Genomic DNA, 57,671 nt, shown 5'->3' on the forward strand with positions numbered 1-57,671 from the left:
CATATAAATTCTTATATTTTCTTGAAAATATGTTACAAGTTAAGATTAATTGTAACATATTTCATCCTTACTTTCCATAAATATGTTGATTTTTTTATAATTTTGTAACATTTTTATTAACAACTTGATATGATTTATCAATTAACTTTTTAGATTTTTAATTATCTACATGTATTAACTTAGTATAAATTTAAATTTTTTCATTGAATTCTATAGATTTTAATAAAAAATTTTATAATTAATATTTTCTGTAAAAAATTACTTGAAGTTTGATTATAGCTCTAGGAGTTTTTTGTGTAATTTTAAATATTTAGTATTAATTAAGTCTAAAAATAATTTTATTCTAAAATAAAAGGACCTCTTATTGCACCTTAATGCACTAAGATAGTCCCTTCTATTAAAATATTAGTATTTTATATTATAATTAACATGATATTCATCTGGTACACTTATAGATCCACCATTAAATCCAATTCTATTTTTTGATGCAACTTTGCTTAACTCTTGCCCTAAATCTTCTTGAGACATTTTAAAGCCTCTTATTCTTAAACTTAAATTTGATTTTTTATTTTTAAGAGCGTCCAATATTGCTTCATCCAATTCTTTTATACTGGTAACCTTTTTAATTAATTGTCCTTTGTTATCATATTCATCTACATCCATATTATTATAAGAATATTTCGTAGCTGTACATGCTGGAAAACTTTGTTCAAATTTACCTCTTTTATGATCTCTGTTAAAAATGCTATCTGGAATATTAAAATAAGTATGGTTAACTGTAGAATTAGAATCCTCTGTTAAACTAGCAGTTCCATTTCTATCTGAAACTGGATCATCCCACGTAGCATCTAAATTGTACCAATTGCCATCATCTAATTTAACTATATTCCAAGCATGTCCACCACCATCTACTCCATTTCTAACGGAAACACCTGTAACATACTTACATTCAATTCCTGCTTCATTTAATAACAAACTCATAGCCTTTGCATAACTTTCACATACACCAATATGTTTTATTAAAACTCCATAAGCATTATGATCTTCTAACTCATTAATATGATTTTTATAGTTTGCTGAATTGTAATCTGCAATCTTAACTAAATAATCATGAAGAGCAAGTTCCTTTTCAAATTTACTCATCTTATCATTAGTCTTTTCTTTAACTATTCTTTTTACTTCCTTTAAAGTTTCTTCTTTTTGTCTTTTAATCTCATTAATATCTCTATTATAAGTAAATGTTATAGTCATAATGCATTTTATTCCATCAAATTTAAAGCTACCTTTAGGGCTTGGCTTACCAAAATCCATTCCCCCTAATTCTGTCATTGAATCATTAAATTTATTAAAATTGTACGCAGCCTGATTTGATGAAAAATTAGGTAGTGATATCTCTATTTTTTCTTTACAATCTTCTACTGCTTTTTTTACAATATTATCAAGTTCTTCTGGAGTATTTGCTATCAACTCTTTTTGTGCTAATACATTTATAGTAAAATCTTTAGTTACAGATTTGCCATCCTTAGTTATAGTAGCTTTTAAAGTTACATTTTCATCTTTCTTCCCTATTTCAGGTCTTATAACTTTTCCCGAATTACTTACAATGAAAGGTTTATTTGATACCCAAGCTATAAGAGCTCCATTTACGGAAGTTGGTAAATCAATATCTTTATCTATATTGTTTGCATTGTTTATTTTTAAAGAACTAGCAACTAAATTTATTTCTGCTTCTACATCTTTTTCTTTTGCTTTAACAGTTATATTAAACTTTTTAGTTTTTAAAATTGAACCTTTTTTTACAGTAGCCTCTATTACTACTCTCTCATCTTTATCTGTTCTTGTAACTTCCCCATTATTTGAAACTACTGATGGTTTATCAGAATTCCAAGTTATATTAACTGTATTTTTTTCATCTGAAGATGGCAGTTTTATATTATCAACTATACAATTAAGATCTTGTTTTAATTGTATAGATTTAAGTGCTTCATCTACAAATTCCTCATCAGTAATCTCTTTAGCTTTAACAGTTACTATAAAATTCTCTGTATCTTTAGCTTCTCCTTTTGTGAAAGTAGCTGTTAATGTTACTATAGCATCTCCATCTTTAGCTTCTGGTCTTGTAACTTTTCCAGCATCACTAATTATACTTTTGTTATTAGATGTCCAAGTAATCTTAACCCCATTATTTTCTGATGGAAGATTTACATCTGAAGTTATATTATTTAAATTGTTTAATTTTAAACTACCCTTAACTCGTTGCACTGATTGAACATCAGCTAATTTTTTTTGTTTTTCTTTTTCAACTTGTTTTTCTTTCTCTGTTTGTTTTTCTTTTTCTTTATCTGTGTCTTTTGTTATTTTTTCGCTATCCCTAGCTAACCATATTAGGTTTTCGCTTAGGTCCACACCCTACGTGCGACTTTCATCGCATAAGGCGTTTTATCGATAATAGAAAGTTGGAAGTTTTCTAATCTCAAGTTTAATTCATAATTAAGTTAAATTTTATAAAATATTTACTTATTTATCGTTTTTAACCTTACTTTACTTAATACTATAAAAACTGTTTTTTAATTATTTTATTCATAATACCCTAAATATTTTTTATTCAATATGAATATTTTTATAGCCAATAATGGATGTTTTTAAAACCATCCATTATTGATTTTCTTATTAATTATTTTAAAGGAATTATTTTGTGATATTTTGAATTTGGAAACCATTGATTACAATCGTTAGGATCAAAGCTCTTTGTAAATATGTGAACTTTTCCATCACTATTGTATGATTTATTATCTTCAAATGCTTGACCATTTACTTTTGTTACATCCTTTAATAAAGTTATAGATGTTATTTTATTATTTCTAAAAGAAAAACGATCTATAGCTATTTTTTCAGTTTCTGGAGAAAATACTGCTGATATCAAGTTATTATCTGCAAAAGTATGATTTCCTATCTTCTTTAAAGTTCCTGGAAATTCTACATGCTCCAATTTATTACCTGCAAAAGCATATGCATCTAATTCCTTTACACCTTCTCCAATATATACCTTATTTATTTTATTTCCTTCAAAGGCATTTGTACCAACTACTAATCCATTTATTCCATCTGGTATCACTACTGTTTCTAATCCCTTATTTTTAAATGCATAATTTTCAATTCTTGTTATAGCCTCATTCTTACTATTTACTTTGGGTAAAATTAAATTCTTATTAGATTTTAATTTTTCTTCTCCTAATTTTGAAAAACCAACTATAATTCTTTCATCTACTATTTTCCTAGTATTATCCCCATCTTTTATCTCTACTTCTTTTCCGAAAATAAAATCACTTATATCCCATTTATTATTTTCAACAGTAAGATTTTGTTTTACTATTATTCTACCATTGACTTTTAATTCTAATGGAGTATCTGGTTGTGACACCCCTTGTGGTAAAGTAAAAGTTCCTATGGCTCTATACTCTCCTTTAGTATTTCCATCAAAATTTTCAAGTTTCCAATTTAACTTAACATCTTCATGCTTTTTATCATTGGAATCAGTTATATAAGTTGTTTTGGATAATTTATTTTTTACAGAATCTTCATTTTCTCCAACATTTACTACTACAGGAGCTACTTCTCCTATAGATTTAATGGTTAATTCATCCACCACATCTTTCTTTTTACATTCAATAATAAGTGTATTTTCCTTATGTTTAAGATCAACTTTTCTTTCATTTTTGTCTATTATTTCATATTCATTATTTTCATAGTAAGGATTTATTGATATTCCCTTATCCCCTATATGAAAATATTTTCTCTCCTGAACTTCTTTTTTATCTTTAATTACCTTTACTAATTTGTAAGCTATATTTTCCTCTTTTAATATTGTATCTTCACATTTGTATTGAACTCTTATAGTTGATGGATTAACTACATGATATTTAGAATCTTGTATATTATTTAAATTTTTATATCCTGGTGTAAATAAATAAACCACTCCATCATGACCTAAATTTTTACTAAAAGCATTATCCTCTATTTTTTTAACAGTACTTGGAATTTGCACATCTTTTAAATGATCTTGAGAAAAAGCATACTTATCTATTTCCTCAACGCCCTCTTCAATAGTAACAAAAGTTAAGAAAGTATCATGCCAAGTGTTTCCAAATGCACTTTTTCCTATCTTTTTAACATTTCCTGGAATGACTACAGAACTAATCTTATTTCTTTCAAAAGCTCTTAAACCTAACTCTTTTACACTTTTAGGAATAGTTATAGATTTAAAATTATTATTGTTAAATCCTGATAAATATTCTAAAGTACTAGGTAATGTTAATTTTTCTATTTTATTATCACTAAATGCTCTATCAGAAATTTTAACTATTCCTTCTGGAATTATTAATTTTTGAAGATTATTAAAAGAAAATGCAACTTCTATAGTTTTTAAATTTTTAGAAAGTATTAAATCATCTATATTATTATAAGTAAAAGCACCATTTTCAAGACTAGTAACACTGTCTGGAACAGCCAACTTTTCCAACTTGTTATTATTAAAAGCTAAAGTCTTTATAGTAGTTAATCCTTTTGGCAAATCAACCTTAGTTAAAAGATTATTACGAAAAGCCTCTTTTCCAATTACCTTAACAGTACTTGGTATTTTTACTGAATGTAGAGCTAATTTAGAATCTTGTTTAGCACTATCCTTATTTTTTAACGTGTCTTTAGCACCGCTTATTCTAAGCTCAGTTGAGAAGGCTTTATCCCCTATCTCTGTTATCTTCGCCCCATCCTTATTTGTATCCGGTAAAATTAAATCTTTATTTAACGTAAACTTTTCTTTTCCACTTTCAGAAAATCCAGTTATAGTAGTACCATTAAAAGTAAAATCTGAAATTTTCCACTTGCTATCTATTAATTTAACTATTATTTTTACTGATACTTTTAAGTCTTTAGCTGGAGTTGGCTGAACAAGTCCCTCTGGAAGTTTTATTTTTGCTGTAGCCTCGTATTCTTTTTCTTCATTTTCCTTATATCCTCTAAGTCTCCAAACTACATCTACATTATGTTCTTTATTCTTTGAGTCAACTATAGTTACTTGTTTAGGTAATTTAGCAATAACATTCTTTCCACTTGTTCCTATGTTCACTACCAAATCCCCTAAAGGTTTTATACTCTTCAAAGAAACTTTCTCAGTATTTCTAATTACTTTAGTTGTATCATCAAAAGTTTTAGCTTCTATTTCGTTTACTGTTGATGGAATAATTATAGTTTTAAAATTATTCTTTTGAAATGATCCCCCACGTATAATTTTTATATTGCTAGGAATAATCATCTCATTTAATTTATTATTATTAAAAGCAAATGATGGTATTTCATTCATATTCTTTGAAAGAGTTATAGATGTTAATTCATTATTCATAAAAGATCTTGAATCTATAGATTTAACACTATCAGGTAAAATTAAAGCTTCTAATTTATTTCCCATAAAAGCTCCCATGCCAATACTTTCTAATCCATAAGGCAATGTTATAGATTTAAAATTATTGCCCATAAAAGCAGCGTCACCTATTTGTTTTAATGATTTTGGTAGCTTTAGAGAGCTTAAGTCTTTTTTAGCAAACACTTTTTTATCTATACTTATAACCTTTTCTCCATTAATACTATCTGGAATAACTATGTCCTTTTCTTTTCCGTTATATTTAGTAATATTACCCTTTGAAACTTCCAAATCCTTTGATATTATGCTTTCGTAAATATTATTAACTTTATTATTTACATCCTTAAAATTAGCATTTTTATTCTGACTTAAATTTTTTGCTTCACTAATAGCATTATTTATTTTATCTAAGTCCTCTTTACTTTTTCCATCTTTATTTATTTTTTCTCCGTACTTAATAGCTTCAGTTAACTTCTCATAAGTTATTTCAACGCCATTTTCAAAGGCACTTTTACCTATATCACTAACATTTTCCGGCACAGTTACGGATTTTAATTTATTCTTTGAAAAAGCCCCTGCCCCAATTGTATCCACCGTTGATGGAATAATTATACTTTCCAACCTATTCCCCATAAAGGCAGCTCTACCTATTGTGCTAACCCCTTTAGGAATATTTATAGAAGTTATTTCATTTTTTGAGAAACATCCTGTAGCTATGTTACTTATACCTTTAGGTATATCTACAGATTTTAATTTATTGTCGCTAAATGCCAAATTACCTAATTCCTTTAAACTTTTAGGTAATTTAATACTGGTTAAATTATTTTTAGCAAAAGCTTGATATTCTATAGTTTCTATAGTTTCTGGCAATTTTACTGATTCTAATTTCTTGTTCATAAAAACCCCTGATCCAATAATTATTACTTTCTCACCATTAATTTTTTCAGGAATTTCTACATTTTTTTCATTTCCATTATATTTAGTAATTTTTCCATTGATAAACTCAAAATTCTTATTATTGCTATCCCAAGTCTAACCTTTTATAAGGTTTTTAACTGGTCCACACCCTACGTGCCACTTTCATGGCATAAGGCGTTCACTCGATTAATAGGAAGTCGGAAGTTGTAATATCACCACCAATTATATCATATATATTTTCTTTTTTTACAATATGTTACATTTAATTTTCAAATACATACCTTCCTATGTATAAATTTTTCTTATAATTTACGTAAGGCTTGAAAATTAGATAATCGACAATAAACCATCTTACACGATTTTAAAAATCATATAACACGGTTCGTTTTTTTAGATATGACTAACTTGAATTTAATACTTAACTTCCCATTTAACTTTCTATTACCGACTAGGTTCCTTTGCTAACTCAGTTTTATCCTTCCTCTAAGTTACCTTAAAGGTATTTCAGAGACTTCCAAACTCTGATTTTCGGCTGAGCTTCATAGCTACTATGAACCTGCTGAGCCCGTATATGTATCATTAGTGCTGTTACACCTTCTCATATACAGCATCAAACGTTCCGCTCTATCTATCCCTTATATTAACTACCTTAGGTATCCACTAACGACTTACTTTGTTTTGGGTTAACAGCTAATTTTTCCAAAACCAATTAAGCATTTCAACTTAATTGTTTCATACCAAGCCCAAAGCATAGCTATCAATTTAACAGTATGAAATATTTTTATAAGACGCATACTTATGGATTAGCACCGTTTACCATAGCAGTTTTTTTAGGAGCCCCGCATCCGACTCTCACAGATTACGACCTTACCTGGCTTCACAAATTAAATATAACAGTATTTAAACTCGTGCAGGGGACTTAGGCTCAAAGCTATTTGCTGTTTACTTTGAATAGGATTTTCACCTATCCAATCAATAGAGCAGTTAGAACTTTTTTGTTCCACTTTTTTCGTAAATTCTATTTACTTATAAAGTAACGTTTCGCACTTTTATTGTTGGGCAATTTCTTCTACTTTATATTGTTTTCCATTAATTAATCCTATTATTTCCTTTCCAGCTAAAACCGCTGAATCTTCCTCCCTGTCAGACAACTCTCCATTGGCTTTTACATATTTAACTTTTCCCTCTACTGTAACTTTATATTTCTTTCCTGTAGGTACTATTATTTTTTCAGAGCCCTCAACTGCTCCAACAACAGACCCATCTGCTAATAAAACTTTAGCTATTGGTTGTGGTTTTACAACTGGATCCACAGCTGGTTTTTCATCTTCACTTTCATGACCCTTTTCATCCTTTTCTTTAGGCTGTCCATTAGAATCTTTAGGTTTTTGTTCTGATTTATGATTTTCCTTATTGGAGTCCTCATGAACCTGTGTCTTTTCTTTATTTTTAACTACAACATCTATTTTAATTTTTTCAGATCCACAAGTTATAGTAATTGTAGATTTTCCTTCTTTAATAGCTGTTAAAGTTACAGTTTCTCCCACAACTTGTTTGTTAACTACAGATGCGTTTCCCAAGTCTATTGAGTTATCATTAACTTCTTTAACTGCTACTGTTTTGTTACCCTTTTCCACAAGCTTAAATTTAACATCTTCTTTATTATTTAATAATACTTGAATTCCTGGTTGATTAGGATCTTCATCAATAGATGTTTTTCCATCCTCTTTTACTACATCTAAATAAGTTTTTTCTAATTTATTTTCTTTATCGTTTTCAACCTCATTAGAATCCTTTAATTTTATAACTTTATCTATTTTTTCTACTAATTCATTAGAAAGAATAGTCTCTGAACCAATGGCACTTACGTTGCTCTTATTATCTACCTTTAGGGTATTATATATATAATTAACTACCTTATTATCTGTTTCTTCAACATTTGAAACTAGAACTATAGGAGATTTGTACTTTCCAGCTAATGCCGATGCAACAAGTGAGTCTACTAAATGATTTGTTTGTCCATTAGCTATATAAACACGGGAATTGTACATTTTGAAAGCATCAAGTACTAACCTATTAGTCTCAAATCTATCCTTTCCCCCTTTTACTCTTCTAGTTGCTCCTAGTTTATTATAAATATGCTCAGATACTGTAACTTTATTTCCTATAACTGTTACCCTAGAATTATGAGTTTCTACAAATTTTTTAGCTATATGAACACTACTTATATCCTCACCAACTAATAAAAGTACTTTACCTTCTTTTGCAGCTACTGGCGCCGCTGTTAAAGCATCAGCTATATATCTGTTACCATTTACTACTAGAACCTCTTTAGGACTTACACCATGATTATTAACCAATTCATTAACCACAGCCAAATTAGTTTCAAATCTATCTTTGCCTCCTAATCTTACTGTTCTTTTTCCTTGCTTTTCTAAGAAAGTCTTTATATTATTACTTACAACTCCCTCAGACCCTAAAATATAAATATTTTTTGCCCCAAGTTTATTAATAGTATCATATGTACTTTTATTTAATTCATCCCTCCTAGTTAATAATATTGGAGCATTTAATTTTTGTGCTAATAAGGATGCACTTAAGGCATCGGCATAACCCTCACCTGAAACTAATATTATGTTTTTAGTTTCGCCTAATTTCCAATTTGAATTTGCAACATTAGCAGCTGTTTCATATCTATCAGCCCCTACAAACCTTTTCACATAATCATTATGCGCTTTTACGTTTCCTGCTGGAATAAATGTAGCTAAAACCAATCCAACTACTGTACTACTTACTAATGTTTTTGTAGTTTGCTTTTTCATGTTTTATACCTCCTATTATTTTTAATAAATGTAAAAAAGTAAGATAAAAATTAAATACATCATATGTTTTAAGTAGAATATATTTTATTTTTACTTACTATAAATATATTCGTTTTATATTTACATAATTTAATATTATTTTTCACTATTATTACTATATTTGATTTTTTATGTAACCATTATATATATTAACTATAAATTGCCTATATTTTATAAAAGGGAGGGACTACTAGATGATATTTATCTAGTAGTCCCTTTTTTGACATGATATATTTAGTTTTCAATCAGTGATATGATCTGATCATATTTATGATTTTAGATATGATTAAAATTCCGTTCATTTTTAAATTTTATTATTTTTTTAATGTTACCTTATAAGTCTTTGTAGCACCACTTTCAGCTGTAACTTCTACTGTTACAACATCATTTTCAGCCAATACTTTAGTAGCCAAATCTGTGCTTTGTACTTCAACATCTTTAACTTTTACAACTACTTTTTTTACTTTCTTTGAGTTTGCTTCTACATTTATTCCCTTTACCGCATCACTTGAGAAATCAGAAAAAGTTTTTTCTGCTCCAGAAGTTGTTACATTTTCAAGATCTACTACAGATTGTCCCCCTATAGTGAAAGTCTTTAATGTAGCATCTGCATCTTGTGCCTTCTTAGTTCCTTTTTGTTTCTTTCCGTTAAATGTTTCAGTTGCTGTATTTAACTCTTTTAAAGCATCTTCAAAATCTTTTTTAGTTGACTTTACATTATCTTTTATAGCCTCAGCTGTAGTTATAGCAGTGTTATACTCATCTTTATCTGCTTTTAGTACAAAATCAGTTCCTTCTTCTACTTGATCAGCTGCAGTGCCTTCTTTAACTGCATCTTTTCCTTGTTTAGCTTTAGTTATAACTCCGTTTAAGGCTTCTTTAGCTTCTTGAGTAGCTTTTGCTAAATTATCTGCTTCAGCTTTTGTTTTAGCTGCTTTAGCCGCTTCCTCATTAACTGAAACTTCTAATTTAACAGTATCTCCATTGTATATTACATTTACATTGGCAGTGCCTTTTGCTTTTGATGTTAAAGTAATTGAGTTAGTTGCATCATCTATTTTAGCATCTACTACAGATCTATCATCTACCATTACTTTAGCATTAGCATTAGTTATTTTTGTCTCTTTAAAATCTTTGCCAAATTGATCTTTAGCAACTACTTTTACTACAACTGCTCCATCTTTTTCTCCATCTGCATCTTTTCCATCAAGAAGAACTTGAATTCCTGATTTATCCTTGTTTCCATCAAGAACTTTCTTGTCTTCACTTGCTACAACATTAGTTGTTCCTTTTTGAGGTGCTGCTTCTTTACTATCACAAGTTAAAGTTATTTCTGCTGATTTCATGTTTGCAGTTAAAACTTCTATTGTAACTGTTCCATTGAAGTTTTGAGCTGGAGTAAATTCTCCTGTATGTTCTCCAATTGTTCCAACTGTAGCAACTGTAGCATCTTTATCATTAACTTTTCCTTTTACAGATTTTATCTTCCATGCTAAATCCTTTGATGCATCTACAGGGACTACTTGTCCTTTAGCATCTTTAGCTATAGCTTTTAAGTTTACTTTATTATCTGCATTTTGTGTTGAGTATGCTGGTTGTATTCCTTCTTTATCTATTTCAATGCTATTTATTAATCCAGCTACTGAATCAACTGTCATGTTAACTTTGTTAGTTGCAAGAACTGGAGTTTTTCCATCTACTATTGCACCGTTAACATTAACAATAACATCATTTGTTCCCTTAGAAGTTCCTTTTACTATTGCTTTATATGCAACTGTAGCTCCCTTTTCTTCTACTGGAGTTACTGCTCCTTCTAATGCAAAATGATCTCCTGCTTTTACTTCTATGTTAACTCCAGCAGTATTAGCTATAAAGTCACCATATTGATCCTTTGGAACTATCTTTAATTCAGTTTGTCCGTTTAATGCAACATTTGTTGAAGTTGCAGTTACTTCTACTGTTTTAGCTACTCTCTTAGCTCCAACTGTTACAGTAAATGTATCAGATATCTTATTATCCTTATCTGCAATCTTAACTGTGTAAACACCTTGAGTTAATGCATCTGATGCTTTTACTCTAAAGCCTTTTACCTTAGCAACTCCTGTTGCTTTAGCAAATTCATCTGCTCCTGTTTCTTTGTTAAATCCATAAGCTGATGCTAATTGAACTAAATCTTCTACATTCTCTAATGGTTGACCATCTGGTTTAGTTACACTTACAGTTAAATCTTTAGCTTCGACTTCTGTTGCTACTCCATCTTGGTCTAAGAATTTAACTTCTTGATCATGTACCTTACCCTTAGCAGCTGGATCTCCTGCAACTACTCCTGTTACATCTGCTCCTGCATTTATAGCAGTGAATTTTGCTCCTACAAATTTTAAATCATAAGCTTTGAATACGTCACCCTTGCTTACTACTACATTGTAAGTTTTAGCATCCTTTAATTTTAAAGTTAATACATTCTTAGAAACACCATCTTTTTCTTCTTTAGTTACTGTAGCAACATCAGCACCATCTTTCGCTGGTGTAACTGTAACGTTAGCTTGACCATTTTCTACAACAACAACTTCACCGTGTTTGTTTTTAAATGTAATATCTTTCTTTATTTCTGATCCTGCTTTTAATTCTGCAGCATCAAACTTAATTTCATCTATGCTAGCTACTGTTTGATCTACTGTAGTTGTTACATCAAAAGCATCTCCATGTGCTGTTGATTTTTCTAAGTTTTCTCCAACATAAGGAGTGATTGTGTATTTTCCTGGCTTATCAGTCTTAACAACAATAACTATATCATTCTTGTTAGCTTCTTCTCCGCCTCTTACTTTAGCTGTAACTATTTTTGATACATCTACACCCTCTATATCTGTTTTAACATCAAATTTAATTTCTTCAGCTTTTAAGTTTGCACCATCGTTTGGAGTTACAACTTTAACTATATTTTCGTCTTTGTTATATGATCCTGCTCCTGCTTCATTTGCTAAAGTTAATGTAGTTAACTTCTTAGCACCTATTTCTACTGTATAAGATTTGCTCTTACCATTTCCTACATTATAAGCTGTGATTTTAACTTTTCCTGCTTTTGCAGCTTTAAAGCTAAAGTTTGGAGCATCTGATACTTCTTCTATTGCATTTCCATCAACTTTAGTTATTAAGTCTTTTCCTTCTTCAACTGCCCATCTTACTGTTGTATGTGCATCTTCAGCCATTGGATTACCAAATTGATCATTAACTTCTAATTTTAAATCTATTTGGTCTCCTGGTAAAACTTCTTCAGCAGCTTTATTTATTTCATGTCCATTTTCTGCAACTTTATATGTAGCTTTTACGTCAGATAAATCTGTAGCTACTTGAGCTTCTCCTTTAACTATATCATATGATACAGAACCTAATTCTATATCCTTATCATTAACTGTATTTGTTAATGTTAATGATACTTTATCTCCCTCTTTAAGGTCTTTATCTATTTCAATTACACCATTTGCAATATTAGCTTTATTTATTTCATTAGCTTTTAATGGTGCTCCATTTATAGTTCCAGTAACTTTAATAGCATCAACTTTTCCTGCTAAATCTAATGCTTCACCATATTGATCTTTAGCTGTAAAACGAACTAAATTTAAATCTGAATCTTTTGTATTAGCTGGTAAAACTTTTGTTGATACTTCTACTTTAGCTACATAAGTTGCACTAACTTTAGCTACGAATGTATCCATAGTTAATTTAGTCCAATCAGCTGATACTGTATATTTAACAGCATCTGTTAATTTCTTTCCATTTTCTAATACAAAATTAGCTTTTCCGTCTTCTGTAAGACTTCCCTTAACATAAGTTGTTGTTAATTCTACATCATTAGCTTTTAAAGTTATTTTCTTTCCTTCTAAAGCTTTTTCATTAACATCTTTAGCTAATCCACTTACTTGAATAGCTGTTTCATTTAAAGATTTTACAGAGTCAGCAGCAATTGCAAACTTAGCTTCTGCTTCTGCTAGTTTCTTATCAGCTTCAGCGATTCTCTTTTCAAAATCAGCTTTTTTAGCTTCATCTTTAACAACTTTAACTGTTTTAACTGCTTCTGCTTTTAATTCTTTAGCAGCTTTAATTTCTTCTGCGTTTGTTAATTTAGCACTTTCATAAGCTTTAACTGCTTTTTCTGCTGCAACTACATCTTCTGATTGTGGTGTAACAACACTATCTATATCCTTAACTAAATCATCAGAAAGAATTGCTTCGCTACCTACTACATTTAAATCAGTTTTATCATTTATTTTTAAGTTTTCTTTCATATATTTAACTGCCTTAGCATCTGTATCTTTATCATTTGATACTAGAACTACTGGTGAATTGAATTTTCCAGCTAATGCTGAAGCAACTAATGAGTCTACTAAGTGATCATTTTGTCCATTAGCTATATATAAATGTGAGCCCTTCATGTTAAATGCATCTAAAACTAATCTATTAGTTTCAAATCTATCAGCTCCACCCTTTACTCTCTTGCTTGCTCCTAATTTATTATAGATTACATCTGATACTGTAACATCTCTACCTATAACTGTTACTTTTGAACTATGTGCATCTATAAATTTCTTTGCTTCATTTGCTGTACTTTCATCTTCACCTACTAATAGAAGTATTTTTCCTTCTTTAGCAGCTACTGGTGCAGCTGTTAGTGCATCTGCTAAGTATTTATTTCCATTAACAACTAAAACTTCTTTAGCTGATACGCCATGATTGCTTACTAATTCATTAGCTATAGCTATGTTAGTTTCATATCTGTCTTTTCCTGCTAATCTTTTTACTGTTTTACCTTCATTTTCTAAAGAAGATTTAATGTTTTCGCTTATAACTCCCTTAGAACCTAAAATATAAACATTTTTTGCTCCTAATTTGTTTATAGCATTCTTTGTATTAGCATCTAAGCTATCTTTTCCAGTTAATAATACTGGTGCATCTAATTTTTGAGCTAATAATGATGCACTTAAAGCATCTGCATAACCTTGTCCTGAAACTAATATTACATTTTTAGTTTCTCCGGCCTTCCAATTTGATGTTGCAACCTTAGCAGCTGTTTCATATCTGTTTGCTCCATCAAGTCTATCTACCTTTCCAGGTGCTGCTTGTACGTTTCCTGTAGAAATAGCTGTTGTTAGAACTAATCCTACTACTGTAGCACTTGCTAGTGCTCTTGTACTTTTTTTGTTCATAGTCTATACCCTCCTAAAATATATTAATATTTTAAAAAATAATTAAAACAATACAATATTTCATTCAAAATATTTTACAATTTATGATTAATTATAGCATATACCGCAAGTTTTTTCTATAAATATATATTATACATTTTTTATAAATATTAGGATATCTATAAATATTTTGGATTAAATATAACCTAATTTTTACATACATGGGTGCTCATTGTAACTTTAAAAACCTATGTAATCGTTGGAATTATAAGGTTTAGTCTAAAGTTTATTTTATGTTTAGATTCTTATAATAATGTTTTTTAATATAAAAACTGTTACTATATCTTATTATTTTCGTTAATAACAAGGTTTTTTTTACCCCTTTTAAAATAGTAAAATAAAAAATATTTTATTGAATATTGTATTTTATTAGATTACTTTGTAGTATTATATATTTTTTTAAATATTTATGTTGTTCAACCTTTATTTTTATAAATATTTTGTTATTACTTGTCTATTTTTAAATTAGTATAAAAGTAGACTATTAAATAATATATTCATTTAATAGTCTTTTCCTATTTTTTATTTTGTCCAAACTAATACAATTAAATGGTCTTTAGCGTCAACTACATTAATTTTAGTTATATGCCCATCCTTTTTAGCCTCTATATTTTCTAGGTTATTATCTTTTATAATTTTCCATCCATCTTTTTCTAAAACTCTTTTATAGCCTTTCAGATAGCTCTTATATTTAGTCCCTTTTACTTTATATACAGCATTTCCAAGATTATCTCTTTTAGCTGATTCACTTTTTTGAACTTGCATGTTTTTATACTTAGGATGATATGTAAATTCTTTAGTGTAGCTTATTCTTTGAGAATTAAATATAAATGCTCCCAATATTATAATTAATATTACTATACTACTTAATATTGTTTTTTTATTTTTCATATAACAACACCTTCTATAATTACTTATATATTAGTAGAGATATTATCTTAGTAAAAATAAAGATCATTGGGTAGATTCACTCCACCCAATGACCTTTATTGACATGTTTATTTATTTTTCAACCAGTGATGTGATCTGGCTATGTTTATGATTTTCTTGATTAGTATTATATTGATAGGTTTTAGTTTTGATATGTTCCGTTCATTTATTTGAAATTTATTTAATACTTAACTTCCTATTACCGACTGGGTTCCCTTGCTAACTCAGTTTTATCCTTCCCCTATGTTACCATAAAGGTACTTTAGATATTTTAAAAATCTAACTTTCAGCTGAGTTTCATCGCTACTATGAACCTGCTGAGCCCGTATATAAGTCATTGGTGCTGCTACACCTATTTATATACGACATCAAACGTTCGGTTCTATCTATCCCTTTTTTTAATTGCCTTAGGTATCCACTAACGACTTACTTTGCCTTAGTTTAACAGCCAATTATTCCAAAGCCAATACAATATTTCAATTATATTGATTCATGCCAAACTGTAAGCATAACCATCATTTAACAGCATGAATTGTATCTATAAGACGCATTATAATGGATTCGTCTTCCTTACCATAGCAATCTTTTAAAGAACTCCGCATACGACTCTCACGTATTACGACCTTACCTAGCTTCATAAATTTAACTTAGCAGTTTAAATCCATATAGAGAACTCAAGCTCAGAGCATTGTGCTGTTTACTCTGAATAGGAATTTCACCTATCTAATCAATAGAACAGTTAGAAAATAGGGAAAAGGCAATGTTTCTTTTCCCTTAAATACTTTCCACCTATTTCGCCATAAGGCTTATAAGGTAACGTTTCGCACTTTTATTATACAGTTTTTTTCACAGTTACTTTGTAAGTTTTTGTAGCACCACTTTCAGCTGTAACTTCTACAGTTATAACATCCTTTTCAGATAATACCTTCTCAGCTAAATCTTTGCCTTTAACTTCATCTTTGCCTACTTTTACAACTACTTTTTTTACTTTCTTTGAGTTTGCTTCTACATTTATTCCCTTTACCGCATCACTTGAGAAATCAGAAAAAGTCTTTTCTGCTCCAGAAGTTGTTACATTTTCAAGATCTACTACAGATTGTCCCCCTATAGTGAAAGTCTTTAATGTAGCATCTGTATCTTGTGCCTTCTTAGTTCCTTTTTGTTTCTTTCCGTTAAATGTTTCAGTTGCTTTATTTAACTCCTTTAAAGCATCTTCAAATTCTTTTTTAGTTGATTTTCCATTATCCTTTATACCTTCAGCTGTAGTTATAGCCTTATTATAATCTTCCTTATCTGCTTTTAGTACAAAATCAGTTCCTTCTTCTACTTGATCAGCTGCAGTGCCTTCTTTAACTGCATCTTTTCCTTGTTTAGCTTTAGTTATAGCTCCGTTTAAGGCTTCTTTAGCTTCTTGAGTAGCTTTTGCTAAATTATCTGCTTCAGCTTTTGTTTTAGCTGCTTTAGCCGCTTCCTCATTAACTGAAACTTCTAATTTAACAGTATCTCCATTGTATATTACATTTACATTGGCAGTGCCTTTTGCTTTTGATGTTAAAGTAATTGAGTTAGTTGCATCATCTATTTTAGCATCTACTACAGATCTATCATCTACCATTACTTTAGCATTAGCATTAGTTATTTTTGTCTCTTTAAAATCTTTGCCAAATTGATCTTTAGCAACTACTTTTACTACAACTGCTCCATCTTTTTCTCCATCTGCATCTTTTCCATCAAGAAGAACTTGAATTCCTGATTTATCCTTGTTTCCATCAAGAACTTTCTTGTCTTCACTTGCTACAACATTAGTTGTTCCTTTTTGAGGTGCTGCTTCTTTACTATCACAAGTTAAAGTTATTTCTGCTGATTTCATGTTTGCAGTTAAAACTTCTATTGTAACTGTTCCATTGAAGTTTTGAGCTGGAGTAAATTCTCCTGTATGTTCTGCAATTGTTCCAACTGTAGCAACTGTAGCATCTTTAACATTTTTAGGATCCTCAGCCGCAACTTTTCCCTTTACAGATTTTATCTTCCATGCTAAATCTTTTGATGCATCTACTGGAACTACTTGTCCTTTGGCATCTTTAGCTATAGCCTTTAATTGCACCTTAGTACCTGCTTCTTTTGTTGAGTATGCTGGTTGTATTCCTTCTTTATCTATTTCTACACTGTTTATTAATCCAGCCACTGAGTCAACTGTCATCTTAACTTTGTTAGTTGCAAGAACTTTGTCGCCATCTTTAACATTAACAACAACTTCACCTGAACCCTTAGCAATTCCTGATACCTCTGCTTTGTATCCAACCTTAACAGCTTTGTCATCTTCTAGTTCAGATACAGCTCCTATTTTAAAGTTATCTCCTGCTTTAATTTCTATCTTACCTGCTCCAACTTCTATCAACTCACCATATTGATCCTTTGGAACTATCTTTAATTCAGTTTTTCCGTTTAATGCGATACTTGCTGAAGTTGCAGTTACTTCTACTGCTTTAGCTACTCTCTTAGCTCCAACTGTTACAGTAACTGTATCAGATATCTTATTATCTTTATCTGCAATCTTAACTGTATAAGTTCCTTGTGTAAGAGTTGCTACTGGGCTTATTTTATATGCTACTATATTATCTTTACTATCATCTGATTCTTCGAAATTAACAACACCCTTTTTGTCAACACTATAAGTCTTTCCTAATGTTATTAATTTATTTAAGTCTTTTTCATCCAATTCTTGACCGTCTGGTTTTGTAACAGATACCTTTATATCCTCTTTTTTAACATCCATTGCTTTTCCATCTTGATCTAAAAATTTAACTTCTTGATATTTAGCTTTATTAACTTCCGCATCTCCTGCAACTACTCCTGTTATATCTGCTCCTGCATTTATAGCTGTGAATTTTGCTCCTACAAATTTTAAATTATAAGCTTTAAATACGTCACCCTTGTTTACTACTACATTGTAGTTTTTAGCATCCTTTAATTTTAAAGTTAATATATTCTTAGCAACGCCATCTTTTTCTTCTTTAGTTACTGTAGCAACATTTGCACCATCTTTTATATCTATATTTGGTGTAACTGTAACATCAGCTTTTTTGTTTTCTACAACAACCACTTCACCATGTTTATTTCTAAATGTAACATCTTTCTTTATTTCTGTTCCTATTTTTAATTCTGCAGCATCAAACTTAATATCATCTATGCTAGTTACAGTTTGATCCACTGTAGTTGTTACATCAAAAGCATCTCCGTGGGCTGTTGATTTTTCTAAACTTTCCCCAACATAAGGAGTTATTGTATACTTTCCTGCTTTTTTAGATTTAACAGCGATAACTATATCATTTTTCTTATCTTTATCTTCGCCGCCTCTTACCTTAGCTGAAACTTCTACGTCAGCTGAAGTTAAACCTTTTTCCTCTGTCTTAACATCAAATTTAATATCTGAAGCTTTTAAATTTGCACCATCGTTTGGAGTTACAACTTTAACTATGTTTTCATCTTTATTAAATCTTGTTCCAGCTTCATCTGCTAACTTTAATTCAGTTAACTTCTTAGCGCCTATTTCTACTGTATAAGATTTGCTCTTACCATTTCCTACATTGTAAGCTGTGATTTTAACTTTTCCTGCATTCTTAGCTGTATATGCAAAGTCAACTGAATCTACTACTCCATCTTTATAATCTGGTGTTGTAACATTTATTAAGTCTTTTCCTTCTTCAACAACCCATCTTACATCTGTATCATTTTTCATTGGGTTACCAAATTGGTCATTAACCTCTAATTTTAAATCTATTTGATCATCTGGTAATACTTCTTCAGCTTTTTTATCTTTTTCATGTCCATTTTCTGCAACTTTGTATGTAGCTTTTATATCAGATAAATCTGTAGCTACTTGAGCTGCTCCCTTAACTACAACATATGATGCATTACCTACTTCAACATCTTTTTCATTAATTTTCTTTGTTAATGCTAGAGATATTTTATCTCCTTCTTTAAGATCTACATTTATTTGAATTATGCCTTTTTCTATGTTATCTTTGTTTATTTCTTCAACTTTTAATGGTGCTCCATTTATAGTTCCCTTAACTTCAAGACCTTTAACATTTTCTTTTGATAATGTTAAATCTTCACCATATTGATTTTTAGCTGTAAAACGAACTAAATTTAAGTCTTTATCCTTCTTTTCTAAATTAGCCGGTAAAATTTTTGTTGATACTTCTACTTTAGCTATATATGGTGTTTTTACTCTAGCTGTAAATGTATCAATAGTTAATTTAGCCCAATCAGCTGATACTGTATATTTAACAGTATCTGTTAACTTCTTTCCATTTTCTAATACGAAATTAGCTTTTCCGTCTTCTGTAAGACTTCCTTTAACATAAGTTGCTGTTAATTCTACATCATTAGCTTTTAAAGTTATTTTCTTTCCTTCTAAAGCTTTTTCATTAACATCTTTAGCTAATCCACTTACTTGAATAGCTGTTTCATTTAAAGATTTTACAGAGTCAGCAGCAATTGCAAACTTAGCTTCTGCTTCTGCTAGTTTCTTATCAGCTTCAGCGATTCTCTTTTCAAAATCAGCTTTTTTAGCTTCATCTTTAACAACTTTAACTGTTTTAACTGCTTCTGCTTTTAATTCTTTAGCAGCTTTAATTTCTTCTGCGTTTGTTAATTTAGCACTTTCATAAGCTTTAACTGCTTTTTCTGCTGCAACTACATCTTCTGATTGTGGTGTAACAACACTATCTATATCCTTAACTAAATCATCAGAAAGAATTGCTTCGCTACCTACTACATTTAAATCAGTTTTATCATTTATTTTTAAGTTTTCTTTCATATATTTAACTGCCTTAGCATCTGTATCTTTATCATTTGATACTAGAACTACTGGTGAATTGAATTTTCCAGCTAATGCTGAAGCAACTAATGAGTCTACTAAGTGATCATTTTGTCCATTAGCTATATATAAATGTGAGCCCTTCATGTTAAATGCATCTAAAACTAATCTATTAGTTTCAAATCTATCAGCTCCACCCTTTACTCTCTTGCTTGCTCCTAATTTATTATAGATTACATCTGATACTGTAACATCTCTACCTATAACTGTTACTTTTGAACTATGTGCATCTATAAATTTCTTTGCTTCATTTGCTGTACTTTCATCTTCACCTACTAATAGAAGTATTTTTCCTTCTTTAGCAGCTACTGGTGCAGCTGTTAGTGCATCTGCTAAGTATTTATTTCCATTAACAACTAAAACTTCTTTAGCTGATACGCCATGATTGCTTACTAATTCATTAGCTATAGCTATGTTAGTTTCATATCTGTCTTTTCCTGCTAATCTTTTTACTGTTTTACCTTCATTTTCTAAAGAAGATTTAATGTTTTCGCTTATAACTCCCTTAGAACCTAAAATATAAACATTTTTTGCTCCTAATTTGTTTATAGCATTCTTTGTATTAGCATCTAAGCTATCTTTTCCAGTTAATAATACTGGTGCATCTAATTTTTGAGCTAATAATGATGCACTTAAAGCATCTGCATAGCCTTGTCCTGAAACTAATATTACATTTTTAGTTTCTCCAGCTTTCCAATTTGATGTTGCAACCTTAGCAGCTGTTTCATATCTGTTTGCCCCATCAAGTCTATCTACCTTTCCAGGTGCTGCTTGTACGTTTCCTGTAGAAATAGCTGTTGTTAAAACTAATCCTACTACTGTAGCACTTGCTAGTGCTCTTGTACTTTTCTTGTTCATAGTCTATACCCTCCTCAAATATGTTATAGATAATAATAAATTTATTAATGTATTAATTTTAAAATATAATTAAGCTATTTAATTAAACCCATTTATTTTAATGAGCTCTAAAAAGCCCATGCTAAGTCATGCTTAATTATAGCATACGCTTGGACATTTTTCCATATATATATATTGCTTGTTTTATATGAATTTAATATATTTTTTGTAACATTTTTCTATTTAATATGACATATTTTTATAATTTATTTTCCATTTGTTATTTATTTCGACATGATTTTGTATTGTTTTTAATATAAAAATGACTAACTTTATTTTATTTTGTATAATTTTGATTTTAAAAAAACATTTATATTTTATTATTATTATTATTACTTATTCTATATTAATTTACATTTTCCTCCTTAAAGATTCGTATTACATAATCTCCTTAATTTTCACGTGTTATAATTCTATGTATCTATTCCCATGTATATTACCTATTAAATTTCTTTTAAATACTTTTATAATAACTTCATTAAAGATATAATTATTAATATGAAACAGAAACTAAACAAGAAAGGTTGGCTTTGTTATGAAAATTAAACGTATTATTTTATTTTCTACATTATTCATTTTTGCAATGATAGCTACTAGTTGTAGTTTTAAAAAAGAAGAACCTGTTGTAAATCGTCAAACTTATTTAATGGGTACCATTATAGATCTTAAAGTTTATGGAAAAAATGCTAAAGAAGCTTCTGAAAAATGTGTAGATAAAGTTTCTGAAATTGAAAATAAAATGTCTACTAATATTGATACTAGTGAGATATCTAAAATTAATAAAAATGCTGGTATAGCACCAGTAAAGGTAAGCAAAAATACTTTAGATGTTATAAAATCTTCTCTATATTACAGCAATAAAACAAAGGGTACTTTTGATATAACTGTAGAACCCTTAGTTCGCCTTTGGGGCATAGGTACAGATAAAGCTAGAGTTCCTTCTCTCCATGAAATAAAGGAAAAATTAAAACTTATAAATTATAAGGATATTATTATTGACGAGAAAAATTCTACAATAATGTTAAAAAATAAAGACCAAGCTATAGATTTAGGAGCTATAGCAAAGGGTTATACTGCAGATGAAGTAAAAAAAGTCTTAATTGAAAATAACATAAAGTCTGCTTTTGTAAGTTTAGGTGGAAATATATATGTCCTTGGAAATAAAACAGATAATTCCCCTTGGAATATAGCCATAAGAAATCCTATAAATCCTTCTGGAGATTATTTAGGTATGATTCCTTTATCTAATAAATCTATTGTAACCTCTGGTAACTACGAAAGATACTTTGAAAAAGACGGAAAAAGGTATCACCATATATTTGATACTTCAACTGGATATCCTGCAGAAAAAGGTCTTATTAGCGTAAGTATAATATCAGATAAATCTATAGATGGGGATGCTCTATCTACTAGTGTTTATACATTAGGTCTTAAAGATGGAATGAGGCTTATAGAAAGTCTAAAAGGTGTGGAAGCTGTTTTTGTAACAAAGGACAAAAAAGTTTATATAACTTCTGGTCTTACAAATAAATTTAAATTAAATAATACTGATTTTACTTTAATAAAAGAATAAACTCTAGGTGGTGTTTAAATGAAAAAGGGAGATAAAATTGCCTCTATCATTATAGCTGTTATTCTTATTGCAAGTTTAGGTTCTATAGTATTTTTTAAATACGGAAAAAATTCTAAAAAGGAAGCTATAGCAGTTATAAAACAAGATGGAAAAGTTATTGAAAGAATAGATTTAAACAAGGTAAAAGAAAAGAAAAAATGGAATATATATTATAAAGATAAAGATTATAATACCATCATTTTAGAGCCTCATAGAATTAGATTCATAGACGCAGATTGTCATGATAAAGTATGTGTAAAAAGTGGTTGGCTCTCTAAACCTGGAGAAACTGCCGCTTGCTTGCCTCATAAGTTAATGATTGTTATAGAAGGTAAAGACTCTAAAATAGATGCAGTTTCTTATTAAAATATAAGTAGGGAGCATATTGTTATGATTAATAGAACTACTAAGTTAAATACTACAAAAATGGTATTTCTAAGTTTAATGGTAGGAATAGCTTTAATTATATACATAATTGAAGCTCAGATTCCTGTACTTTTCCCCGGTATAAAATTAGGCCTTGCCAATATTATCTCTTTGGTTACTTTAATAATGGTAGGTTGGAGAGAAGCATTTTTAGTTATGTTTTTACGTACCTTACTTGGTACTATGTTTTCTGGAAATATGTCTTCTTTTATGTTTAGTATAGCTGGTGGTGTGTTAAGCAATATTGTAATGATTATACTTTATTATAAGTTCAAAGAGGATTTAAGTTTAACTATTATAAGTATAATTGGTGCTATTTTTCACAATATAGGTCAACTTTTAGTAGCCTCTTTTATAGTAAAGGATTTAAGGATATATGTTTATTTACCTGTACTTATGATATCAGCTATAATAACAGGTTATTTTATAGGATTATCTACTAAATACTTAAAGAAAAACTTAAATAATGTAAAAATCTTTGAAAAACTTAATAAATAAAAACTGCTAGCAAAATATTTTGCTAGCAGTTTTAGAAGGTATAGCTAGTTTATTGATATTACTTCAAATTTATTATTATCCGCTATTTCATTTTGTATATCATTTTTTATTATTTCTGATACACAAGTAGGACCTCCGATTAAGTAAATCTTACTATGTGGGTCTACACTATTTACTATAAATTTCTTAGCATTTTCTACTTCTATAGCTCCTGCTCCATTTCCTGAAAGCACTAAAGGTGAACCTGTTTTAGCTGCAGCTGCTGCGGCTACCAATCCATCTGCAAATTGATCTTTTGTTCTTCCTCCTTGAGCTATATATACTTTGCTAAAATCTAAATTATCCCCTTTTTCTTGGAAATATTTTAAAACTGTTAAGTTAGTATCAAATCTATTTTTAGCATCTTTGTCTTTAGTTATTCTTTCCCCATTTACTGATTTTATAACAGAGTCTGGTAGTATTCCACTACTACCTACAGCAAGTGGCTTCAATTTATTTTTATTTATTAAATTTTTAGCTATTTTAGGCACTTCGTATTTATTTACAAATATTACTGGCCATCCTTTCATAGCTGCTATTGGGGCTACTGTTAAAGAATCTGGATATCTATTGTCGTCCCCGGCACTTACCATAAGACAATTTTTACACTTAGGATTTAATTTTAATATTTGCTCTGCTACTTTAATATTAGTTTCATATCTGTCTTTTCCTGCATATCGAGTAACACTAAATCCTCTATTTTTAAGCTCATTTTCTATAGAATTAGATACTACTCCTGCACTACCTAATATGTATACTTTCTTAGCACCTAACTCTTTTATAGTTTTTAATATTTCAGGTTCTAATTTTAATCCATTAGTAAGTAATACTGGACCCTTCACTAATTTTGAAAGTGGTGCTCCTGTAGCTGCATCTGGATATCTATAACCATTTACTAATACAATAGAATCTGGTTTTGAATCCTTAAATATCTTTAAAGCTACATCATTTGCTGTACTCATTCTGTCTTTACCACTTAATCTATATACTTCAGCAGCTTGTACCTTACTAAAACTTGCTGATAATAAAATAAGCATTGCTGATAATGCTACTGTAAAAAACTTTCCTAATCTTTTGTACACTTGACTCCCTCCAACTTATAGCATTATGAAAATTATTCCTTTAGTATATTATACACTAATTTATAGCTAAAATATAGTAATGTTTTTAAAATTTTTTCATATTAAAAAGCTTTCAGCTTATAAACTGGGCTGAAAGCTTTTTAACACACTATTTTATTCTGCTTTTTTAACTTTTATATCTTTTCCGTAAGCTATTAAAGCACCTGTTGGACACTTTTTAACACAGATTAAACATTTTACGCATTTTTCTTTGTCTACAACTGGTAGATTGTTTTCAAAAGAAATTGCTTCTTTTGGACAGTTTCTTTCACATAATTTACATGAAATACATCCTACTGAACATACATCTTTAACTGCTTTTAATGTATCCTTTGAGTTACAAGCAACTCTTACTACTGAAGATAATGGTTTTAATTCTATAATGCTTCTTGGACATGCCTTTACACAGGCTCCACATCCTACGCACTTTTCTGGATCTACTTGTGCTATACCATCTTTTACATGTATAGCATCAAATTGACATGCCTTAACACAACTTCCATATCCTAAGCAGCCATAAGAACAAGCTTTATCTCCTGCTCCTGGTAATACAGATGCCTCTTGGCAATCTATATCTCCATAGTAATTTCCTCTTTTTTTAGCTTTTTCACAATCTCCGTTACATTTTACAAATGCTTTTAATGGTTCTGAATCTTCTACTGAAGCTCCCATTATTTCTGCAACTTTACCTGCTACTTCTGATCCACCTACTGAACAACAATTAGGCTTTGCAGTTCCTTCTGCTACAGCTTGTGCATAAGCATCACAACCTGCAAATCCGCATCCACCACAGTTAGCTCCTGGTAGACAGTCTCTTATAAGTGGTACTTTAGGGTCTACTTTTACTGCGAACTTTTTAGATGCATATCCTAAAAGTACACCAAACACAAGTCCTAGTCCGCCTAAGCTTAATATAGGAAATAGTATTTCGTTCATTCTCTACACCTCCTAATGTAATAATCCTTGGAAACCTAAGAATGCAATTGCCATAAGTCCTGCTGTAATTAAGGATATTGGTAACCCTTGCATTGCTTTAGGCATCTTATCACATGCTTCCATTCTTTCTCTTAAACCTGCTAATAAAACTATTGCAAGCATATATCCTAATCCTGAACAAATTCCAAATACTAAAGATTCTATTAAGTTAAGTTTATCGTTCATGTTGATTATAACTGCACCTAGTATTGCACAGTTTGTAGTTATAAGTGGTAAGAATATTCCTAATGCCTTATAAAGACTTGGACTCTTCTTTTTAATAACCATCTCAACGAATTGAACTAATGCTGCTATAACTAATATAAATGCTATAGTATATAAATAAGTAATATTAAGTGGTACAAGTATCGCATGATAAACTATATATGATATAAGTGATGCAAGACCCATAACGAATGTAACCGCAAGTCCCATTCCTGTAGCAGTTTCAACTTTTTTTGAAACACCAAGGAAAGAACATATTCCTAAGAATCTTGACAATACAAAGTTATTTACGAATAACGCAGATATAACTAAAGTAAATATTTTCATTGTTTAATTCACCCTTCTTTCTTATTAGGTATTCCTTCACTTGGTTTATTTAGATTTTTTTAATTTATGATTGTTTATAATTGCCATAAGTATTCCTAATGTAAAGAATGCTCCTGGTGCAAGTATCATAATTAAAGCTGGTTGGAATGAAGCTGGCATTATTTGATGTTTAAATAATTGACCTGCTCCTAATAATTCTCTTATCATACCTATTACTGTTAATGATAGAGTAAACCCTAATCCTTGACCTAAACCATCAAATATTGAAGGTGTTGGAGGATTTTTTGAAGCATAAGCTTCTGCTCTTCCTAAGATAACACAGTTAACAACTATAAGCGGTATAAATATACCTAGTGATTTATATAATCCTGGTACGAAACCTTGCATTAAAAATTGAAGTAATGTAACAAAAGCCGCTATTACAACTATAAATGCTGGTATACGTATTTTATCTGGAATTACCTTTCTAAGTAATGATATAACAAGGTTTGATCCCATTAAAACTACTGTAGATGCAAGTCCCATTCCTATACCATTGATTGCACTACTTGTTACAGCCAAAGTAGGACACATTGCTAAAACTTGAACAAAAGTAACGTTCTCATCAATTATTCCGTTCTTTAATCTCTCTGTAAAACTACTCATTATTTTTGTCCTCCTTTCAACTCATCTTTATAATAAGAAACTGCATCATTAACGCCTTTAGTTACAGCTCTTGATGTTATAGTAGCACCTGTTATAGCTTGGATTTCATTTGGATTTGATGGTGCCTTCTTAACAACTTCTAAATCTTTATCAGTTTCTTTTCCTTTAAATTGTCCTGAGAATTTTGGTTGTGGTGCATTTGCTCCAAGTCCTGGTGTTTCTGAGTGAGAAAGTATTTTTATTCCTTGAACTTTTCCTTCACTTGAAATACCTACCATCATTTCTATTTGTCCACCATAACCTTTAGTTAAAACTTTTATAGCATATCCTGCAGTTTCACTGCCTGATTTTCCTTCATTTACTTCTAATACTTGTCCTTTAGCTTTTCCTTCCATTACTTCAAATTTATCTGCTTTTGGAAGTGTTTCTCTCATAGCTTCACTGTTTGTTTTAGCTACTTGCTTTGCTATTGGTTCTTTTGTTATTCTGTAAGCTCCTCCTAAAATTAGACCTGCTACTGCTGTTATTAATAATAATTTTAAGCCTAATTGTAAAGTTTCATTTTTATTTTTTCCCATTATTTAGCACCCCCAAACACTTTTGGAGTAACAAACTTATCTATTAAAGGTACAAATAAGTTCATTAATAATATTGAGTATGAAACTCCTTCTGGATATCCTCCAAATATACGGATGATTGTTGTGATAAGACCACATCCTATACCAAAAATCACCTGTCCTTTTTTAGTCATTGGAGAAGTTGTATAATCTGTTGCCATAAATATAGCACCAAGCATTAATCCTCCAACAAATATTTCATATATAGCATTTCCTGACATAAAGCCATTTCTTCCTATAATTGTTGTAAGTACTAATACTGTTCCTACATAAGATACTGGTATATGCCAAGTTATAATTCTTTTATATAAAAGATAAGCAAAACCTATAAGTAATGCAAGAGCTGAAGTTTCACCTATACATCCACCTATATGTCCTAAGAAAGCTGCACTTATGCTTGGTAAGTTTCCTTGTCCACTCTTTAAGATATTAAGTGGTGTAGCTGTAGCAATTCCATCAATTGTCCATGTTGTCATAGCCACTGGCCAAGATGCTAATAAAAACGCTCTTCCTGCCAATGCTGGGTTAACTACATTTTGTCCAATTCCACCAAAGAATTCTTTAACGACTATAATAGAAAAGAAACTTCCTATTACTAGCATCCAAAGTGGAAGTGTTGGCGGTACATTAAAAGAAAGTAATATTCCTGTTACAACTGCACTATAATCTCCTATAGTTATTTCTCTTCCTGTTGATTTTTCCCATATATATTCTGCTGCAACACAAGATATAACTCCTGTTAATATAACTAAAAGTGCTCTTAGCTTAAAGAAATATACTGCTGCAACTATCGCTGGAATTAATGCAATTACTACATCTCTCATTATAGATTGCACAGAATCTTTTGAACGAATATGTGGAGATGAAGATAATGTAAACATTGTTTCAGACATCCAAAGTCACTCCTTACTTCTTATTTTTCTTTTTCTCAGCTATAACTGTACGCTTAGCTGTTCTTATAGATTGTATTAATTGACGTTTTGCAGGACATACGAATGTACAGCAACCACACTCTATACAATCTAATCCGTGTAATTCTTCAAAAGATGCATATTCATGTCTCTTTGATAAAGAATCTAATGTAGATGGTATTAAGTTCATAGGACATGCTTCTACACATCTACCACATCTTATACAGCTTGATGATTTTGGTAATACTGCTTGTGCTTTAGTTAAGCATAATAAACCTGATGAACCTTTTATTGCTGGTACATCTAATGTACTCATAGTCATACCCATCATAGGTCCACCTGCTATAACCTTAACTGGATCTTCTTTAAATCCTCCGCAGAAATCTATTAATTCTTTTAAATTTGTTCCAAGTTTCATTCTAATGTTTTTAGGTTCTTTAACAGCTTCTCCTGTAACTGTTATAACTCTTTCCATTAAAGGTCTTCCAAGTACTACTGATTGATATATTTGATATATTGTTGCAGTATTTTGAACCACACAACCTGCATCTGCTGGTAATTTACCAGATGGTACTTCTCTACCTTTTATAGCATAAATTAATTGTTTTTCAGCTCCTTGAGGATATTTAGTTTTTAATACTTTAACTTCTATATTATTTATCCCTAGAACTGCTTTTTTCATTGTTTCAATTGCATCTGGTTTATTATTTTCTATTCCTATATATCCCTTTGCTTCTGGGAATACTTTTAATACTATTTTTAAACCTTCTACAATTTTTTCTGGTTCTTCAAGTAATAGTCTATGGTCACAAGTTAAATATGGCTCACATTCTGCCGCATTTACTATAATTGAATCGATTTTTTTATCTGGTGGTGGTGATAATTTTACATGAGTTGGGAAACAGGCTCCACCCATACCAACTATTCCCGCCTCTTGGATTATTTTGATTATCTCTTCTTTTGTCATTTCCTTGTAGTCTTTTGGCTTTGGCATCTCTGCTTCCTCATATTGTCCATCATTTTCTACAATAACAGCCATTGCCTTATTGCCTGCCGCAAGTAAAACTGGTGCTATATTTTTTACTGTTCCTGAAACGCTACTATATATTGGCGCTGAAACAAACCCTGTAGCTTCACCTATTTTTTGTCCAACTAATACCCTGTCCCCTTTTTTTACTATTGGATTACAAGGTGCACCTATATGTTGTGACATAGGGAAAACTAAGTCGCCTTTTGGTAGATATTCTTCTATAGGCTTTTTTTCTGTAAGATATTTTCCATGAGGTGGAAATATACCTTTTTTAAAAGTTAATAATTCCATATTAATCCTCCCATCCTTATGAATACATGCTTTTTATATATTATCTACACAAAATATAATAAATACTAGCAACTATTATGCCAATAAATAAAAATGCAAAAATTGCCTATATTGTATTATCTTTTATTTTAAAGTACAAAATACGCAAAAAAGCTGTAATTTATATATGAATTTTATTTAATATGCAATATACTTATTTTATAAGAATTTATGCGTATCTGCAAGTATATTTTTACTAACTGACCTTCCATAATATAACAAATTTATATTTTTTTCTACCTTTATTAACTCCCATTCTTATTATATGTTTTTTGTAATCGATTTACAAGTATTTATAATAAGTTTAGTTTACAGGGTGATTTTTTTAATATTTTTAATTAATATTAAAATATAGTTTATAATGTATAACCCCTCTAAATAAGCCATCTATACAGATAAAAATTAGTAATATTTTTGTTTCATTTTGTAATTTTTTTGTTAATTATTTTTTTAATTATTTATAAATATTGTGTTTAACTATTTAAGTATATGTTTTTAAAATGAAAAATATTATATTGTAGAAAAAAATTTAAATTATTTAATATTATATATTTATAATCGTAAGATTTTAATAATTTTATATTTTTTTACTCTGAGTATTATTGCCTTTAAATAAAATATATAAAATCATTATAATTAATGAAAATATTATACCTGTAGATTGTGCATTTAATATCCATAAACCCTTTCCTTTATTATAAATCTCACAAACTAAAGTAACTCCTATTCCTATTAAAGCTGATATAAATGCTGATTTTGTAGTAGCTTTTTTTGAAAACAATCCAAACATTAATGGTGCTGTTAAAGAAACTGACATTAATGTGTAAAAGATTGATAATGCTGTTATTATATTAGGAAGTAAAAATGCCATAGCTATTCCTAATACTCCTCCTAGTATCGTAACTATTCTACTTACTTTTAATAGTTTTTTATCTTCTATGTTAGGACTTATAAATGTTTTGTATATATCTTCTGTAAAAGTTGTGGTAAGCATATAAAGCACTGCATCTGCTGTACTTACTTCTGCTGCGAAAATAGCTGCTAGTGCTAAAGCAGATACTGAAAATGGAAGCATGTTTTTCATGACCATAGGTAATGCTAATTCTTGTTGTTTAATATTTGGAAATTTAGCAAAAGCACACATACCAAGTATAGTTGGTAAAAAAGCAAATAATATTTGTACTATAGAACACCAAAGAGCTGATTTTTTTATAGTTTTTTCATCTTTAGCTCCATATACTTTTCCTATTAATCCTGGTGATATAAAAAATGAAGGTGTAAGCATTAAAAACCATCCTATTATTTGAGTTATTCCAATACCAGTTAAACTAAAATATTTACTGCTTTCTACTGTAGTTAAATTTGCCATGATCTTTGCATGTAATTCACCAAATCCTCCTATATGATAAACAGCATAAGGTACAGCTATTATAAAACCTAATATAATTACTATAAGTTCTAACATATTTACTATAGATGATGATAAAAGTCCCCCTGCTGAAAAATAAACTACTACTACTATAGCCCCTATTAATATTCCTACATTTTTGCTTATACCTGAAGTTATATTTAAAATCCAAGAGATGCCCATAAGCTGACCTGCAAATAAAGCTACTGTTCCTATAGTCATCATTATAGATATACATCCTTTAAAATATTTTGAATATCTTAAATCTAAATAGTCTCCTAAAGTATATAAATTATATTTTTTAGATATTCTCCAAATTCTAGGCCCAACTACAAAAGCTAATACCAAAGTACCTATAGCAGACATAAATATCCACCAATAAGATGATACACCATACTTATAAGCTATACCTGTTATACCAACTGTAGAACCCGCTCCTATATTTGCAGCTATTAAAGTTGAGAATAGTAGTCTTGAATTTAGTTTTCTCCCTGCTACAAAAAAATCTGAAGAACTTTTAACATATTTAGTAGTAAAAAATCCTGCAGTTATTAGTATAAGGGAATATATTATTATAAATATCAAATAAGAGTTCATGTTTTTTCCTCCTTTGTTTTTTATCAAGGTAAATGCTAATTCATTATAGTATACCTTAAAACTTTTGTGAACTCCTTATCAGTTAATTTTAATATTAAATTTATATATACAAATATATCTAGATTTAATATTAAATAAATCTAGATATATTAAAAAGTTATTCTATTAAATTTGTCCTGTTATAAATTGGACTATTATGCTAACTATAGCTACATTAAACCATACTATAACTCCCAAAAGTATGGGTTTTAATCCCGACTTTATCATCTTTTTGAAGTTAGAACTTAATCCTACTGCAGATAAAGCCATAACTATTAAAAACTTTCCAATCTCATTTATATAATGTACTGTATTACCCTTAAATAATCCCATAGTATTCAATAGTGATGCTACTAAAAACCATAGTATAAACCATGGAAATATCTTTTTAAAAGAATAATTTACTTTTCCTTGTTGTTTTTGAGCTTGTTTTTTCTTTTTATAGGCTGTTATAAAAGCAAATATTATTGATATAGGTATGATCATTGTAGCTCTTGTTAATTTTACTATAGTAGCATATTTTCCTGCTACATTACTAAAAGCATATCCCGCTGCTACTACTGAAGATGTATCATTTATAGCTGTACCTGCCCAAAGTCCAAAAGCTTTATCTGAAAAACCTAACATATGTCCAAGAGGTGGAAATATTAAAACTGCTATTATATTGAATAAAAATATGGTAGATATGGAATAGGCAATTTCCATATCATCAGCTTCTATAATAGGTGATATAGCAGCTATAGCAGATCCTCCACAAATTGCTGTACCAACACCTATTAATGTTCTTAGTTTATCTGGAATTTTAAGAAATTTTCCCACTACATAAGCTGTTATAAATGCTGTTGTTATAGTAAAAAATGTTACAGATAATGATTCTAATCCTGTTTTTCTTACTTGGGTTAAACTAAGTCCCCCTCCTAACACTATAATTGACCACTGTAATATTTTTTTAGATGTAAAGTTAACTCCTTCTACAGTACAATCTGCTTTTCCTATAAAATTATTAATTATTATACCTATAACTATGCCAAATACCGGCGCTCCTATTATTGGTGCTAACTTACCAAAATAACTAGCTACCAATGCTATAGCAAAAGAAAGTAGTACTCCCGGTATAATTCTTTTTTTATTTTTCATTTCATCAACTCCTGTATAACCTTTATTAAATGTCTTTAATGATTTTTTAACATTTATTATTTTATATTTTTATTAACAAAAAGTTAAATATTATTATTTTATAGTTATAATAAGTTTTTACTTATGCTGTATGCCTATATTAAAATTAATTATTTTTTTACATTAAATTAGTGTCATTTTCCTTATTTGCTTCTTATTATATATTGGAGTGATGCTTATGAATTTTATTAAAAATTCTCCATATAAATATTTGGTAGTAGGAGTGGACACTAAAATTCCTATTAATAATAATAAATTAGTTACAGCTATAAACTTTGATAACTCTGCCACTACTCCAGCTTTCGTATCTGTAATGGAAGAAATTTTTGACTTTGCTCCGTGGTATTCCTCTATCCACAGAGGTACTGGATATAAATCTCAACTTTCCTCTGAAATATATGAAAAATCTAAAAATACTGTTGCAAATTTTATAGGTGCAGATCTTAATTACGACACAATAATATATGTAAAAAATACTACAGAAGCAATTAATAAGCTCTCTTATAGGCTATGTAGCGATGATCCTGACTCTATAGTATTAGCTACTTCTATGGAACATCATTCAAATGACTTGCCTTGGAGAGGAAAATACAATGTAGATTATATTGAAGTAGATAATTGTGGTCGTCTTGTTATAGAAGATTTAAAACAAAAACTCATTAAATATCAGGGTAAAGTTAAATTAGTAACTGTAACAGGAGCTTCAAATGTTACAGGATATAAAAATCCTATTTATTATATAGCTTCTTTAGTTCACCAATTTAACGCTAAGTTATTAGTAGACGGTGCTCAACTTGTACCTCATTGTGCTATAAATATGAAACCTCATAATGATATGAATCATATTGACTATTTAGCTTTTTCTGCCCATAAAATGTACGCTCCTTTTGGTATAGGAGTATTAGTAGGTCCTAAATCTACTTTTGAGGCAGGTGATCCTGAAATTAGTGGTGGTGGTACTGTTAAAACTGTTACAAAAGATTTTGTTATATGGAAGGATCCTCCAGAAAAAGAGGAGGCAGGTACTCCAAACCTTATGGGGGTTGTAGCTTTAACTACAGCTATAAACACTTTGAATAAATTAGGTATGAACAATATTGAAAGATATGAACAATACCTTTTAAAATATACTATTAATAAATTGAAGAGAATACCAGATATAGAGCTTTACTCTCATGATGATAATTATCCTAAAGTTTCAATTATACCTTTTAATATAAAAGGTATTCATCATAGTGTTACAGCTGAAATTTTATCCAAAGAGGCCGGAATAGCTGTTAGAAGCGGTTGTTTTTGTGCACAACCTTATGTACAAAGACTTTTAAATATATCTGAAGAAGATGTTAAAAAATACGCCTTTAAAGAAGGTCTTGAAAGGCCTGGAATGGTTAGAATAAGTTTCGGAATGTATAATGATTGTTATGAAATAGATAGGATGATTTATAGTCTAAAAACTATTGTAGCAAATAAAAAATTTTATATTAAAAGATATGGATTTCAATAATGGAGAAATAACTAAAAAAGTGTCTCAAAATGATGTAGATCATTTTGAGGCACTTCTTTTTATATTGGACATGGCAAAGTAAATCAAGCTATACTACATTTTAGCTTGTATTGTTTTTTCTGTTATTTTTGATTCATCTAGCTTTAAAATTTTAGCTAGGAATGGAGCTGTACTTGCTTGGAAGGTTAAAGTTATTATTATAGTCATAAATGTTACAGAAGCTATTATATCTGCATTTTTAACCTTCATAGCCATAAGCATTCCTACTAATGCTGCTGGGATTACTCCTGTTTCTCTTACCCACATAAGGTATATAACTTCTTTTATATTCCATTTAGCTCTTCTATCTAATATAACAGATATTAAAACTGATATAGGTCTTGCAATAAATATTAATAAAACTACCAACAATATATCTTTTGTGAAATATTTTGTTAATATATCAAAGTCTATATGTGAACCTAGTAAAACAAATATCATCATTCTAAGAATTATAGTTAAAACCTCTTTAAATCTAAGGTGAGTAACTTGATATTCATCAGGAATTCTACATTTTATAATATTCTTGTTTCCACATACCATACCTATCATAAATACTGCCATAAATCCACTAAAGCCTAAATGTTCAGCAATTAAATAAGCTCCTATAACAGCAACTATAGCCATTTCTGAAGAATATTCCTTTAAAATCCCTACTTTTTTATCTGATATAAGATTTGTAGCAACATATCCTAAGATAACTCCTACTGCAATACCTCCAAAAGCTGATTTAACTAGGTTAAATGCGCTAGTACCTAATGAAAATTTCTCTCCTGTTAAAGTTCCTAATACTGCAAAAGTAACTATAGCTGCTGCTGCATCATTAAAAGCTGATTCTGATATAATGGTCTGTTTTAGTTTATTACTTACATTCATATTTTTAAATAGTGGTATTAATACAGATGGGTCTGTTGAAGAAACAACTGCACCTAACAAAATTCCATAGATTAAATCTATATGAAAAATCCTACAGGCAAAATAACCTGTTATACCTGTAGATATAAATACACCTATTGTGGATAATAATAATACTGATACTTTTACATTATTAAATACCTTAAGATCTATTTCTCTACCACCATCGTATAGTATATAGGCAGCACCGAAAGTTAATATAAGTTGATTTCCTACAGGGTGACTGTTCATATTTATTATATTTAAAACCTGTGGTCCTAACAAAACTCCTGCTAATATAAACAAAACAACATCTGGAAGATGAAGTTTTCTACTTAATTTTCCAAAGACCACCCCAGATAAAATTACTATAGCTATTAATTCTAATATTTTCTCTGCTGTTATGATTGTAGTTGTTTGCATAATAATCATCTCCAATTAAACACTAAAATTATTGGTATCTATGTTATATCATAACTTCATTTCAAAACACAATATATTTCTTTATGTTTTTTTACTTATTTTTACAGAAATTTGTGGTGTTTTTAACACTTACATAGTAAGAAAATCTACCTTATAATATATAAATACAAAATATAAAAAATAGTTTTGCAACCTATTATATAGTATATTTTATTACTTAATATTCTCTACTTAATCTTTTTATAAATATAAATTAATAACTATATAAAATCTAAATTAACACTTTTAAACATTTTTATAAATACTTTTATAATTGAATTATAGGCTTTCGTTAGTATTTTAAGATTATTTCTAAATTTTCTTAAAATATATACTAAATTTTTCTAAGATTTAAAATGTTAAATAATAATTTTACTGTTTAATTTTTAATTCATCTTTATAATATTCCATTTATTTGCCACTACTTGTCATTGATTTAACATTGAAAATTAAAGTTTATATTTTCCGTATTTTCTTAATTTTCCGGAAAATCCTAAATTGAACATTAAACAAATTAAAATTCCATCTACAATCCATTGTATATTTGTAATCCACCATACATAAACTACAGAATATTTTAATTTATATATAAAGCAATAAATTAAAGGAACTCTTAAAATCCATCCAGTTATCAAAGTTACTATAAGAGGTGTTCTTCCATCACCCATTCCTTTTAACGCACCTTCATAAACTGTAGATATAGCTATAAAAGGTTGCTCTATTGCTCCAACTAAAAGACACATGGATGCTAAATATATAACTTGTTTTTCTTTATTTTGTACAAAAAAATGTACTAAAAAATTAGGCATTAAAAGAAATACTAAGGAAAATACTATAGCTATAACTACAGATATAGCTGTACACCCATAAGCATATTTTTTAGCTTTTTTATAATTTTTCTCTCCAAAAGCTGCTCCTACTAAACTTGTAGCTGCTACTCCTAAAGCTAAACTTGGAACTATAGATATTGTTTCTATAGTATTTGCAATTTCATTTGCAGCAAAATTTATACTACCAGAAGCTATTATCATAACAGAACATAAAAGTCTACTTATACTATAAGCTCCTTCTTCCATAAAAGATGGAACATATATTCTAAAAATTTCTTTTATTTTAGTTATATTACTGCTAACAACGGGTTCAAACAATGGTCTTACTCTTAATTTAGTTACAATATAAAAGCTTGAAAATACTAACCCTATAGCTTGAGCTATACAAGTAGCTACTGCTGCTCCAACTATCCCTAGTTCTTTTGTACCATGACCAAATATAAGAATAAAATCTAATAAAATTTTAAAACTACTTATTATTATGGAAGTTATAAATGGAACTTTTGTATTTTTATACCCTCTTAAAACTGAATTTATAATTTCTGTATTCATTTTTAAAAAAATACCTATAACGCTTATTCGTGTAAAAATATTGCTTATATATAATATTTCGCCTCTTCCACCTGCCATATATAATATTCTTTTGCTAAATTTATACATATTAAAACTTATAAAAAACCCTATTAAGTTTCCTACTATGAATCCTAAAGTTGCATAAGCTTCTGCTTCTTTATAATTCCTTCTTCCTACACTTTGGGCTACTAATGATGTTATGGCTACAGAAAGTCCTACTGAAACAAATATATTGGATATATTATAGGTAATTCCATTACTAAGTCCTACAGCACTCAAATATTTATTACCACCATAATTTCCTATCATCATAGTATCAAAAACCCCCATTAAATTATAAAGGGTCATTTCAGCTATTATAGGAATTGACAAATCTAATATTTCTTTAAACGTATATTTTTTTAACATAACTTACCTCTTAAAATAGTTATTTTTATTTTTGAATTTGGGAAATACTAAAATATCTAATATTTTATATATTAATAAAAAAAGCTTATTATGATTAAAACCTTACAATATAAAATACTGTACAGGAGGATACTAATGAAGAATACACATAAAAGGTTATATTTTGTTATATTTATAATATTTTTATTTACTATTACACTTTTTAGTAAAAACCTTGATAATTTTTCAAATGAAACTAATAAATCTATAAACACCACCAAACAAAGTAAAAATTTATCAAATAGTAATGTTACAAATAATGATTCAATAGACAAGGAAAAAATTAAAGAAGAAATCCAAAATATTTACTCTAAACGTTGCAATGCTTTTGTAACTTTAGACTTAGATTCTTTTTCTTCTTATTTTGATACTTCTAAAAAACATGGTCAGTGGTGCTTAGAACATGAAGTTAAGAGAATTCAATACTTAAATGATTGGGCTTATAAACGAGATATAAAATTCACTAAAGTATCTTCAAATATAAAAATTAAAAAAATTTATCCTAATAAAAACGGTAAGATAAGAGTTATCCTAGATGAAATCTACAAATTTGATTACATTTATGACAAAGATGAAAACCCTAAAACAAATATTTTTGGTATTGGGGTAGCTCACACAGTAAACCTAATAAAAAAAGGTGATAAATATGTTATATCTACAGATTGGTATACCGACTGTTTTGAGGATGCTCTAAAAGCTTATTCTGGTAGTTATAAAAATTTAAAAAAAGATTTAAAAAATCATAAAAAATATGATTTAAAAATACAGCCTAAAGATCCTAATAATGTTGGTTATAGTAGCAAATACAATAGAATGGGTGCTGTAGAATATGCAGATAAATACTGTGGAGTAGATTGGGCTAGTGGCAACAATTTAAAACATAATAAAAAGTATAAAAACTTTACTGGCGCTGGTGGGGATTGTACTAATTTTGTTTCTCAAGTTCTAGGCGATGAAGAAGCTGGTGGATTACCTTTTGATGGATCTTGGTACTGTACTTATAACAAATATAACGGTGGTGAAGGAAGTAAAGCTTGGGTAAATGCTGATGCTTTTAGAAATTATATTGTATATAGCGGTAAGGGATATTTAATAAAAAAAGGTTCTTTTGAGAAATTAATAAAAGCTACAGATAAACATCCAAACGGTGCTATAGATAAATTAGATTTAGGTGATTTAGTTTGCTATGCCAAAGGTAATGATATAGATCACTTTGCTGTAGTTACTGGTTGGGATTCTCATGGTTACCCTTTAATTAATTCTCATACTACAGACAGATATCATGTACCTTGGGATTTAGGTTGGGGAGATAAAAATATATTCTTCCATTTAATTCATGTACGTTAATTTTGAAAGGTAGATGATGTGTTTTGAGCAAAGATAAAAACTATGTAATCTATGCATCTATTATTGTTTTACTCATACTTTCTAATATGTTTTTAACTGGTAAAATATTATATAGATATAAATCTTTAAATGATTATAACTATTCTAACAGTGTATTTAAACCTCAGAAAGAAAATAAAAAAGTTGTTTACCTTACTTTTGATGATGGTCCCACTTATGTGGTTACTGATCAATTATTAGATGTATTAAAACAATATAAAGTTAAAGCTACCTTCTTTGTGGTTGGAAAAGAAATTAAGCAAAAAGAACATATATTGACTAGAATATATGAGGAGGGTCATGGTATTGGTCTTCATACTTATACCCACAATGACTCAAAAATATATTCTAGTAAAGAATCCTTTTTAGATGAAATGAATAAAACTCAAGAACTTGTAAAGGAACTTACTGGTAGTCAATATAATGTTATAAGATTTCCAGGTGGACTTCATAGTAGACATAATTCTCTTGGATGTGACTTAGTAGATGAACTCCATAAAAATAATTTTAAAATATATGACTGGAACGTAGACCTTCAAGATGGAGTAAATCCAAATTTATCACCAGAACAATTACTTCAAAATTCTAAAAAGGTTATTGGAAATAGTAACACTATATTCATCCTTGCTCATTGCAACTTTAACAATAAAAATACTGTAAAGGCACTACCAAAAATTATAAATTATTATAAAAATTCAGGTTATGATTTCAAAACAATAATAGACTCTACTCCTGAATTCTATATTCCCTTAAAAAAATAAAAAAGTCTCAGCTCTAAGCTAAGACTTTTTTTTATCTTCCACAACATTTTTATTACTTTTTTTATAAAAATAAATTGCTATTATAGTAGTTAATACAACTAATATTAAGGGTATAATAAACTTGTATGTAAATGGATTTGTGATACTTTTTCCCATATAAGAATAACATAATGTCTCCGGTAATACCCCTAATAAAGACCCTGCTACAAAGTCTCTATACCTCATTTTAGTAAGTCCCGCTCCATAACTTATAGGGTCATAAGGAAATATTGGTGGGAATCTTAATAGAAATATTATTTTAAATCCTTCTTCTTTTGTATCACACTTTAATTTTACTGCTTTATCTTTAAGTAATTTATCTACAAAAGGTTGACCTAACACTCTACTTAAGCAAAAAGCTAAAGATCCTGATAAAAAGAATCCTAGTATATTAAAAATAAAGCCTTTTATAGGTCCAAATAAGGTTCCAGCGACTAAAGATAACATAGAAGATGGTATAAGTAATACTAGTGGCTTTACTGCATATATAATTATAAATAAAATAGCACAATATTTTCCACTTTTTCTTAAGTATCCTATAAAATTTTCTATATTTAAATGTCTTAAAGTATTCCAATTCTTAAATATAAAAATACTCATAGAAATAACAATAGTTATTAAAACTACAGCTTTTAAAATATCTTTTCTATTTTTCATATTTACCTCTCTAATCTTTAATTTTATCTATATATAAGTTTTGTAACTTTTTATATTTTCATTAGTTGTATCTATTATAAATCATTATTTTACATAATAAAACATGATTTTTTTATCTCTTTTCTATACAAATTAACATAGGTGGATTATTCACTTGATTTTTAAAACAAATTTCCATTACGTTAAAAATCTTTTGATCTAATGTCTTAGTATAACTTTTTAAAATCTTCTCTTCTTGCTTTCCTGCGTCATGTCCTGGATATATTACCATTAAAATTATACCTTTATCATTTAATAAATCTATAGCCTTCCTTAACGCAATCAATGTAGTTTCTGCATTAGTTGTTATTCCATGACTAGAGCCTGGTAAATATCCTAAATTAAACATAAATAAATCTACTTTTTCTTTTATGTATTTGTCCATGTATTCATGTCCATCTTTTATTAAGATAACACTTTCATCACCTTTTAATTTTTGTTTAGTTTTTTCTAAGGCTTCTTTTTGAATATCAAAAGAGTAAACCCTACCCTTTGATCCTACTATATTTAATAAAAATATTGTATCGTTGCCTTTCCCCATAGTACAATCTACTGCTATATTTTCTGGTTCTAACTTTTTTAAACAGATATCCTTAGCCACACTAAGAGCATTATTAAAATTCTCTTTTTTCATGCTATCCCTTCCAATTCTAATGTTTATTTATAAATTTAACTTCTTTATTCTTTGTAATAGCTTCTTTCCATTTTTCTACATAATCTCCCATTGCCCATTCCGCCATAACTACTTTTTCATTTTTTATATCTATATTATATATAGGTTTATTAGATAACCTATCATTTTCTATAGTATAAATATATATTTTACCATTAGTTATTATTAAAGCCAAATCCTTATTTGGAGATGTATAGGCATCTACAGCATCTGGTACTTTTGATTTTATACTATTCCAAGATATTTGAAGTTCATCATAATTTAACAATTTTTTTGGTATAGGAAAATTTATATTAAAATCTCTATATATTTTTTTATCATGGATTCCGTATAGTCTGCCCTTCATAATCCAATGTCCATTTCTTCTATCTAAAAAAAAGTCCTGTTCTTTAGAATTTTTAGATAATTTATTTACTTCTTCCTTTCCTTTTGATAAAAGATAAGATTCTGTTGATGATTCCAAGGATTTTTTGCCAGTTATACCTGCTACTTCTGATATTTTAACACCCATATCTACACTTATATTATCTATTGCTATTACTTTTAATTTGTAGAATCTTCCTTCTGAACTTTTATTTGTTTTAGTATACTCCGTAGAGATATAATCGTTGCTTACAAATAATATATTTCTATAAATATCTTTATCCGTTGATATTGTAGTAAAATTATCTTTAGGAGATGTATTACTATAAAATTTAGTAAATAACACATCACAATCATTTTTCTCTAATGTTTGCCTACTTAATCCTAATTCACAAAATCCTGTTTTTCTTGGAAGAAATAAATTGCTTACTTCTATTACGGGATTTAACGACTTATTAGTTGAAGATATCCACAATGTTCTGTAGTTGGTTTTACTTTTAAATGGATATTCCTCATCTTCTTCTACACTTTTAAGACCTAACAACACACCAGATCTTAAAACTTCTTCTTTATTTTTCTTTGTTTTACCACTTGATTTACTTTTATCTTTATTAATAAAATTATCTTTATTAATATTAGTGTCTTTTGAAACTTTTTTTAAAGATAGTATACAATTTTCTAAATTTATCAACAACTGTTCATTACTTATTTTAGCAAAATCATAAAAAGGTTTATCATCAGAGGAAACTGATATTATCTCTATTTCCTTATTTTTGATATTAATATTACCCGGATTAATTCTTAATCTATATAAAAAATACTGATCTGAATTAACCTTTTTTATTTTGTATTGAGGATTCTCACATACCTCGTCTCCTAAAACAATATTGTCTTTATTAAATATTGCATATTTATTTTTCCATTGATTTAAATTATTATCTTTTAAATTACTATCTAAACAACTATAAATTTCTATTTTCCAAGTCCCCTCTATAGGAATTAAATTATTGTTAGGCGTACTTATATTTTCACCATTCAATTTATCTATTTTCATACATCCTACAGATAATGAACATATTATTAAAATAATCAGTAAAATTATATATTTTGCTTTCTTCATTACTATTCTCCTAGTTTTTTAAATTTCAAAAGGTAATTTAACCAAGACCGTTGTTCCTTCGTTTATTTTACTCTCTATGTTAAAAACTCCATTATGTAGTTTAATTATTTCGTCACAAATAGATAGCCCTATACCATTTTTTGACTTACTGCTTTTACCTTTGTAAAATTTTTCTTTAACCTTTGGTAACTCTTCTTGGCTTATACCTATACCATTATCTTGTATATATATTTTTAAATATTTTTTAGTACAATCTACAAACAACTCTACTTCTCCACCATAAGATGTAAATTTAAATGCATTATCCAATAAATTTATAAGCACTTGTTTTATTCTATTCCTATCTACTTTTATATAGATAGGATCTTTCATGCATGTAACCTTAAAGTTTATCCCATTTTCTATAGAAGAGGGTGTCATTTGTTTTCTTACTTGTTCTATTATGGTACATATATTAATTTCCTCTTTATTTAACTGCATTTTACCTGACACAAATTTTGAGAAATCTAATAATTCTTCTACCATATCACTTAGTCTTTCACTTTCATCTTCTATAATTTTCAAACCGTCTTTTAATATATCTTTATCATTTAGTTGATCTGAATTTAAAGTTATAGCCCATCCCTTTATAGATGTTAATGGTGTCCTAAGTTCATGTGAAACTGAAGATATAAACTCGTTTTTTAGCTGATCCCTTTTTATAATTTCTTCTGCCATATAATTTAATGTATCAGAGAGTTCCCCTATTTCATCATCAACTTTCTTACAACTTCTTATCTTTAAATTTCCCGCTGCCATTTTATTGGCTACATAAGTTAGTTCATTTATAGGTTCTATAATACTATTAGCCAAGAATAAACTTACTAATATGGATATAATTATAACTATTATACCTATAAATATAAAACCTACACTTACCCTTCTTATATCTTTATTTACCTCTTTCAAAGAGGTTATAAACCGTAGTACCCCTACTACCTTATCATCGGATTTTAATGGATAAGATACTGACATAGCACCATATCCATCATAGTCTAATTTTCCTACCCATAGACCTTTCTTACCTTTTACTGATTTTTTGAAATCTACACTATCTATTAGACTATTATGGGTAACACCTATAGAATCCATCAAAACATTTCCGGATAAATCTATTATTTGAACTTGAGCAGAGGTTTGCCTCCAAAATACATCCACATTATCTAATATGTTATCCTCTAAAGATGAATTAGAAAAATATCTATTATAAAAGTCTGCAGAAGTTTTGATTTGATTCGTAAGTAATTCTTCTAAATTATTATAATAATAACGTTTTGTAAAATCTATGAGTAATATTTCTAATGTAAAAACACTAATTATAATAATTAATATAAAATTTATCATTAATCTTTTCTTTACACTGTTCATAATTACTCCTATTTATGTATTTTGCCATCTATATCCTGTACCCCAAATTGTTTTTATAAATTCAGGACTAGATGGGTTATCTTCTATTTTAGATCTTAATCTTCTTATATTTACATCTACAATTTTAGAATCTCCAACAAAATCATATCCCCATACTAAATCTAGCAACTCATCCCTACTGAAAGCTTTTCCTTGATTTTTCATAAATATCTTCATTATTAAATATTCCGTTGGAGTTAATTCTAACTCTTCACTATTTTTATATAATTTCTGAGAGTACATATCCATTTTAAAAGGACCAGACAAAATTATATTCTCATCTTCTACATCATTTCCATTTCCAATTCTTCTTATTAGAGCTTTTACTCTTAGAGTTAATTCTAAGGGATTAAAGGGCTTAACCATATAGTCATCAGCCCCACTTTCTAATCCTAAAATTTTATCCATATCTTGACCTCTTGCTGTAAGCATTATTATACCTACATCTTTTAGTTTGCTCCTTATAGACCTACAAACTTCAAACCCATCAATGCCTGGTAACATAATATCTAATACTATTATATCTGGTAAATATTTTTGTGCCTTTTCTATAGCTTCCTCTCCTGTACTTGCCTCTATTACATCAAATTTATTCATTTTTAAATTTACTTTTATAAATCCTCTAATAGAGGCTTCATCTTCTACTATAAGTATTTTATTTAACATAATACCACTCCAAATTACTTATTTTAAAGCTTTAAATTCATACCCCTGAGATTTTAGATACTCTATTATATAAGGTAATGCTTCTACTGTAGTTTCTTTACAATACCCATCATGCATTAATATTACCACATGATTTTTATCTTTTGTAGTCGCCTTTATATTATCTATCAGTTTTTCCTTAGGAACATTTTGTGCCTCTGCATCCCCATTTAATGCATTCCAATCTATATAGTAATATCCTTTTTCTTCTAAAACTTGTTTATATGGTTTAAACTTTTCTCCAAATGCCCCTCCTGGGAATCTTACTAATTTTATATTGTAATTTTCTCCTATAATATTTTTTAAAATTTGTTGAGTTTTATCTACCTCATTTATAAAAACATTGGTATCTGAATATATGCTTTTATAGTTATGTGAATAAGTATGATTTCCAATAGAATGCCCTTCAATTACTTCTCTTTTTATTAAATTTTTATTATTTTCTGCTAGATTCCCTACTACAAAAAATGTAGCATTAATTTTGTAGTTTTTTAGTATATCTAATACCCTTGGTGTTACTGTATTACTTGGTCCATCATCAAAAGTTAGAAATGCTAATTTCTTACCATCCTTTTTAAATACATCTTTAGCGTCAAACTTATCCAAATTATATTTATTTGCATCAAAAGTCTGCTTAGTATTTTTTTTATTATCTGTTTCTTTCAAAATAATATTACGCCTTTTGTGTAAAACATAGTTGGTTATCCCAAAACTAACTAAAAATATAGTTAATATTACCGTAGTACTTAATAATAATTTTTTAACCTTTTTTAAGTCAATTTCATTTTTTTTCATAATAGTCCCCCTATGCCTCCTAATATAAATATACTAAATTTAATTTAAACATTAGTTACAAATATATTAAAATTATTTCTTCTTTACTATTTATATAAGGTGACTATGGAATCTATGTACATAAAAAATATTTCATCTCTTAAGAAAATTATTTCTATTAAAAGACACATTTTATTTTTCATAATTAAAAAAGTTTATTTTGAAAAAACAACTTTTTTTGTATAATTTAGATATGATAAAAAAGGTAAACTTTCAAAAAAATATAGGTAAACATAAACATTACGATAAAATAAATGATGATTATACTTATTGCACAAATAGGAGTTATAAAATGATAAAAGTTTTAGTTATTGAAGATGATAGTGATATCAATAATCTATTAACTAATATTTTAATAGATGAAAGTTACGAGGTTACACAAGCGTTTTCCGGAACAGAAGCTAAATTTTGCATGAAAGAAAAAGATTTTCAGCTCATTTTAATGGATTTAATGTTACCTGGACTTTCTGGTGAAGAATTAATAAGTGAAATAAGAAAACATAATAATAATTTAATAATAGTTATATCAGCTAAAGATGATATTGACAGTAAAATTAATGTTTTAAAAATGGGTGCAGATGATTATATTATAAAACCTTTTGATGCAAGAGAAGTATTAGTTAGGATAGAAGTAGCTTTAAGAAGATTATTAAACACCGAAAACACTGAAATTAATAATGTACTTTTATATAAAGATATTGAATTAGAAAAGTCTACTAGAAAAGTTTTTGTTAAAGACATTGAAGTTTATCTAACAACTAAAGAATTTGATATTTTATATTTATTATTAAGTAATCCTAAAAAGATATTTTCTAAGAATAATATTTTTGAGAGTGTATGGGAAAAAGAATTTTTAGGTGATGATAATACTGTTAGTGTACATGTAAGCAATATTAGAAATAAATTGAGTAATATAAACAAAGATGAAGACTATATAAAAACAATATGGGGAATTGGATTTAAAATGGCAGATTAAACTTAATACTTTCTTAATGATTTTCTTTAAACATTTTTAAACAATAACGTTTAATATTTAAATATAGACATGAAAATTTAAAATTCAACTATAAAATTACTATTAAATACGATAAAAGTTATTTCCATACAAACTCCATTATATATAGCCATCATCTCTACAACATTTATGGTTGGATCTATAACTAGAAGTAAATCAATAGTAATAAGTATATATTTATTATATCAAGTACTGGTTTGCATGATTGTTCACCTATTCCAAAATCTATCATTAAATATTATAAGATATGAGCCCATTAGTAATTTAGATAAAGCTGCTCATATAGGAACAAATACCTTCAGTGATAATATAACATTTATATTAATGGGATTAATCATAATAATAGTAAGCTCTACAATTGGGATATTAAGAATAAATAAAATGGATATTAAATAAAATTTAGAAAATAGGTATAAAGATGGAGGAACTATTGATTTTAATATTAACAATAGCATTAATTTATGCTATTATAAAAAACTTTACATTAAAAAATGATATAAAAAATATTAATAATAGCTTAGAAATAATAAAAAATGATGATAGTAATAAACGAATAGTAAGCATTTCAATGGATAAAGAAGTTGTTAAATTAATAAAAAAAATAAATTTCTTACTAGATGACATTACAATTAAGAGACTTAAATATGAAAAAAATAATAAAAATTTAAAGAATATGATAACTAATATATCTCATGATTTAAGAACTCCATTAACATCAATAAAGGGTTATGTGGAATACATAAATAGTAAATCCATGGGACAATATGAAGTGAATAAATATTTAAAAATAGTAAATGAAAAAGCTATATTACTACAAGAACTTTTAAATAGTCTTTTTGAATTGTCTAGAATTGAGGAAGGAAATTATCCTTTAGACATAGAGAAAATAAATATAAATAATTTATTAATTGAGGTTTTAATAGCCTTTTATGAGGATTTTAACATAAAGAATATTGAACCTAGTATAAATATTAAGGAAAACAATTTATTTATATTAGGCGATAGAAAAGCTATGAAAAGAGTCTTAGTAAATTTAACTCAAAATATTTTAAAGCATAATGGTAAAGATATAAAAATAAATCTTTTTTCTAATGGAAAATTTGTAATAATAGAGTTTAAAAATAAAGCTGATAATTTAACAGATGAAGATATAAAAAGTTTGTATGATAGATTCTTTACAAATAATATAGCAAGAGACCGTAATAATTCAGGATTAGGACTAACTATTGCTAAAAAGTTAATAGAAAATATGGATGGAGAAATAAATGCCACTTTAAATGATAATGTTTTGTGTATATCGGTTAAATTATTATGTGTAAATTAAAAGTTATTATCTCTTAATAGAAATATTTTTAGGTGCAATAGCACCTTTTATTTTTAATTATAAAAAAGCTGATTTTCAAAAATCAGCTTTTTTATAATTTAGAACCATATTCATATATGGAAATAGTTATACTTAATTAAATAATCCTTTTAACCAGTTTGCAAATCCACCTTTTTCATTTTCTGTATTATTATCTTTTTTAACAGTTTCTACTTTAGCTTTTTTTATTTCATCAGTTTTCATAACGAATTTTATATTACTATCCATATCGCTACCTTTTCCTGTGAAGGTTCCATAGTTCTTAGATAAATCAACTATTTCATCTTTTACTTTTAATAAATCTTGTATATCTGTTATTTTTCCAGCGCCTTCTTTATCTATTTTCTCTATTCCCTCATCGTTAAATTTCTTCATACCTGCACTTAAATCTTTTGCACCATTTGAAAGCTGGCCTGCTCCTGCAGCAAGTTGAGATGAACCATTTTTAGCTGTATTAAGTCCACTCTTTATTTGTGAGCTACCATTTAAAAGTGCTGATGAATTTGAATTTAATAATGAAAGTCCTGAAGTTAAGTCTGAAGTTCCTTTTATTAGTTTCTTACTACCACCTGAAACTTGTTTAGCTCCGTTACTAATTTTGTTTGCAGCAGCACCTAACTTAATTGAACCTTCCTTTAATTGAGGAAGAGCCTGTGATAATTGATTACTACCTGCTTCTAAGTCTTTTGAACCTTTAGTAAATCCTTCGCTGGCCTTAGTAAACTTACCTGTTGCATCAGCTATTGCAGGAGTTAATTTAGCAAATCCTCCATTAAGTTTATTGGCTCCTTCACTTAATTCTGTAGATTTATTAGCTAATTCTTTACTACCACCAGTCAATTTATGAGCACCATCTTGAATTTTAGTTACACCTTGATTAAATTGATCTAATCCACCAGTTAATTTTTCAGATCCAACCTTTAATTGGCCTAAGCCATTTTCTAATCCACCTAATCCATCTATAATACCATTACTACTTCCGCTTAATTGTTGTAATGCTGCTTTTTGACCTTCTAATTGAGCTATTATTTTTTGCTTTTCTTCTGGTGTAGCTGACATAGAATTAACCATAGCTTTCATTTGTTCAATATTTTGTATTGAAGCGTTTATGCCAGCTAATTCTTTTTGTTTAGCTGCCTTAAGTTGACCCACAGATCCTAAACTCTGATTAAGTCCGTTTTCAATACCTTTTCCGCCCTGAGATAACTCTCCACCTTTACTTGCTAAGTTATCTATTCCTGCAGTTAACTCAGCTGTTTTCTGTGACAAGTTATTTGCACCTTCAGCTAATTTATTTGAACCATTTTTAATATCATCTGATCCTTTTGCTAATGCTCCAGAATTATTCTTAAGCTCTGTAGCAAATTTTGCTGTGCCTTGTGAATATTCCTTACTTTTTGCAGCAAATTCTTTTGTACCATTTAAATATTTTTTTCCGCCTTCAGCATATTTTTGTGTACCATTTGCATATTCTTGTGCTTTTTCTCCGTATTGTACTGCACCATATCCTAACTCTGAAACTCCTGCATCTAATTGTTTTATTCCTACGTTTAACTTTGTAGATCCTTCCTTAGCTGCACCTACTCCCCCTGCATATTTCAAAAGTCCATCTGTTAATGAAACACTTCCAGATTGTAACTGACCAAGTCCTGAATCTAGCTTATTCATGTTTACTGATAACTTATTAGCACCATCTGATAGCTTATTAGAACCATCCATTAGTTTAGAAGTTGCATCTTTTAATTTATTAATACCGTCTTTTAATTCATCTACATCTTTAGATTCTTCGATTTTCTTCATATCTAATGATTTTGTAGTTGCTGTTATCATTATAGGAGACAACTCAAAATCTTTAACATTTGCTGTTATTTCTAATTCGTCTTTTAAGTCTAAATTCATTAAACTGCTATCTACATCTAAGCTTTCTTTTAATCCTGGAATAGAAACAAATGTAACAGCTTGATTATTTCCATCAGATATAATTTCTCCTTCGTTTACAGTAACATCAGTAAATTTATCCATTGGTAAATTCACTAATGTAGCCACTGCAAATGGAGTATATATAGTTCTTTCTTTTCCATTTATATCAACTTTGTGAGCATCTAAATTTTTTACTTTTACATTTATAGTAACCTTACCTGATTTTCCAGCTAAATTTTCTGGTTTTATTTCTTCTCCATCAAGCTTATAAGTTATATTAACATCGAAAGGAAGTTTTTTATCTGTTTTTCCTTGATAAAATATATCATTTTTATCAGACTTCCAAGTTATATTTTCTCCTGATATTTCAGGTTTTTCATTTCCTTTTATATTTTTTATTCCCATTAAGTTAGATTTGTCCTTTATTTCAACGTTAGGATTTTCTGAATGTAACCAATCACTAACTATTTTTTCTTTTACTACTCCGTTCTTATTTAATGTAACATATACAGACTCATCTTTTGTAATCACATCAGCAGCTTGAACTGCACTAGAACTAAGGATAGTTGCAACTACCACTAAACTAGCAACCTTTTTAGACATACATTTGTAATTCATCATATCAACCCCTCATATATTATTTCTCGTTAGATTATAATCTTATTAAGCAGACATTTTTTTTATATTCTTACGTGAAGATACCTTCCTCCAATTCCTACTTGTCTTTGATATAATGGGCTCTGTTACAAGTAATATTGATGGAAGTATAAATACTGTAACAAACATACTTATAAGAGCTCCACGAGCTAATAGTATACATAAACTATCAATTAATTCCATTTTTGATACAAGAGCAACTCCTGCTGTTGCACTAAAGAATGTAAGTGAGCTTGTTACTACTGATTTTGCTGAACCTTGTACCGCAATTTTCATAGCTTCAAATTTATCTAATCCATTTCTTAATTCTTCTTTAAATCTATTGGTTATCAATATTGTATAGTCAACTGTTGCTCCCAATTGTATAGTACCAATTACTATAGATGCTATAAATGGTATTACTGTACCTGTATAATAAGGTATTCCCATGTTTATAAATATAGCTAATTGGATAGCTGCAACTAATATTACTGGTATAGATAATGAAGTAAATACAAAGAATATAATTGCAAATATAGCTAATATAGAAACATAACTTACATTTTTAAAGTCCTTATCTGCTATTTCTATTAAGTCTTTAGTAAGTGGTCCTTCTCCTGCTACCATTCCTTCTTTATCATAACTTTTTACTATTTTATTAATCTTTGAAATTTGAACATTTTCTTCTTCTCTTGCTGCTTTATATTTTGAATCTGCGATTATTAAATTATATCCGCCTTTTTTAAAATTATCCTTTATTTCAGCTGGTAAGAAACTTTCTGGTACTGCAGCTCCTATTAATTTATCATAAGATAATACTTTTCCTATACCATCTACTTTTTCTATTTTATTTACCATTTCTTTTAGTTTATAAGATGGTACTGAATCTTTAACTATTATGAAATGAGTAGTTGTCATATTGTATTTATCTTTTAATTTATTAAGAGCTACTACTGATTCCATATTTTTAGGTAATGATTCATCTAGATTATAATAAACCTTTGTATTTTTTTGTCCATAAACTGCTGGTAAAAATGCTATTAAAAATATCATTATAAATGTTTTATATTTTCTTGTAACTATATTTGCTGTTTTGTCAAATTCTGGCAATATAGTTTTATGAACATATTTATGAATACCTTTATCAAAATATAATACAAAGGCTGGAAGTATTGTTACTGTACATACTACTCCTAGCATTACACCCTTTGCCATTACAAGACCTATATCTTTTCCTATTCCAAGTTGCATTGCACACAATGCTAAGAATCCTGCAATTGTTGTTAATGAACTTCCCGCTATGGAAACTATTGTATTTGCAACAGCTTCCGCCATGGCTTCTTCTCTATCTTCATATCTTTCTTTTTCCTCTTCATATCTATGAAGTAAGAATATAGAGTAGTCCATAGTAACTCCTAACTGGAGTACTGCAGCTAAGGCTTTTGTTATATATGATATTTCTCCAAAGAATATATTAGTTCCCATATTATATATAATTGCGAATCCTATAGATATAAGGAATATAAATGGAACTAATGTGGATTCATTGGTTAATATTAATACTATAACTGAAAGTACTACTGCTATTAACACATAAAAAGGTGTTTCTTTGTCTGATAAATCTTTAGTATCTTTAATAATTGCTGACATTCCACTTAAGAAACATTGTTTATTAAGGTTTTTTCTTATAGATGTTATTGCATTTTGTGTTTCTTCTGATGCTGCTGATTGTTTAAACTTAATCATTAATAATGTTGAGTTACCACTGTAGAAAGCATTTTTCAGCTCATCTGGTAATATATCTTTTGGTATACTTGTATCTACTATATCATCTACCCACATTACCTTCTCTACACCATCAACTTTTGATATTTTTTCTTTAACTTTGACTACATCTTTAGATTCCATATTTTCTATTACTAACATAGAAGTAGCCGCACTAGAAAAAGTTTTATCTAATATTTTTTGCCCCTTCATTGTATCCAGTTGCTGTGGAAGATAAGATAGTATATCATAGTTTATTTTTGTCTTTGCCATGCCATAAAAAGATGGTAATAATAACGCTATGGCAATTATGAGAACTATTACTCTCTTTTCTGCAATAAACTTGCCAAATTTTTTCACTGGAATCATCTCCTCATAATTAATTTCTATTTTATAAGTCCTACACTATTAATGGCATAAGTTACTCATTTTTTATAAAAGTAAATTATTTTTTAATTATTATAGTTGATAAATCGACTAAACCAATTTGTTATCTTAGCATAATGACTTTGGGTCATTTTATTGTACACTAATATTATATACCAAAATGACCTAAAGTCAATATATTTTTTTATAAATTTAGTAAACATTTTTTGTACAATTTATTTACTAAAAATGAATAGGGACAGTTCACTTTATTTCCACTATCTATGAAAAATAAAATGAACTGTCCCTCTTTATTTTATATAAAACTTTAACTTTAAATTAATATCTAGAATTATCTTTATAAAATTTACAAACTACTTTAGCACAAACGATTCCCAGTAATACTCCTACTAAAACATCAGATGGATAATGAACATACAAATATAATCTAGAAAATACTATCAGTGATGCTAATATATATACTGGAATTTTATATTTTTTTATTTTATTTGCTATAACTGTGGCTACAGCAAATGAAGAAAATGAATGTCCTGAAGGAAAAGAAAATGATGTTGGTGCTTTTACCAATAATTTTATATTATCTACTGCAACAAAAGGTCTTGATCTTTGAATAGTATGTTTTAGTATTCCTTCACCTATTATAGTAGATAATATTAATGATCCTAAGCACATTAGTCCTATTTTTCTATACTTTCTGCTTAGTATTAAGATTAAAGATATGGCCACCCATATAATTCCTAAATCCCCTAATCTAGTTATTAAGGGCATAAAATTATCTAAGAATCCATTCCTTAAATATTCCTGAATAAAATTTAATATTGATATGTCTATATTTTGTATAAAGTTCATATTGCCTCCTTTTATGTGTATAATTTATATTCATTATTATATAGTGTCTATTATTTTAGTTCAATTAATATTAATAATTGGATATAATTACTATATTAACTATAAATAATCCTTTTTACAATCAAAAAGGATACAATGGTAAACTTATAAGTCACCATTATATCCTTTTTAATTATATTTTCCTGAAAGTTCCTGAAAATTTTCATTAATATTCACATATAAAATAAATCATAATTACCTTAAAGTGCATAAAAGCCTCTTTTTATAAATATAACTTTTTGTACTAATTCCACTAAATTATGTCATGATAAAATTCAAATTCTTTAATTTCATGAGGCATTTTAGCTAAAGCCTAATAATTTACCTATTTGGAACACAAGAACTGAGAATACCCAACCTACAACAAAAGTATATATTGCTGTGAACCAAGCCCATTTACGTGAGTTTGTTTCCCTCTTTACTGCCCCTATTACTGCGGCACAAGGTGTATATAAAAGAGTCATAACCATGAAAGCATAAGCGCTTAATGGAGTAAATATATTTTGTATTGCTGTTGTTAAAGCTGGACCTTCACCTACTGCATATACAGTTCCTAAAGTTGCTATTACTGATTCTTTTGCAAGTACCCCTGTAACTAATGCAACTCCTGCCTGCCATGTTCCATATCCTGCTGGCTTAAACATAGGTGCTACAAATGCTCCTATTTGTCCTAAAACACTTTCTGCAGAACCTGGTTCTACGCCAAATGGTAGATTTGATAAAAGCCATACTACAAGTACTACTCCAAATATAATTGTTCCTGCTTTTTTAACAAAAGCACTAGCCTTTTCCCACATGTGTATAAATACACTTTTTACAGTAGGAACTCTGTATGGAGGAAGTTCCATAACAAAATAAGAACTTTCACCCTTAAATAAAGTTTTACTAAATATTTTTCCCATAATTATAGCTACTAATATTCCTAATACATATAAAGAAAATATAACTACTCCCGATGCTGAGAATGGCCCAATTTTCTTGTCCCCAAAGAACGCTGCTGCAAACAAGGCATAAACTGGCAATCTAGCACCACAAGATACAAATGGGTTAACTAGAATTGCTATCATTCTATCCTTTTTACTTTCCATTGTCCTTGTTGACATTATTCCTGCAACGTTACAACCACTACCTATTATCATAGATATAGCTGTTTTACCATGTAATCCTATAGACGTCATGAATCTATCCATAACATAAGCTGCTCTAGCCATATATCCGCTATCTTCAAGTATAGATATAAGCAAATACATAACAAATATAAGAGGTACAAATGTTAACACCGAACCCATACCTTCAATTACACCATCTACTATAAGTGAAGAAAGGAATTCTGAAGCTCCCGCTGCTGCTAAGGCTCCACCAGCCCATTCACCTATAGCTTCAAATGCAGGTGCTACCATGCCATCTCCTAAAAAGTCATTTCCAAATTTCATAGTTATTTGATACATAAAAAACATTATTATTGCGAATATAGGTATTCCAAGCCACCTATTAGTGACTACTTTATCTATTTTGTCTGATAAAGTTTCTGTTATTTTCTCATTTCTTCTTACTGCTCTTGAAACTATACCAGATATAAAATCATATCTCTTATCTACTACAAGAGTTTCTGCATCTAAGCTATAGCTTTGTTCTATATTGTTTTGTATTTTTTCTATTAAACTTAAAGCTTTGTCTCCACTACTCTCATTTTTTACCTTACCTATAATATAATCATCATTCTCTAATAATTTTATAGCTGTCCAATCCTTAGGATATCCGATATTTATATTTTTATCTTCAATTATATTTTTTATACTATTTAATTCTTCTGTTATTTCTTTTCCATAATCAAACTTTGGTGATGACTTGTCACCTTTGTCTGCTTTTGCAATAGCTGCACTCATAAGTTCTTTTAATCCCATTTTTTTAGTAGCTACTGTAGCTACTGCACTTATACCTAAAGAATTAGATATCTTATTTAAATCAATTTCTATATCTTTTGCTTTAGCTTCATCCATCATATTCATAGCTAATACTACGTTATTTGTCATTTCTAAAAGCTGAACTGTTAAATATAAATTTCTTTCTATATTTGTTGAATCTACTACATTTATTATTACATCTGGATTTTCTTCTAATATAAAATTACGAGCTACTATTTCATCTTCTGAATAAGCTCCTAAACTATATGTTCCTGGAAGGTCTACGATTCTTATATCTCTGCCTTCAAATCTCATTCTACCTTCTTTTTTTTCTACAGTAACTCCGGCCCAGTTACCTACATGTTGTTTTGCTCCAGTAAGTGAGTTAAACAAACTGGTTTTCCCACAGTTTGGATTACCTACTAAAGCAACCGTAATTCTATCTTTCATTAATCGTCCCTCCATTTACATTTCACTAACTAGAATTTTTGTTGCCATTCCTCGTGATAAAATAATTCTGCTCTCGCCTACTCCTAATATAAGAGGTCCTACATCATTTTTTATCATCTTTATAATATTTCCATTTATAAATCCCATTTCTCTAAGCCTTATAACCATAGATTCGTTACCTTTAATGTCTTGAACTTTTACATCATTTCCACTATTAACAAAAGAAAGGGCTAAATTTTGTTCCATAATTAAATCACCTCTACCAAAATGTCTTTAGCTTCATTTTCTCTTAAAGTTAAATGGTAACCTCTTAAAGTTATAGATATTGGGTCCCCCATAGGGGCTTTCCCATCTACTGTTATTTGTGTAGATTTTGTTATTCCCATATCTAGTAATCTTCTTTTTACTTTGCTTCCAGGTGTAATACCTACAACCTTTACCGTACTATTAACTTTTACATTGTTTAAATAATCCTTTTCCACAGAAAATCCCTCCTAGTATTGATTATCATTATCATATTATCTTTAAAAAATAAATTACTTGTAAAGTAACTTTATGCTAAATTATTATAGAATTTTCACTATGTTTTAATACATCTAAAATTATGTGCGTTCTAGCTCTGTCATAAATATAGAATTGTTTTTTAGCCTTCTTAATATCCTTGTACACCTTCCAGTAACCACAAAAAATACACTTACTTTTAGGATCTTCCATAAATACTTTTACCTCTTCTAAAGGAATTCCTAAAAATATTCCTATTTCATGTGGGCATATATTCTTAAATCTACTTTTTAAATGTAGTATACTTTCATTTATATTTATTTTATTTTTATAACCAAACTGTTCTAAAAAATTTATATTTTCTAAATCACTTAAAGTCTCTTTTAGACTATCTGAATTATAAAATAATATTATAGTGGCTTTATCAGTATCTTTCATTTTTATATAGTTTATATTGTATATATTTAAAAAATCTTCTTTATATAACTCCCAAAGTTTGCTAAGATTTCTTCCGCTAGTTGGTAAAGTTACAATAGTAGATGGTTTCACACCTTCAATGGTTGGAGCAATTAAGTACAGAATCATAGAAAACAAATATTTTTTATCTTCCATATCCTTTATTGTTTTCATATATCTATGAAGTAATCTTTTGCTCATACTATAACTCCTCTAAATCATTAATTTATATTTGTTTATTATAAGTTTGTCTTAAACACCTCTCAATATTAGTCCAAGAGCGTTTTGCATAAATTACTTGAGTATCTTTGTTTGCTTTAACTTGTTCTTTTACTGATTCTACAACATTATGTCCAATAAAATCTGTTAAAACTAAAACTAAATCAGTATTTACTGGAACTTGTAACTTTCTATGTCTTTTTCTTCTTCCTGAAATATGATTTATCTCATCAAAACCCATTTCTTTTAAATTCTCTTTTATAGTATTAATTC

40 protein-coding genes and 1 pseudogene (1 of these 41 running past the window's edge) are annotated in these 57,671 nt (G+C 28.6%); 8 read left to right on the plus strand and 33 right to left on the minus strand.

Translation table 11 applies throughout. The features are described 5' to 3' along the window. Positions 1-405 precede the first annotated feature (405 nt). The 8 genes and pseudogenes from BN1711_RS10690 to BN1711_RS10715 all read right to left on the minus strand — a co-directional run bounded on the left by BN1711_RS10690 (position 406) and on the right by BN1711_RS10715 (position 21,108). Complete coding sequence (locus tag BN1711_RS10690) at positions 406-2,406, minus strand: immunoglobulin-like domain-containing protein (protein ID WP_050608138.1); 2,001 nt, start codon at positions 2,404-2,406, stop codon at positions 406-408. 268 nt (positions 2,407-2,674) lie between these two features. Beyond that, positions 2,675-5,707 (minus strand): leucine-rich repeat domain-containing protein, encoded by a 3,033-nt coding sequence (locus BN1711_RS10695; protein WP_481128490.1) that lies wholly within the window; start codon positions 5,705-5,707, stop codon positions 2,675-2,677. Between the two features lie 171 nt (positions 5,708-5,878). Further along, a pseudogene (locus tag BN1711_RS12955) lies at positions 5,879-6,415 on the minus strand (leucine-rich repeat domain-containing protein); the annotation flags it as partial. A gap of 968 nt (positions 6,416-7,383) precedes the next feature. Beyond that, the gene (locus BN1711_RS10700) at positions 7,384-9,156 is read right to left on the minus strand and encodes a cell wall-binding repeat-containing protein (protein WP_050608140.1); all 1,773 of its coding nucleotides are present in this window, start codon (positions 9,154-9,156) and stop codon (positions 7,384-7,386) included. Positions 9,157-9,509: 353 nt separating this feature from the next. Next, positions 9,510-14,396: a cell wall-binding repeat-containing protein gene (locus tag BN1711_RS10705; protein WP_050608141.1), complete on the minus strand. Its 4,887-nt coding sequence runs from the start codon at positions 14,394-14,396 to the stop codon at positions 9,510-9,512. 561 nt (positions 14,397-14,957) lie between these two features. Next, positions 14,958-15,326: a hypothetical protein gene (locus BN1711_RS10710; protein ID WP_050608142.1), complete on the minus strand. Its 369-nt coding sequence runs from the start codon at positions 15,324-15,326 to the stop codon at positions 14,958-14,960. 554 nt (positions 15,327-15,880) lie between these two features. Next, positions 15,881-16,003: a hypothetical protein gene (locus BN1711_RS12885; RefSeq protein ID WP_279233081.1), complete on the minus strand. Its 123-nt coding sequence runs from the start codon at positions 16,001-16,003 to the stop codon at positions 15,881-15,883. 194 nt (positions 16,004-16,197) lie between these two features. Next, on the minus strand, positions 16,198-21,108 hold the full coding sequence (locus BN1711_RS10715) for a cell wall-binding repeat-containing protein (RefSeq protein ID WP_050608143.1): 4,911 nt from the start codon (positions 21,106-21,108) through the stop codon (positions 16,198-16,200). A 574-nt stretch (positions 21,109-21,682) separates the two neighbouring features. Between BN1711_RS10715 and BN1711_RS10720 the strand changes: the two genes are divergently transcribed. Genes BN1711_RS10720 through BN1711_RS10730 form a run of 3 tightly spaced genes read left to right on the plus strand, consistent with a single transcriptional unit; the run spans position 21,683 to position 23,683 of the window. Further along, complete coding sequence (locus tag BN1711_RS10720; protein WP_050608144.1) at positions 21,683-22,720, plus strand: FAD:protein FMN transferase; 1,038 nt, start codon at positions 21,683-21,685, stop codon at positions 22,718-22,720. Between the two features lie 18 nt (positions 22,721-22,738). Continuing rightward, positions 22,739-23,125 carry a NusG domain II-containing protein gene (locus BN1711_RS10725; protein WP_050608145.1) on the plus strand — a complete coding sequence of 129 codons (387 nt, stop codon included), beginning with the start codon at positions 22,739-22,741 and terminating at the stop codon, positions 23,123-23,125. A gap of 24 nt (positions 23,126-23,149) precedes the next feature. Continuing rightward, positions 23,150-23,683 (plus strand): Gx transporter family protein, encoded by a 534-nt coding sequence (locus BN1711_RS10730; protein WP_050608146.1) that lies wholly within the window; start codon positions 23,150-23,152, stop codon positions 23,681-23,683. Between the two features lie 44 nt (positions 23,684-23,727). On the opposite strand, the gene BN1711_RS10735 is transcribed toward BN1711_RS10730, so the two are convergent. The 9 genes from BN1711_RS10735 to BN1711_RS10775 form a co-directional block, all read right to left on the minus strand. Next, positions 23,728-24,804 (minus strand): cell wall-binding repeat-containing protein, encoded by a 1,077-nt coding sequence (locus tag BN1711_RS10735; protein WP_050608147.1) that lies wholly within the window; start codon positions 24,802-24,804, stop codon positions 23,728-23,730. Positions 24,805-24,957: 153 nt separating this feature from the next. Then, a complete protein-coding gene (gene rnfB / locus BN1711_RS10740) occupies positions 24,958-25,779 on the minus strand; it encodes an RnfABCDGE type electron transport complex subunit B (RefSeq protein ID WP_050608148.1) in 822 nt (273 codons plus the stop codon). Between the two features lie 12 nt (positions 25,780-25,791). Beyond that, positions 25,792-26,370 (minus strand): electron transport complex subunit RsxA, encoded by a 579-nt coding sequence (gene rsxA, locus BN1711_RS10745; RefSeq protein WP_050608149.1) that lies wholly within the window; start codon positions 26,368-26,370, stop codon positions 25,792-25,794. Between the two features lie 45 nt (positions 26,371-26,415). Next, positions 26,416-27,015 (minus strand): electron transport complex subunit RsxE, encoded by a 600-nt coding sequence (gene rsxE, locus BN1711_RS10750; RefSeq protein ID WP_050608150.1) that lies wholly within the window; start codon positions 27,013-27,015, stop codon positions 26,416-26,418. Further along, positions 27,015-27,593 carry an RnfABCDGE type electron transport complex subunit G gene (locus tag BN1711_RS10755; protein WP_050608151.1) on the minus strand — a complete coding sequence of 193 codons (579 nt, stop codon included), beginning with the start codon at positions 27,591-27,593 and terminating at the stop codon, positions 27,015-27,017. The genes rsxE and BN1711_RS10755 overlap by 1 nt, the downstream gene beginning before the upstream one ends. Continuing rightward, a complete protein-coding gene (locus BN1711_RS10760; protein ID WP_050608152.1) occupies positions 27,593-28,525 on the minus strand; it encodes an RnfABCDGE type electron transport complex subunit D in 933 nt (310 codons plus the stop codon). The genes BN1711_RS10755 and BN1711_RS10760 overlap by 1 nt, the downstream gene beginning before the upstream one ends. Before the next feature lie 13 nt (positions 28,526-28,538). Further along, a complete protein-coding gene (rsxC, locus tag BN1711_RS10765; protein ID WP_050608153.1) occupies positions 28,539-29,864 on the minus strand; it encodes an electron transport complex subunit RsxC in 1,326 nt (441 codons plus the stop codon). A 616-nt stretch (positions 29,865-30,480) separates the two neighbouring features. Next, positions 30,481-31,908 carry a sodium:solute symporter family protein gene (locus BN1711_RS10770; RefSeq protein ID WP_050608154.1) on the minus strand — a complete coding sequence of 476 codons (1,428 nt, stop codon included), beginning with the start codon at positions 31,906-31,908 and terminating at the stop codon, positions 30,481-30,483. Positions 31,909-32,073: 165 nt separating this feature from the next. Then, positions 32,074-33,084 carry a YeiH family protein gene (locus tag BN1711_RS10775; protein WP_050608155.1) on the minus strand — a complete coding sequence of 337 codons (1,011 nt, stop codon included), beginning with the start codon at positions 33,082-33,084 and terminating at the stop codon, positions 32,074-32,076. A gap of 217 nt (positions 33,085-33,301) precedes the next feature. On the opposite strand from BN1711_RS10775, the gene BN1711_RS10780 reads away from it, so the two are divergent. Continuing rightward, positions 33,302-34,627 (plus strand): aminotransferase class V-fold PLP-dependent enzyme, encoded by a 1,326-nt coding sequence (locus BN1711_RS10780; RefSeq protein WP_050608156.1) that lies wholly within the window; start codon positions 33,302-33,304, stop codon positions 34,625-34,627. A gap of 93 nt (positions 34,628-34,720) precedes the next feature. Here the strand turns inward: BN1711_RS10780 and BN1711_RS10785 are convergent, their stop codons facing one another. Both BN1711_RS10785 and BN1711_RS10790 read right to left on the minus strand, forming a co-directional pair. Further along, positions 34,721-35,983 carry a cation:proton antiporter gene (locus BN1711_RS10785; protein ID WP_050608157.1) on the minus strand — a complete coding sequence of 421 codons (1,263 nt, stop codon included), beginning with the start codon at positions 35,981-35,983 and terminating at the stop codon, positions 34,721-34,723. Positions 35,984-36,471: 488 nt separating this feature from the next. Then, a complete protein-coding gene (locus BN1711_RS10790; protein WP_050608158.1) occupies positions 36,472-37,833 on the minus strand; it encodes an MATE family efflux transporter in 1,362 nt (453 codons plus the stop codon). Between the two features lie 135 nt (positions 37,834-37,968). Here BN1711_RS10790 and BN1711_RS10795 point away from each other — a divergent pair, with 135 nt between their 5' ends. Both BN1711_RS10795 and BN1711_RS10800 read left to right on the plus strand, forming a co-directional pair. Further along, a complete protein-coding gene (locus tag BN1711_RS10795) occupies positions 37,969-39,219 on the plus strand; it encodes an amidase domain-containing protein (RefSeq protein ID WP_050608159.1) in 1,251 nt (416 codons plus the stop codon). 23 nt (positions 39,220-39,242) lie between these two features. Continuing rightward, positions 39,243-40,019 carry a polysaccharide deacetylase family protein gene (locus tag BN1711_RS10800; protein ID WP_243128271.1) on the plus strand — a complete coding sequence of 259 codons (777 nt, stop codon included), beginning with the start codon at positions 39,243-39,245 and terminating at the stop codon, positions 40,017-40,019. Between the two features lie 18 nt (positions 40,020-40,037). Here BN1711_RS10800 and BN1711_RS10805 read toward each other — a convergent pair whose 3' ends face one another. The 6 genes from BN1711_RS10805 to BN1711_RS10830 all read right to left on the minus strand — a co-directional run bounded on the left by BN1711_RS10805 (position 40,038) and on the right by BN1711_RS10830 (position 45,856). Continuing rightward, complete coding sequence (locus BN1711_RS10805) at positions 40,038-40,715, minus strand: TVP38/TMEM64 family protein (RefSeq protein ID WP_050608160.1); 678 nt, start codon at positions 40,713-40,715, stop codon at positions 40,038-40,040. Positions 40,716-40,827: 112 nt separating this feature from the next. Next, the gene (gene mnmM / locus BN1711_RS10810) at positions 40,828-41,388 is read right to left on the minus strand and encodes a tRNA 5-(aminomethyl)-2-thiouridylate-methyltransferase MnmM (protein ID WP_050608161.1); all 561 of its coding nucleotides are present in this window, start codon (positions 41,386-41,388) and stop codon (positions 40,828-40,830) included. Between the two features lie 16 nt (positions 41,389-41,404). Next, the gene (locus tag BN1711_RS10815) at positions 41,405-42,910 is read right to left on the minus strand and encodes a hypothetical protein (RefSeq protein WP_050608162.1); all 1,506 of its coding nucleotides are present in this window, start codon (positions 42,908-42,910) and stop codon (positions 41,405-41,407) included. A gap of 18 nt (positions 42,911-42,928) precedes the next feature. After that, positions 42,929-44,317 carry a HAMP domain-containing sensor histidine kinase gene (locus tag BN1711_RS10820; RefSeq protein WP_050608163.1) on the minus strand — a complete coding sequence of 463 codons (1,389 nt, stop codon included), beginning with the start codon at positions 44,315-44,317 and terminating at the stop codon, positions 42,929-42,931. Between the two features lie 12 nt (positions 44,318-44,329). Further along, complete coding sequence (locus tag BN1711_RS10825; RefSeq protein ID WP_050608164.1) at positions 44,330-45,022, minus strand: response regulator transcription factor; 693 nt, start codon at positions 45,020-45,022, stop codon at positions 44,330-44,332. 18 nt (positions 45,023-45,040) lie between these two features. Beyond that, on the minus strand, positions 45,041-45,856 hold the full coding sequence (locus BN1711_RS10830; RefSeq protein ID WP_050608165.1) for a polysaccharide deacetylase family protein: 816 nt from the start codon (positions 45,854-45,856) through the stop codon (positions 45,041-45,043). 331 nt (positions 45,857-46,187) lie between these two features. On the opposite strand from BN1711_RS10830, the gene BN1711_RS10835 reads away from it, so the two are divergent. Beyond that, positions 46,188-46,871, plus strand: a complete 684-nt coding sequence (locus BN1711_RS10835; RefSeq protein ID WP_050608166.1) for a response regulator transcription factor — start codon at positions 46,188-46,190, stop codon at positions 46,869-46,871. Between the two features lie 469 nt (positions 46,872-47,340). Beyond that, positions 47,341-48,234 (plus strand): sensor histidine kinase, encoded by an 894-nt coding sequence (locus BN1711_RS10840; RefSeq protein WP_050608167.1) that lies wholly within the window; start codon positions 47,341-47,343, stop codon positions 48,232-48,234. A 132-nt stretch (positions 48,235-48,366) separates the two neighbouring features. On the opposite strand, the gene BN1711_RS10845 is transcribed toward BN1711_RS10840, so the two are convergent. From BN1711_RS10845 to BN1711_RS10880, 8 genes are all read right to left on the minus strand, one after another. Then, on the minus strand, positions 48,367-50,814 hold the full coding sequence (locus BN1711_RS10845) for a YhgE/Pip domain-containing protein (RefSeq protein WP_243128273.1): 2,448 nt from the start codon (positions 50,812-50,814) through the stop codon (positions 48,367-48,369). Between the two features lie 42 nt (positions 50,815-50,856). After that, complete coding sequence (locus tag BN1711_RS10850) at positions 50,857-52,962, minus strand: efflux RND transporter permease subunit (protein ID WP_050608169.1); 2,106 nt, start codon at positions 52,960-52,962, stop codon at positions 50,857-50,859. A gap of 336 nt (positions 52,963-53,298) precedes the next feature. Continuing rightward, entirely contained in the window at positions 53,299-53,829 is a 531-nt protein-coding gene (locus BN1711_RS10855) for a phosphatase PAP2 family protein (RefSeq protein ID WP_050608170.1), read from the minus strand. 341 nt (positions 53,830-54,170) lie between these two features. Next, positions 54,171-56,222, minus strand: coding sequence for a ferrous iron transport protein B (feoB, locus tag BN1711_RS10860; RefSeq protein WP_082174114.1), 2,052 nt, complete (start codon positions 56,220-56,222; stop codon positions 54,171-54,173). Between the two features lie 15 nt (positions 56,223-56,237). Then, entirely contained in the window at positions 56,238-56,468 is a 231-nt protein-coding gene (locus BN1711_RS10865; RefSeq protein WP_050608172.1) for a FeoA family protein, read from the minus strand. Positions 56,469-56,470: 2 nt separating this feature from the next. Next, positions 56,471-56,704 carry a FeoA family protein gene (locus tag BN1711_RS10870; RefSeq protein WP_050608173.1) on the minus strand — a complete coding sequence of 78 codons (234 nt, stop codon included), beginning with the start codon at positions 56,702-56,704 and terminating at the stop codon, positions 56,471-56,473. Between the two features lie 76 nt (positions 56,705-56,780). Continuing rightward, entirely contained in the window at positions 56,781-57,380 is a 600-nt protein-coding gene (locus tag BN1711_RS10875) for a DUF3793 family protein (protein WP_050608174.1), read from the minus strand. Positions 57,381-57,405: 25 nt separating this feature from the next. Then, a protein-coding gene (locus BN1711_RS10880) for a DUF2325 domain-containing protein (RefSeq protein ID WP_050608175.1) crosses the window boundary here: on the minus strand, positions 57,406-57,671 show its 3' portion. Its footprint extends 28 nt past the window's final position; the window shows 266 of its 294 coding nt (coding positions 29-294); its start codon lies beyond the right edge, outside the window; it ends in the stop codon at positions 57,406-57,408.

Origin of the sequence: Clostridium niameyense (genome assembly GCF_001243045.1) — a bacterium.
Taxonomy (GTDB): Bacteria; Bacillota; Clostridia; order Clostridiales; family Clostridiaceae; genus Clostridium_F; species Clostridium_F niameyense.

Coding starts and splice junctions, on each gene's coding strand:
- BN1711_RS10700 (WP_050608140.1), bottom strand. CDS start 9,156: ATGAAAAAGCAAACTACAAAAACATTAGTAAGTAGTACAGTAGTTGGA.
- BN1711_RS10705 (WP_050608141.1), bottom strand. CDS start 14,396: ATGAACAAAAAAAGTACAAGAGCACTAGCAAGTGCTACAGTAGTAGGA.
- BN1711_RS10710 (WP_050608142.1), bottom strand. CDS start 15,326: ATGAAAAATAAAAAAACAATATTAAGTAGTATAGTAATATTAATTATA.
- BN1711_RS12885 (WP_279233081.1), bottom strand. CDS start 16,003: ATGAAGCTAGGTAAGGTCGTAATACGTGAGAGTCGTATGCGGAGTTCT.
- BN1711_RS10715 (WP_050608143.1), bottom strand. CDS start 21,108: ATGAACAAGAAAAGTACAAGAGCACTAGCAAGTGCTACAGTAGTAGGA.
- BN1711_RS10720 (WP_050608144.1), top strand. CDS start 21,683: ATGAAAATTAAACGTATTATTTTATTTTCTACATTATTCATTTTTGCA.
- BN1711_RS10725 (WP_050608145.1), top strand. CDS start 22,739: ATGAAAAAGGGAGATAAAATTGCCTCTATCATTATAGCTGTTATTCTT.
- BN1711_RS10730 (WP_050608146.1), top strand. CDS start 23,150: ATGATTAATAGAACTACTAAGTTAAATACTACAAAAATGGTATTTCTA.
- rnfB (WP_050608148.1), bottom strand. CDS start 25,779: ATGAACGAAATACTATTTCCTATATTAAGCTTAGGCGGACTAGGACTT.
- rsxA (WP_050608149.1), bottom strand. CDS start 26,370: ATGAAAATATTTACTTTAGTTATATCTGCGTTATTCGTAAATAACTTT.
- rsxE (WP_050608150.1), bottom strand. CDS start 27,015: ATGAGTAGTTTTACAGAGAGATTAAAGAACGGAATAATTGATGAGAAC.
- BN1711_RS10755 (WP_050608151.1), bottom strand. CDS start 27,593: ATGGGAAAAAATAAAAATGAAACTTTACAATTAGGCTTAAAATTATTA.
- BN1711_RS10760 (WP_050608152.1), bottom strand. CDS start 28,525: ATGTCTGAAACAATGTTTACATTATCTTCATCTCCACATATTCGTTCA.
- rsxC (WP_050608153.1), bottom strand. CDS start 29,864: ATGGAATTATTAACTTTTAAAAAAGGTATATTTCCACCTCATGGAAAA.
- BN1711_RS10770 (WP_050608154.1), bottom strand. CDS start 31,908: ATGAACTCTTATTTGATATTTATAATAATATATTCCCTTATACTAATA.
- BN1711_RS10775 (WP_050608155.1), bottom strand. CDS start 33,084: ATGAAAAATAAAAAAAGAATTATACCGGGAGTACTACTTTCTTTTGCT.
- BN1711_RS10780 (WP_050608156.1), top strand. CDS start 33,302: ATGAATTTTATTAAAAATTCTCCATATAAATATTTGGTAGTAGGAGTG.
- BN1711_RS10785 (WP_050608157.1), bottom strand. CDS start 35,983: ATGCAAACAACTACAATCATAACAGCAGAGAAAATATTAGAATTAATA.
- BN1711_RS10790 (WP_050608158.1), bottom strand. CDS start 37,833: ATGTTAAAAAAATATACGTTTAAAGAAATATTAGATTTGTCAATTCCT.
- BN1711_RS10795 (WP_050608159.1), top strand. CDS start 37,969: ATGAAGAATACACATAAAAGGTTATATTTTGTTATATTTATAATATTT.
- BN1711_RS10805 (WP_050608160.1), bottom strand. CDS start 40,715: ATGAAAAATAGAAAAGATATTTTAAAAGCTGTAGTTTTAATAACTATT.
- mnmM (WP_050608161.1), bottom strand. CDS start 41,388: ATGAAAAAAGAGAATTTTAATAATGCTCTTAGTGTGGCTAAGGATATC.
- BN1711_RS10815 (WP_050608162.1), bottom strand. CDS start 42,910: ATGAAGAAAGCAAAATATATAATTTTACTGATTATTTTAATAATATGT.
- BN1711_RS10820 (WP_050608163.1), bottom strand. CDS start 44,317: ATGAACAGTGTAAAGAAAAGATTAATGATAAATTTTATATTAATTATT.
- BN1711_RS10825 (WP_050608164.1), bottom strand. CDS start 45,022: ATGTTAAATAAAATACTTATAGTAGAAGATGAAGCCTCTATTAGAGGA.
- BN1711_RS10830 (WP_050608165.1), bottom strand. CDS start 45,856: ATGAAAAAAAATGAAATTGACTTAAAAAAGGTTAAAAAATTATTATTA.
- BN1711_RS10835 (WP_050608166.1), top strand. CDS start 46,188: ATGATAAAAGTTTTAGTTATTGAAGATGATAGTGATATCAATAATCTA.
- BN1711_RS10845 (WP_243128273.1), bottom strand. CDS start 50,814: ATGATGAATTACAAATGTATGTCTAAAAAGGTTGCTAGTTTAGTGGTA.
- BN1711_RS10850 (WP_050608169.1), bottom strand. CDS start 52,962: ATGATTCCAGTGAAAAAATTTGGCAAGTTTATTGCAGAAAAGAGAGTA.
- BN1711_RS10855 (WP_050608170.1), bottom strand. CDS start 53,829: ATGAACTTTATACAAAATATAGACATATCAATATTAAATTTTATTCAG.
- feoB (WP_082174114.1), bottom strand. CDS start 56,222: ATGAAAGATAGAATTACGGTTGCTTTAGTAGGTAATCCAAACTGTGGG.
- BN1711_RS10865 (WP_050608172.1), bottom strand. CDS start 56,468: ATGGAACAAAATTTAGCCCTTTCTTTTGTTAATAGTGGAAATGATGTA.
- BN1711_RS10875 (WP_050608174.1), bottom strand. CDS start 57,380: ATGAGCAAAAGATTACTTCATAGATATATGAAAACAATAAAGGATATG.